Origin of the sequence: Nodosilinea sp. FACHB-141 (genome assembly GCF_014696135.1) — a bacterium.
GTDB lineage: Bacteria > Cyanobacteriota > Cyanobacteriia > Phormidesmidales > Phormidesmidaceae > Nodosilinea.
The window spans coordinates 230022-287301 of the sequence record NZ_JACJPP010000004.1; the positions used below are offsets into that span (position 1 = coordinate 230022).

Annotated in this window: 55 protein-coding genes and 1 tRNA gene (2 of these 56 only partly in view); 34 read left to right on the top strand and 22 right to left on the bottom strand. The window is 56.4% G+C overall.

Annotated elements, in window-relative coordinates; genetic code table 11:
- The 3 genes from gatB to H6F59_RS02355 form a co-directional block, all read right to left on the bottom strand.
- Nucleotides 1–692, bottom strand: the beginning of a protein-coding gene (gene gatB, locus H6F59_RS02345; protein ID WP_190515500.1) for an Asp-tRNA(Asn)/Glu-tRNA(Gln) amidotransferase subunit GatB. Its footprint begins 811 nt before the window's first position; only the first 692 of its 1503 coding nucleotides appear in the window; its start codon is at nt 690–692; its stop codon lies off the left edge, out of view.
- 100 nt (nt 693–792) lie between these two features.
- Nucleotides 793–1698 (bottom strand): 4-hydroxybenzoate solanesyltransferase, encoded by a 906-nt coding sequence (locus tag H6F59_RS02350; protein ID WP_313887087.1) that lies wholly within the window; start codon nt 1696–1698, stop codon nt 793–795.
- 66 nt (nt 1699–1764) lie between these two features.
- Nucleotides 1765–2730: an RsmB/NOP family class I SAM-dependent RNA methyltransferase gene (locus H6F59_RS02355; RefSeq protein ID WP_190694809.1), complete on the bottom strand. Its 966-nt coding sequence runs from the start codon at nt 2728–2730 to the stop codon at nt 1765–1767.
- A 618-nt stretch (nt 2731–3348) separates the two neighbouring features.
- On the opposite strand from H6F59_RS02355, the gene H6F59_RS02360 reads away from it, so the two are divergent.
- From H6F59_RS02360 to H6F59_RS02370, 3 genes are all read left to right on the top strand, one after another.
- Nucleotides 3349–3528: a hypothetical protein gene (locus tag H6F59_RS02360; protein ID WP_190694811.1), complete on the top strand. Its 180-nt coding sequence runs from the start codon at nt 3349–3351 to the stop codon at nt 3526–3528.
- A gap of 213 nt (nt 3529–3741) precedes the next feature.
- A complete protein-coding gene (locus H6F59_RS02365; protein WP_199325520.1) occupies nt 3742–4629 on the top strand; it encodes a methylated-DNA--[protein]-cysteine S-methyltransferase in 888 nt (295 codons plus the stop codon).
- Entirely contained in the window at nt 4629–5528 is a 900-nt protein-coding gene (locus H6F59_RS02370; RefSeq protein WP_190694813.1) for a DMT family transporter, read from the top strand. The genes H6F59_RS02365 and H6F59_RS02370 overlap by 1 nt, the downstream gene beginning before the upstream one ends.
- Nucleotides 5529–5565: 37 nt before the next feature.
- On the opposite strand, the gene psb29 is transcribed toward H6F59_RS02370, so the two are convergent.
- Both psb29 and H6F59_RS02380 read right to left on the bottom strand, forming a co-directional pair.
- Nucleotides 5566–6315: a photosystem II biogenesis protein Psp29 gene (gene psb29, locus H6F59_RS02375; RefSeq protein WP_190694815.1), complete on the bottom strand. Its 750-nt coding sequence runs from the start codon at nt 6313–6315 to the stop codon at nt 5566–5568.
- Nucleotides 6316–6402: 87 nt separating this feature from the next.
- A complete protein-coding gene (locus H6F59_RS02380; protein ID WP_190694817.1) occupies nt 6403–7401 on the bottom strand; it encodes a glycosyltransferase in 999 nt (332 codons plus the stop codon).
- A 266-nt stretch (nt 7402–7667) separates the two neighbouring features.
- Between H6F59_RS02380 and H6F59_RS02385 the strand changes: the two genes are divergently transcribed.
- On the top strand, nt 7668–8747 hold the full coding sequence (locus tag H6F59_RS02385) for an SDR family oxidoreductase (RefSeq protein WP_190694819.1): 1080 nt from the start codon (nt 7668–7670) through the stop codon (nt 8745–8747).
- Between the two features lie 21 nt (nt 8748–8768).
- Here the strand turns inward: H6F59_RS02385 and H6F59_RS02390 are convergent, their stop codons facing one another.
- Nucleotides 8769–9674 (bottom strand): LysR family transcriptional regulator, encoded by a 906-nt coding sequence (locus H6F59_RS02390; RefSeq protein ID WP_190694820.1) that lies wholly within the window; start codon nt 9672–9674, stop codon nt 8769–8771.
- A 308-nt stretch (nt 9675–9982) separates the two neighbouring features.
- Between H6F59_RS02390 and H6F59_RS02395 the strand changes: the two genes are divergently transcribed.
- Nucleotides 9983–10270 carry a hypothetical protein gene (locus H6F59_RS02395; protein ID WP_190694822.1) on the top strand — a complete coding sequence of 96 codons (288 nt, stop codon included), beginning with the start codon at nt 9983–9985 and terminating at the stop codon, nt 10268–10270.
- Nucleotides 10271–10399: 129 nt separating this feature from the next.
- On the opposite strand, the gene H6F59_RS02400 is transcribed toward H6F59_RS02395, so the two are convergent.
- The 4 genes from H6F59_RS02400 to H6F59_RS02415 form a co-directional block, all read right to left on the bottom strand.
- A complete protein-coding gene (locus tag H6F59_RS02400; RefSeq protein WP_190694824.1) occupies nt 10400–13420 on the bottom strand; it encodes an EAL domain-containing protein in 3021 nt (1006 codons plus the stop codon).
- Complete coding sequence (locus tag H6F59_RS02405; protein WP_199325522.1) at nt 13401–14135, bottom strand: FecR domain-containing protein; 735 nt, start codon at nt 14133–14135, stop codon at nt 13401–13403. The genes H6F59_RS02400 and H6F59_RS02405 overlap by 20 nt, the downstream gene beginning before the upstream one ends.
- A gap of 379 nt (nt 14136–14514) precedes the next feature.
- Complete coding sequence (locus H6F59_RS02410) at nt 14515–15252, bottom strand: type 1 glutamine amidotransferase (RefSeq protein WP_190694827.1); 738 nt, start codon at nt 15250–15252, stop codon at nt 14515–14517.
- 282 nt (nt 15253–15534) lie between these two features.
- Nucleotides 15535–16104, bottom strand: a complete 570-nt coding sequence (locus H6F59_RS02415; protein ID WP_199308666.1) for a hypothetical protein — start codon at nt 16102–16104, stop codon at nt 15535–15537.
- A gap of 300 nt (nt 16105–16404) precedes the next feature.
- On the opposite strand from H6F59_RS02415, the gene glnT reads away from it, so the two are divergent.
- From glnT to H6F59_RS02435, 4 genes are all read left to right on the top strand, one after another.
- On the top strand, nt 16405–17730 hold the full coding sequence (gene glnT, locus H6F59_RS02420) for a type III glutamate--ammonia ligase (protein WP_190694829.1): 1326 nt from the start codon (nt 16405–16407) through the stop codon (nt 17728–17730).
- Between the two features lie 555 nt (nt 17731–18285).
- Nucleotides 18286–18573, top strand: a complete 288-nt coding sequence (locus tag H6F59_RS02425) for a YkvA family protein (protein ID WP_190694831.1) — start codon at nt 18286–18288, stop codon at nt 18571–18573.
- A 200-nt stretch (nt 18574–18773) separates the two neighbouring features.
- Nucleotides 18774–20642, top strand: a complete 1869-nt coding sequence (ftsH, locus tag H6F59_RS02430) for an ATP-dependent zinc metalloprotease FtsH (protein WP_190694833.1) — start codon at nt 18774–18776, stop codon at nt 20640–20642.
- Nucleotides 20643–20813: 171 nt separating this feature from the next.
- Nucleotides 20814–21866, top strand: a complete 1053-nt coding sequence (locus H6F59_RS02435; RefSeq protein WP_313887088.1) for an aromatic ring-hydroxylating dioxygenase subunit alpha — start codon at nt 20814–20816, stop codon at nt 21864–21866.
- 53 nt (nt 21867–21919) lie between these two features.
- Here the strand turns inward: H6F59_RS02435 and H6F59_RS26660 are convergent, their stop codons facing one another.
- Nucleotides 21920–22831, bottom strand: a complete 912-nt coding sequence (locus H6F59_RS26660; RefSeq protein ID WP_277882368.1) for a septal ring lytic transglycosylase RlpA family protein — start codon at nt 22829–22831, stop codon at nt 21920–21922.
- A gap of 1034 nt (nt 22832–23865) precedes the next feature.
- Between H6F59_RS26660 and H6F59_RS02445 the strand changes: the two genes are divergently transcribed.
- The 8 genes from H6F59_RS02445 (at nt 23866) to H6F59_RS02480 (ending at nt 33695) form a co-directional block, all read left to right on the top strand.
- Entirely contained in the window at nt 23866–24072 is a 207-nt protein-coding gene (locus H6F59_RS02445; protein ID WP_190694836.1) for a hypothetical protein, read from the top strand.
- A 249-nt stretch (nt 24073–24321) separates the two neighbouring features.
- On the top strand, nt 24322–26790 hold the full coding sequence (locus tag H6F59_RS02450) for an EAL domain-containing protein (RefSeq protein ID WP_190694838.1): 2469 nt from the start codon (nt 24322–24324) through the stop codon (nt 26788–26790).
- A gap of 329 nt (nt 26791–27119) precedes the next feature.
- Entirely contained in the window at nt 27120–28511 is a 1392-nt protein-coding gene (locus H6F59_RS02455; protein WP_190694840.1) for an NAD-dependent succinate-semialdehyde dehydrogenase, read from the top strand.
- Between the two features lie 69 nt (nt 28512–28580).
- Complete coding sequence (locus H6F59_RS02460; protein ID WP_190694842.1) at nt 28581–30218, top strand: acetolactate synthase large subunit; 1638 nt, start codon at nt 28581–28583, stop codon at nt 30216–30218.
- 110 nt (nt 30219–30328) lie between these two features.
- A complete protein-coding gene (locus H6F59_RS02465; RefSeq protein ID WP_190694845.1) occupies nt 30329–31078 on the top strand; it encodes a hypothetical protein in 750 nt (249 codons plus the stop codon).
- A 117-nt stretch (nt 31079–31195) separates the two neighbouring features.
- A complete protein-coding gene (locus H6F59_RS02470) occupies nt 31196–32008 on the top strand; it encodes a carbon-nitrogen hydrolase family protein (protein ID WP_190515543.1) in 813 nt (270 codons plus the stop codon).
- Nucleotides 32009–32122: 114 nt separating this feature from the next.
- Nucleotides 32123–33550, top strand: a complete 1428-nt coding sequence (locus H6F59_RS02475) for a cation:proton antiporter (protein WP_190694847.1) — start codon at nt 32123–32125, stop codon at nt 33548–33550.
- A 72-nt stretch (nt 33551–33622) separates the two neighbouring features.
- Nucleotides 33623–33695: transfer RNA gene (locus H6F59_RS02480), tRNA-Thr, on the top strand.
- 330 nt (nt 33696–34025) lie between these two features.
- Here the strand turns inward: H6F59_RS02480 and H6F59_RS02485 are convergent.
- Complete coding sequence (locus tag H6F59_RS02485; protein WP_190694849.1) at nt 34026–34352, bottom strand: hypothetical protein; 327 nt, start codon at nt 34350–34352, stop codon at nt 34026–34028.
- 132 nt (nt 34353–34484) lie between these two features.
- Between H6F59_RS02485 and H6F59_RS02490 the strand changes: the two genes are divergently transcribed.
- The 3 genes from H6F59_RS02490 (at nt 34485) to H6F59_RS02500 (ending at nt 36994) form a co-directional block, all read left to right on the top strand.
- Entirely contained in the window at nt 34485–35336 is an 852-nt protein-coding gene (locus H6F59_RS02490; protein WP_190694851.1) for an ABC transporter ATP-binding protein, read from the top strand.
- A 459-nt stretch (nt 35337–35795) separates the two neighbouring features.
- Complete coding sequence (gene scpB, locus H6F59_RS02495; RefSeq protein ID WP_190694853.1) at nt 35796–36356, top strand: SMC-Scp complex subunit ScpB; 561 nt, start codon at nt 35796–35798, stop codon at nt 36354–36356.
- A gap of 269 nt (nt 36357–36625) precedes the next feature.
- A complete protein-coding gene (locus tag H6F59_RS02500) occupies nt 36626–36994 on the top strand; it encodes a DUF760 domain-containing protein (RefSeq protein ID WP_190515551.1) in 369 nt (122 codons plus the stop codon).
- Nucleotides 36995–37045: 51 nt separating this feature from the next.
- On the opposite strand, the gene H6F59_RS02505 is transcribed toward H6F59_RS02500, so the two are convergent.
- On the bottom strand, nt 37046–37870 hold the full coding sequence (locus tag H6F59_RS02505; protein ID WP_190694855.1) for a sugar phosphate nucleotidyltransferase: 825 nt from the start codon (nt 37868–37870) through the stop codon (nt 37046–37048).
- Between the two features lie 70 nt (nt 37871–37940).
- Here H6F59_RS02505 and H6F59_RS02510 point away from each other — a divergent pair, with 70 nt between their 5' ends.
- From H6F59_RS02510 to H6F59_RS02540, 7 genes are all read left to right on the top strand, one after another.
- Nucleotides 37941–38543: an alpha/beta hydrolase gene (locus tag H6F59_RS02510; RefSeq protein ID WP_190694857.1), complete on the top strand. Its 603-nt coding sequence runs from the start codon at nt 37941–37943 to the stop codon at nt 38541–38543.
- Nucleotides 38544–38602: 59 nt separating this feature from the next.
- The gene (locus H6F59_RS02515) at nt 38603–39112 is read left to right on the top strand and encodes a DUF29 domain-containing protein (RefSeq protein WP_190694859.1); all 510 of its coding nucleotides are present in this window, start codon (nt 38603–38605) and stop codon (nt 39110–39112) included.
- Nucleotides 39113–39778: 666 nt separating this feature from the next.
- Entirely contained in the window at nt 39779–40660 is an 882-nt protein-coding gene (bchL, locus tag H6F59_RS02520) for a ferredoxin:protochlorophyllide reductase (ATP-dependent) iron-sulfur ATP-binding protein (RefSeq protein ID WP_190515558.1), read from the top strand.
- Between the two features lie 214 nt (nt 40661–40874).
- The gene (locus H6F59_RS02525) at nt 40875–41222 is read left to right on the top strand and encodes a DUF5331 domain-containing protein (protein ID WP_190515561.1); all 348 of its coding nucleotides are present in this window, start codon (nt 40875–40877) and stop codon (nt 41220–41222) included.
- Nucleotides 41223–41307: 85 nt separating this feature from the next.
- Entirely contained in the window at nt 41308–41739 is a 432-nt protein-coding gene (locus tag H6F59_RS02530) for a DUF5331 domain-containing protein (RefSeq protein ID WP_190694860.1), read from the top strand.
- 27 nt (nt 41740–41766) lie between these two features.
- Nucleotides 41767–43203: a ferredoxin:protochlorophyllide reductase (ATP-dependent) subunit N gene (locus tag H6F59_RS02535; protein WP_190694862.1), complete on the top strand. Its 1437-nt coding sequence runs from the start codon at nt 41767–41769 to the stop codon at nt 43201–43203.
- Between the two features lie 318 nt (nt 43204–43521).
- Nucleotides 43522–43965 (top strand): hypothetical protein, encoded by a 444-nt coding sequence (locus tag H6F59_RS02540; protein ID WP_190694864.1) that lies wholly within the window; start codon nt 43522–43524, stop codon nt 43963–43965.
- A 197-nt stretch (nt 43966–44162) separates the two neighbouring features.
- Here the strand turns inward: H6F59_RS02540 and H6F59_RS27490 are convergent, their stop codons facing one another.
- Together H6F59_RS27490 and H6F59_RS02545 are read right to left on the bottom strand one after the other, a co-directional pair.
- Entirely contained in the window at nt 44163–44249 is an 87-nt protein-coding gene (locus tag H6F59_RS27490) for a hypothetical protein (protein WP_348251341.1), read from the bottom strand.
- Between the two features lie 219 nt (nt 44250–44468).
- The gene (locus H6F59_RS02545) at nt 44469–44720 is read right to left on the bottom strand and encodes a helix-turn-helix transcriptional regulator (protein ID WP_190694867.1); all 252 of its coding nucleotides are present in this window, start codon (nt 44718–44720) and stop codon (nt 44469–44471) included.
- Between the two features lie 44 nt (nt 44721–44764).
- Here H6F59_RS02545 and H6F59_RS02550 point away from each other — a divergent pair, with 44 nt between their 5' ends.
- Nucleotides 44765–45070: a hypothetical protein gene (locus tag H6F59_RS02550; protein WP_242021221.1), complete on the top strand. Its 306-nt coding sequence runs from the start codon at nt 44765–44767 to the stop codon at nt 45068–45070.
- Between the two features lie 133 nt (nt 45071–45203).
- Here the strand turns inward: H6F59_RS02550 and H6F59_RS02555 are convergent, their stop codons facing one another.
- Complete coding sequence (locus H6F59_RS02555; RefSeq protein ID WP_190694869.1) at nt 45204–45689, bottom strand: DUF4079 domain-containing protein; 486 nt, start codon at nt 45687–45689, stop codon at nt 45204–45206.
- A gap of 173 nt (nt 45690–45862) precedes the next feature.
- Here H6F59_RS02555 and H6F59_RS02560 point away from each other — a divergent pair, with 173 nt between their 5' ends.
- The 3 genes from H6F59_RS02560 to H6F59_RS02570 are packed head-to-tail and all read left to right on the top strand — an operon-like array spanning nt 45863 to nt 48210.
- On the top strand, nt 45863–46333 hold the full coding sequence (locus tag H6F59_RS02560) for an Lrp/AsnC family transcriptional regulator (RefSeq protein ID WP_190694871.1): 471 nt from the start codon (nt 45863–45865) through the stop codon (nt 46331–46333).
- 9 nt (nt 46334–46342) lie between these two features.
- Complete coding sequence (locus H6F59_RS02565) at nt 46343–46963, top strand: LysE/ArgO family amino acid transporter (protein WP_190694873.1); 621 nt, start codon at nt 46343–46345, stop codon at nt 46961–46963.
- Nucleotides 46964–46998: 35 nt separating this feature from the next.
- Nucleotides 46999–48210 carry a murein hydrolase activator EnvC gene (locus H6F59_RS02570; RefSeq protein WP_190694875.1) on the top strand — a complete coding sequence of 404 codons (1212 nt, stop codon included), beginning with the start codon at nt 46999–47001 and terminating at the stop codon, nt 48208–48210.
- 86 nt (nt 48211–48296) lie between these two features.
- On the opposite strand, the gene H6F59_RS26665 is transcribed toward H6F59_RS02570, so the two are convergent.
- Nucleotides 48297–48431: a hypothetical protein gene (locus H6F59_RS26665; protein WP_255524785.1), complete on the bottom strand. Its 135-nt coding sequence runs from the start codon at nt 48429–48431 to the stop codon at nt 48297–48299.
- 720 nt (nt 48432–49151) lie between these two features.
- On the opposite strand from H6F59_RS26665, the gene H6F59_RS02575 reads away from it, so the two are divergent.
- On the top strand, nt 49152–49433 hold the full coding sequence (locus H6F59_RS02575; RefSeq protein WP_073610147.1) for a hypothetical protein: 282 nt from the start codon (nt 49152–49154) through the stop codon (nt 49431–49433).
- Between the two features lie 118 nt (nt 49434–49551).
- On the opposite strand, the gene H6F59_RS02580 is transcribed toward H6F59_RS02575, so the two are convergent.
- The 3 genes from H6F59_RS02580 to murJ all read right to left on the bottom strand — a co-directional run bounded on the left by H6F59_RS02580 (nt 49552) and on the right by murJ (nt 54344).
- Nucleotides 49552–51861, bottom strand: coding sequence for an ATP-dependent helicase (locus tag H6F59_RS02580; protein WP_190694877.1), 2310 nt, complete (start codon nt 51859–51861; stop codon nt 49552–49554).
- Between the two features lie 140 nt (nt 51862–52001).
- Nucleotides 52002–52592, bottom strand: coding sequence for a hypothetical protein (locus tag H6F59_RS02585; protein ID WP_190694879.1), 591 nt, complete (start codon nt 52590–52592; stop codon nt 52002–52004).
- Between the two features lie 90 nt (nt 52593–52682).
- On the bottom strand, nt 52683–54344 hold the full coding sequence (gene murJ, locus H6F59_RS02590; RefSeq protein ID WP_190694881.1) for a murein biosynthesis integral membrane protein MurJ: 1662 nt from the start codon (nt 54342–54344) through the stop codon (nt 52683–52685).
- A gap of 189 nt (nt 54345–54533) precedes the next feature.
- Between murJ and H6F59_RS02595 the strand changes: the two genes are divergently transcribed.
- Together H6F59_RS02595 and H6F59_RS02600 are read left to right on the top strand one after the other, a co-directional pair.
- Nucleotides 54534–54719 carry a hypothetical protein gene (locus H6F59_RS02595; protein ID WP_190694884.1) on the top strand — a complete coding sequence of 62 codons (186 nt, stop codon included), beginning with the start codon at nt 54534–54536 and terminating at the stop codon, nt 54717–54719.
- 145 nt (nt 54720–54864) lie between these two features.
- Nucleotides 54865–55305, top strand: coding sequence for a hypothetical protein (locus tag H6F59_RS02600; protein ID WP_190694886.1), 441 nt, complete (start codon nt 54865–54867; stop codon nt 55303–55305).
- Nucleotides 55306–55392: 87 nt separating this feature from the next.
- Here the strand turns inward: H6F59_RS02600 and kefC are convergent, their stop codons facing one another.
- Complete coding sequence (gene kefC / locus H6F59_RS02605; protein WP_190694888.1) at nt 55393–57276, bottom strand: glutathione-regulated potassium-efflux system protein KefC; 1884 nt, start codon at nt 57274–57276, stop codon at nt 55393–55395.
- On the bottom strand, nt 57269–57280 hold the final stretch of the coding sequence (locus H6F59_RS02610) for an NAD(P)H-dependent oxidoreductase (protein ID WP_190694890.1). The gene runs 624 nt beyond the window's last position; the window shows 12 of its 636 coding nt (coding positions 625–636); its start codon lies beyond the right edge, outside the window; its stop codon occupies nt 57269–57271. The genes kefC and H6F59_RS02610 overlap by 8 nt, the downstream gene beginning before the upstream one ends.

Sequence of the window (57280 nt, forward strand, 5' to 3'; positions counted from 1 at the left end):
AACTCCTCTTGGCCTACTGGGCGCACGGAGATGTTGACATCACAACGCAGAGAACCCTCCTGCATGTTGCCGTCGCTAATGCCCAGGTAGCGCACAATGCGGCGTAGCTCTTGGGCATATTCGGCAGCCTCTTGGCCGGTGCGAATATCGGGCTCGGAAACAATTTCGATCAGGGGAACGCCGGCTCGGTTGTAATCAACCAGGGAGTAGGTAGAGCCAGCCAGGCGATCGCTGCCCGCGTGCACCAGCTTGCCCGCATCTTCTTCCATGTGCAGACGGGTGATGCCAATGCGCTTGCGAGTGGCTTCCTTAGTCTTTTTGTCGATCAGCTCGATCTCAAGCCAGCCGTGCTCGGCAATGGGCAGGTCGTACTGAGAAATTTGGTAGTTCTTAGGTAGGTCGGGATAGAAATACTGCTTGCGATCGAACTTCGAGTAGGGCGCGATCTGGCAATTTAGGGCTAACCCAGCCTTGACGGCATACTCCAGCACACGCTGATTGAGCACCGGCAGCACTCCCGGCATGCCCACCACGATAGGATCGATGTAGGTGTTAGGGTCGGCCCCAAAGGCTGTAGAGGCTGGGGAGAAGATTTTGGTTTCGGTGCACAACTGACAGTGGGTTTCGAGGCCAATGATGGCTTCGTACTGAGTTTTAGCGGGCTGAGTTTTGGCGGGGGCCGCAGTGGTCATAAACCGCTCCAACGGGGAATTGCATTCTTAGAGTAACTATTGTAGCCCTGACGGGGGAGTGGGAGAGTAAGGGAGTGGGAGGGTGAGGGGTGGGGAATGGTTACAGCAGAGAGCCTAGGATCATACCGATGAGAAGAACAAAGCCGAGTTGGACATTCTGCCTAAAAATCTGCCCGTAGAGGTTGAGCGGTGGCTTGTAGCGGCTGAGCAGGTAAGACTGGCGCGACCACATGATTAGCGCAGCGGCCAGCCCCAGCCAGTAGGGAAACGCTAGAAACAGCAGCAGGCCTAGCCAAATCAAGAGCAGCCATGCGCCGAAGAAGCAGAAGCCGATGAACTGGGGGGTGTAGTCGCCAAAGAATAGGGCAGCGGAGTTAACGCCCAAGCGGCGATCGTCGTCGCGATCGGGGATGGCGTAAACGGTATCGAAGCTTAGAGTCCACAGCACCACGGCCAGCCAGAGAATCCAGACTGGTAAGTCTAGATTGTTGGTGACTGCCGCCCAGGGAATCAGCACCGCAAACCCCCAAGCGAGAGACAGCACCAGCTGCGGCACCGGAAACACGCGCTTTGCCAGGGGATAGAGCAAGATGAACGGCACAGCTAGCACGCATAGCCAGAAGCTGAGGGCGTTGAGATATAGCGACAGGCCGTAGGCGCAGAGGAGGGACACCAACAGCACCCCGATGCCCACTTGCACGGACAAGTCGCGGGCGGCAAGAGGGCGGGTGCGGGTGCGCGCGACATGGGGATCAATGTTGCGATCCCACAGGTCGTTGACGACACAGCCAGCGGCACTAGTAGCCAAGGTGCCCAGAATAATGACGCCAACCAAAGGCAGGGGAGGGTTACCCTCGGCGGCCAGCACCACCGACCACAGGGCCGGAATCATCAAAATTAGTCGCCCGGTAGGCTTATCCCAGCGCAGCAGGCGAATAATGGCATCTAGGGTAGAGGGTTCGGGACGGGTGGAAGGACTCGCCATAGTCGCCAACGATGAGTGCATAGGTACACCTTCAGCATAGCGGCCCTTGAGCTTGGCCCAAAGCGTTGGCAGCAGGGCACAGCAGGGTTAAGGCGATCGCTCTACGCTGTAGATTTGCATGCCCTTGGCGGTTAGAAAGTCCAGATTGATAGCCTCTGTTGAGGTTGCTTTGTTGCGCAGCAAAGCTGTGAAGCCACCTGCCCCTAACCCCGACTGGGGCCAAAGGCGATAGCAGGGAAAGGCGGCCAGGGGTGAGGCATGGTCAGCCAAAACGGGGACGTCTACTGCCTCAAACTGAGGAAACTTTTTGATCAGCCAGTCCACGACCTGCTCGTTCTCTTCAGGGGAGAAGGTGCAGGTCATGTAGGCTAGGTAGCCGCCACCTGCCACGGTTTGGGCAGCACTGGCCAAAATTCGCTTTTGGCGACTGGCGTTTTTCTTGATGTTGACGGGGTGAAAACAGCCTAGGGCCTGATCGCCTTTGGCTAGGAGTGACTGGCCGCTGCACGGAGCATCGGCCACCACTACTGAGGCGGTGCGAGAGAGTTGTTCGGCAAAGGTTTGAGGGTCGAGGTTAAACACCAGCGCGTCTGTCAACCCGCAGCGTTTGAGATTAGAAATCAAGATTCTGACCCGCTTGCGAATGACTTCGTTGCACCAGAGATGATCGGGCATTAAGGCTTTCCAAGCCAGCATGCTCTTCCCCCCTGGGGCGGCGCAGAGATCGAGCACTGACTCTGTTGGGGTGGCGATTGCGCTAAACACCCCTGCCGAGAATACCGAAGCCATATCTAAGCAATAGTAGGCTCCATCTTGGTGAAGAGCGTGCTGACCAGGGCGCTGATCCCCGCTGAGGCGATCGCACCAGGCGGGCTGCCAGGGTAGGGGTGGTGCGATCGCAAAGGGCACCACCTCTGGCCGGGGTTGCATCCACACAACGGCGGTGGGAAACGGCTGAGGGTTGACTAGGGCCTCTACAAAGGCAGCGCGATCGCGCTCCTCAGCAAATAGCCGACGGCTCAGTTTTAGCAGCAGGTTAGTCGGTTCGCCCATAGGGCAGGATTATGCCACAGCCTGTGGGTCAACTCTAGAGATATAGCAATGAGCCAGGAGTATTGCTCCTCAAGTTTTGACCTTAAGTTAATTAATCGTTAACTCAATTTATATCTAAAGAACGACGGGGTTTTAAGAGGGTAATATTCAACCCAACTAAATAGTATTTATGGTCACATTAGCAACTGAGTTTTCAAACATAGATCTAGTGAACTCACTATCTTCTCCGTTGGTCAACAGGGATATTACCCCTGTTTGAACTGATCCCTAGCAAGTTTACGTTCGTTAAAGTTTTAAGAAACGTTCATTCACATAATTGTGACTGTGCTCAACACAAACATGAAGACAATATAAAGGACGTTTAGCAATTGCAGGAGCTATATCCTTGTAAGCGTCAGAGGTTTGGGCCTTACGGTAGATGATCCCCATTTTTTCAAGAGTAAAAATGTAGAGGTTAGATACAGCTTTTAGGAAGCCACTATGAAATCAGCGCAGTGCCAGGTGTCATCTTGTAGCCGCTGCCGTTTTTATTCTCCGGAAGGTCGACGGGGAGGACAGTGCAGTCAACTCGGCGTACCTGTAGAAAGCCGGTGGTCACCGTGTTCCTTAGCTGTACCCGTGTTTACATCGCCGCTGGTGACGATGAAACCCCTGGACTTTTTGCCTCAGCCCTTAGATTTAGGCTTTGCCGAAGTTTCCCGCGAGGCGGCGCGATTAGAGGCATCCTTGGAGGCTCCTACTGTGGAGAGGTATTCAGAAGACGCTCTTCGACCTGCCCCTGCCCGAGTTCGGCGCTAGATAAACTGCGGTTAGCTCCCAAAATTTCTGAGAAATTATCCCACCTTTTTGCACGGACAACTAAAGTACCTAGGCAGCTATGTCTCATGGGCGCTAAAGCTCTCACTTTGCGGTGGGTAGGTGAGGGGCAAAGGCTGGGGTAGCGTTTGAGGCCGCAAGAAACGGGTGGTTTGGACTAGGGGCGATCGGTAGATTGGGAATTGTAGTTGACCTATGGCTGCGAAACCCATGAATCCTGTGGTGGAACCTGCAACCTACGACAATGAAACCTACAGGCAGATAGCTGAGGCGATCGCATTTCTGCGCCAGCACCATCTCGACCAGCCCGATCTGGCCGCCGTAGCCCGCCATGTGCACCTCAGCGAATACCACTTTCAGCGCCTGTTTACTCGATGGGCGGGCATTAGCCCAAAGCGGTTTTTGCAGAACCTGACGGTGGACTATGCCAAGGCCAAGATTGCTGAAACCAAAAGCCTGATGGATCTGACTGGGGATGTGGGTCTGTCAAGTCCAAGCCGTTTGCACGATCTGTTTGTCAGCCTAGAGGCCGTGTCGCCGGGTGAGTTTAAGTCCGGAGGGGCGGGCCTGAAAATTTGCTACGGCATCCACGCTACTCCGTTTGGGCTGTGTTTGCTAGCCAAGACCGCACGGGGCATCTGCAATCTGCACTTTTTAGAGACACCAGATCAGGCGATGGCGGAGCATCTATTGCAGGCGGAGTGGCCCAGAGCAACCCTGGTGGACGACCAGCCTGGAACGGCGGAAGAGTGCCATCGCATCTTCACCCCAGACCCCGATCGCCCTTTAGCGCTCGCAGTCAAAGGCACCAACTTTCAGATTCAGGTGTGGCGGGCGCTTTTGCAGATTCCTCCAGGTGGGCTAACGACATACCAGGGCTTGGCAGAGGCGATCGGTCGGCCTACAGCGGCGCGAGCGGTGGGCAATGCCATTGGACAGAACCCGGTAGGGTATCTCATTCCCTGTCACCGGGTGATTCGAGCCTCGGGTGAGTGGGGTGGCTACCGCTGGGGGCCAGCGCGCAAGACGTTGCTGTTGGGCTGGGAAGCGGGACAGACCCAGGCCTTCCCCCAGGAGGCGTAATGCGAAAAATCAATCTTGCCGAGCTTTTGCTGCTGGCGGCACTGTGGGGTGGCTCGTTTCTGTTTATGCGAGTGGCGGTGCCGGTGTTGGGTCCGCTATGGCTGATCGAGATTCGCGTAGTGCTGGCCGGTTGTGCCTTGCTGCCGGTGGTCGTACACCTCAATCTGTGGCCAGAACTGCGCCAACGCTGGCGAGCCCTTCTGGTGATAGGCAGCATTAATTCTGCGATCCCCTTTGTGCTGCTGGCCTTTGCTTCCCTGTCGCTACCAGCTGGGTTAACCTCCACTTTAAATAGCACAGCGCCGTTGTTTGGCACGGTTGTGGCCGCGGTTTGGCTCCAGGAAGCCCTTACCCTCACCCGGTGGATTGGCTTCGGGCTGGGCTTTGTTGGGGTCGTGATTTTGGTAGGTTGGCAACCGATTATGGCGACGCCAGGGTTTGGATGGGCGGTGGCGGCAGGGTTAGTTGCGGCTTTTATGTATGCGATCGCAGCTCCCTACATCCGGCAAAATTTGGCTGGAGTCTCGCCCTGGACCATCACCGCCGGTAGTTTATGGGGAGCCGCCCTGGCTTTGCTACCGGCCCTACCCTTTACCGTGCCGCACCAACTGCCTACGCCAACCGTTGTCGCTGCGGTGGTGGCTCTGGCGCTGCTTTCTACAGCCTGCGCCTATCTACTCTACTTTCGGCTGATTCAAAACGTTGGCTCTACCAAGGCATTAACTGTGGGGTATCTAATTCCCATGTTTGCCGTGCTTTGGGGTGCTGTGCTGCTAGCAGAGCCCGTTACCGAATCGATGGCGGTGGGGGGCAGCTTGATTTTGCCGGGCACCGCGATCGCCAACGACCTGTTCAACCCCGGACAAAAAAGAGCCCAGACTCCACAGAGAGAAGTCTAGGCCTGGGGTTCTAGGCTAAGTTTTCCAACACGGTGGCCTACTCCGCCGATCCAGATTCGCCTGCGTCGGGGACAGTGGCTACGGGCTCGACAATGCCTGCGGCTTCGGCTTCGGCAGCTTTTTTGCGGTCTTCACGCTTTTTGCGATCGGCGGCCAGCATGTCTTTCATCACTTCCTGGGCCTGGGCAAATTTCTCCATGTTGCTGCGGTAGAGTTCGACGTCTTTTAGCAGCTTATCGTTAGAGATATTGAGCTTGCCCGCCAGGTCTTTAAACAGGGTCTCGACGACTGCTTTATCTTTGAGGTCTTCGGCGGGGGTTACGGCTTCTACCAGGGTGTAGAGCCCGATGCCAAAGGGGCGGCTGTACTTGAATTTTTCTCGGTTGGCGACCGAAGCCAAGGTGCCGCGCAGGCCATCGCCGCCATCGCCGAGGTGCTCAAACTGCCCCTTCAGATCGTCTAAGGACATGCCGTTGACGGAGGACCTTACGGCCTCAGCATCGCCGCGATAGTGCTCGGGGGTGCTGTTGATGGAGCGGCACAGGGCGTTGAAGATGGTAGCTTTGTCGCTCTCGGGCTCGTAACCGACCATAAAGCGATCGAAGGTAGTGACGATGCCCAGTGCATAGATGGGGTCGTAGGCAAAGTCAACGTTGACGGAGAGCAGGTGCATCTCTACCATCAGCTCGTCTACCACGCGCCGGTAGATAGAGTTAATAGGGCGAGTGTGGTGGGTATAAAAGTCGCGCTTGGCGTCAGATACCGTGCGTACGGGTGCGTTGTTCACAGCCTAGGGTTCAAAATATTACAGTTCTTATATTCTATTGTCTCGCGGGACTGTGCCTTTGCCAACCTACCCAGCCAAAGCTGGGGATCAACGGCCTTGGAGCTTTTTGCGAACTTTGGCGGTGGTGCGTTGTAGCCAGAGGCGGGCTAGACGAGGTTTGGTGAGGTCAGAAATATCCCCAGAATGCTTGGCTCGATAGTCGAAGAAGTGGTTGATTTCGGCCAGAATCACCTCTAGCCGAGGCAGCAGAGCCGGGGCGCGGTAGGGTTCTAGGTCTGTGGGGGTCATGGCTAGGGGAGTGGGCGTTTGCAGGGCCGCGAGGATGCGATCGCAGTCGTACCCCGTCGAATGCACCCCAATTTTGTAGCAGTTAAACCCCGGATCTAAGTAATCGGCCAGCGCTCCGTTGACGCTAGTGAACACCTGACAACCACAGGCCATCGCCTCCATGGGGGGCAGGCCAAACCCCTCGCTCACCCGGCTCAGCGCCCAGTATTCTGCCGAGTCGTAGAGAAAGATTTTGCTGCGGTTAAACAGAATCGAGAGATCGTCGACAAACCCAGTCAGTGTCACCAGATTGCAGCGAGACTCCAAGGCTGGAACCAGCTGGTTGAGCAGATAATCTGACGACTTGCGCACCTGCACCAACACGTCAATATCCCTAGACTGCTGTTGATTGGTGAACTCAGGTGAAATGTGGTTGGGTAGATAAAAAACTAGCCCGTTGGGCCGCTTTTGCCCCCAGTAGCCCATAGAGTTGCGGCTGACGGTGATGATTGGAATATCCCCTGGGAGGGTGAACCCGTAGCCGCTGCTGTGGGCGTGATAGACCACCGAGTAGCCTCGTAGCCGCTTGACTAGCCGAGGAATGTGGAACCCCCAGCTAACTACAAAAATGCTGTTGTCGAGGTTGGGCTGCTGGAGCAGGTCATCCAAAAACAGCGTGTCATCCTCGCGCTGGTCGTAGGTGACCACCTCGGCGGAGCAGACCTGCTGGGCTAGCTTGAGGGTCTTGAGCTCAGCAAACAGCCCTCCGCAGTGGAAGCGCTTGCCGGTGCCAGGAACCAGAAAGTAGAGGTGACGCATGGATGTTTTACAAGTTGACTAGTAATTTTACAAGTGGATTAGTCACTTTAATCGGGTTTCAGCTAACTCAACCACGTTTAAGATGGAGACATTTTTTAGCTGTTGCCTCAGCTCCGATCGCCCTAAAAATCGAACGTGCCAAAAGAATTCAGGGACAGGTGGGTGATGAAAAAACTGGCCCATTGGTTGAGGCAGTTTTGCCCTAGGAAAGAGTTTGGCATTGGCTTGCACCGCCTACAGTGAAAGCCACACTGGAGGGTGGAAACATGTCGATTAACCATTTGGGATTGCTGGGCTTGGTCGCGATCGCCCTGCTAACGATCGTTCTCTGGCTAGGTCGCCGGTGGCGCGAACAGCAGTATGACCTGCGCGGCAAGACCATTTTGATCACCGGGGGCTCCCGGGGGCTGGGTCTGGTCATGGCCCGCCAGCTGGTAGCGGCCGGGGCTCGACTGGCCATTTGTGCGCGGGATGAAGCTGAACTAGAGCGGGCAAAAACCGAACTGGTGCAGCAGGGCGGGGAGATTTTGACTCTGATCTGTGATGTCACTCACCAGACCCAGGTCGAGCAGATGGTGCAGCAGGTCAACGAGCACTTTGGGGCGATCGACATTCTGATCAACAACGCGGGCACTGACATCGTGGGGCCGTTAGAAAATCTGACCATGCAGGACTACGACGATCTGATGCAACTCCATTTCTGGGCACCGCTCTACACCACCCAAGCGGTGCTGCCGGGGATGCGCGATCGCAGAGCTGGTCGCATCGTCAATATTTCGTCTGTCGGAGGCAAAGTGGCGTCGCCGCACATGGTGGCCTACTGCGCCAGCAAGTTTGCCTTAACGGGGTTGTCGGCTGGCCTGCACATCGAACTGGCCCAAGCCGGCATTGTCGTCACTACGGTCTGTCCCGGTTTGATCTATACGGGCGTTAACGATCACGCCCTGTTTAAAGGACAGCGCAGCAAAGAGTACACCTGGTTCAGCATTAGCGAGTCGCTACCGATCATCTCTGCCAGCCCAGAAAAGGTAGCTCGAACTGCCATTGCCGGAATGCGTCGGGGGGCAGCCGAAGTGGTGGTGCCGCTGCCAATTCTGCTCATGGCCCGGTTCTACGGCCTGTTTCCAGGGTTCATGACTAGTTTGCTGAGCTGGGGAAGTAGGCTGCTGCCGGGACCCATTGCAGGCGGTGAAAAGCGGGCCTTTGGCCGAGACAGCCACTCGCTTTGGGCACCATCCTGGCTGACCTATCTAAGCGATCGCGCCGCGCGGCGCAACAATGAACTGCCCGTCCAGGAGCCGAAGTCGGCCCCCGAGGCCGAACCAGTGGGTAGCAGGGAGCAATAGCCCAATGGCCAAGCCGTGGCGCTAAACAGCTTTGATGCGGCTAAATTCGCCCACTTCCCGCAGGGCGTCTAAAAAGGCATAGAGCGCAGGGGTGTGCAGGGCGTCTTTCAAGATGGTGGCTCCTATCGGCCGAGAAATTGGGAAGGGCATAGAGACAATCTGCACATCAGGGGGCACCGGCTCGGCGGCAAGGCGGGGCAAAATGGCAATGCCCAAGCCCTGCTGCACCATGGCCACCATCGACGAGTCGTGGCGAATGCAGTAGGCAATTTCTAAAGGATGCTCTTGGGCACCCAGCACGGTGCGAATGCGCAGGCCACAGCTGCTGTGGCTAGAGCCAATGATCGGCATTTGGCGCATGTCATCGACGGTAAGCTTTCCGGTTTTGGGGCAATAGCCGGGGGGCAGCAGGGCCACGTAGTCGTCGTCAAAGATGTGCAGGGTTTCAACATCGTCGTCAACGATGGTTTCAGCAACGCAGATGTCAACTTCGCCCTTAAACAGCGCCTGCTTCAGCTGGTGCACTTCATCCATTTCGTGGACGCTGATGGCGATGGTGGGGTAGCGGCGGTGCAATCGGGCGATCGCCCCGGGCAGCACATGAGTCGCAACGCTGCGAAAAGAGGCAATGCGCAAATTGCCCCCCTGTACGCCCCGGGCCTGGTTGGCCTCGCTGCCAATGGTGTCGAGCAGGCTCAGCACATCGCGGGCGTGGGCGGTAACGCGATCGCCCACGCTCGTCAGTCGTGCCCCATGGCGGCCCCGCTTCAGAAGAGTGACGCCCAGCTCGTCTTCTAGGGTGGCAATGGCGTGGCTAATAGTGGACTGGGTGACATCGAGCTTGAGGGCCGCTTCGCTGAAGTTGCCGCACTCGGCGATCGTCACCAGTGCCCGCAGTTGTGACAGCTTGATTTTGTTGAGGTTCATGGCGGCTCCAAGCACCTAAACGCCTATTCCAAGGCTAAGGGCAGAGGCTTGAGCTGGCCTATCGATTTTTTGCATAGCACCCATTCACGTCATGCTTTGTTACAAGCTGACGCCCCGAATACATTAGATACATCAGCAGCGGTAGCGCTTGGGGTGAGATGCCTCCACTCCCAGGAATGGAACCCTGACCGTTAACTCAGCCTTTGCATTCTGATCCTTTGCATTTGCGCTCAGCCCCTCTAGGGCTGACAGAGGCTTTTGGTCAGCCGTGCAACTGCCCGCTGTAATTCCCTTAGCCAAGAAATGCCATGAACACCACTACTCGTAACTCTAATTCTGAGCTCAACCGGCAGCGGCAGCGCCTTGAAACCCTGGTGCAGCCGGCCCAACGGCCCCTAGGTGTAGGCCAAGCTCTCAGTACTCTAGGCGATCGCCTGCTCAACTTCTTCACCGGCACCCAAGAGCTGCGCATTTGGCAGAGTACCCGCAATGGTCATCAAGTCTGGTTTGCCCACGACCCAGTCACTAATCGCACTCGCTCGTTTTACTCTGAGCAGGATGTGCGGTACTGGCTCGACAATCGCTACTACGAATAGTCGGCACTATCGCCATCGATAACCATGATGGAATACCCCGACGCAGAAGGTGAGGCGCACTGTAGCCCCCAACCTCCAGGGCAGCAAATCCGAGCTTAGGCCGGCTTTGCTACCCTGTTTGGTATAGGTTCACCAACCGCCCTCCCCGTTGTCGCGGTTGCGTAAATATTGACTGAATTGGCTGACACTCAGCGGGCGGGCAAAGAAGAACCCCTGACCAAATTTGCAGCCTAACTTAGTGAGCGACTCCAGCTGGGGGAACTGCTCAATCCCTTCGGCAATCACTTGAATATTGAGGTGGGCCGCGAGGTGAATGATGGTTTCGACGATGCCGTACTGCTGTGAGCTGTGGTGAATGTTGGCGATGAAGCTGCGATCGATTTTGAGAATATCCACCGGCAGCTGTTGCAGATAGCCAAGGGAGGAGTAACCGGTGCCGAAGTCATCAATGCTGAGGCGAATGCCGCGATCGCGCAGCGTTTGAATGATCGGCACCACTTGCTCAGGATTTTGAATCACGACAGTTTCGGTGATTTCGAGCTTAAGGTTGGCCGCAGGCAGGCCGCTGTCGGCGAGGACGCTGTCAACCTGGGCCAGAAAATCAGGCTGCGCAAACTGAAGCGCCGACAGATTGACGCTGACCACAGCATCGGCGTTGATTAGGCTACGCCGTCGCCAGCGCTGCATTTGGGTGCAGGCTTCTTTGAGCACCCAGGCCCCGATCGCCGCCATCATGCCCGTGTTTTCGGCAATGGCAATAAATTCGTCGGGGAACAGCAGCCCCCGGTCGGGGTGCAGCCAGCGCAGCAGAGCTTCGCACCCCATTAGCTGCTGAGTGTCGAGGTTCATAATCGGCTGGTAATGGAGCTGAAATTCTTGCCGCTCTAGGGCCAGCCTGAGGGCGGTCTCGATCTGGAGCGAGCGACGCACGTCGAGGTGCATGCCCGGCTCGAACAGCGCATAGCCCTGGTTGTTAATTTTGGCCTGGTACATAGCGGTGTCGGCATCGCGCAGCAGCTCGTCAGGGTGCTGGTAGTCGGGGCCGCCCATGACAATGCCAATGCTGGTGTTGGTAAATAGCTGGTGTTCTTGAATGTGCAGCGCTTCGGTAAACCGCTGGCGAATGCGCTCGGCCACGGCGATCGCATCCCCCGCTTGGTCAAGGGTAGTCAGCAGAATGGTGAACTCGTCGCCGCCAAACCGGGCTACTACGTCGGTGGGGCGCACGCACTCTTGCACAATGGTGGCCACCCGCTTCAGCAGCTCATCCCCCACCCAGTGGCCAAAGGAGTCGTTGATCAGCTTGAAGCGATCGCAGTCTAGAAACAGCACTGCGTACAGCCCCGGCTCGGGTAAGCCAAATTGCTCACCCAGGTGGCTCAAAAACTGGCGCCGGTTAGGTAGTCCAGTGAGCGGGTCGTGCAGCGCCTCGTAGGCCAGCTGATGCTGGGCCAGCTGGCGCTCGGCAATCTGCTCATGGAGCGATCGATTGAGCTGCTCTAGCTGCCGCGTACGCACTTCCACCTGAGTTTCTAGGCTGTCGTTGAGCCGCCGCAGTTCGGTCTCCATCTGCTGACGGTAGGTGATGTCCTCGAACAGCACAATGGCTCCCTGCGGCCAATCGGCGGGGGAATTGGCATTGTCAACCAGCGATTCTAGCCGCAGCTCGTACCAGCGATCGCCCCGCTGGCGCAGCTGGTACGGTACGGCTTGACCTCGACAGACCCGCTCCCACAGCTGCTCCCAAGCGTCGCCCTCAAACCAGTCGAGCGGCAGGGCCGAGGCCAAGCGCTCACCCGCCGCTAAATCCAACCATTCGGTGGCCAAGGGGTTGGCAAACCACACGGTGCCATCCGCCGCCGCCGCCACTAACCCTAGGGGCAGGCTGCGGGCAATGGCCGCCTGAATCGCCTGAGATCGCCCCAGTTGTTGAGTCAGCTCGACTAGCTGGGACAGATCCGAGGCACGATCGCCCTGGGGCACCAAGCCAGTCTGATCGAGAGCAGCGGCGGAAGGTGGGGGCTTGGGCAGCAGCACCTCGGGCGAGTGACGACGCTGTAATGCCACCGTCATCTGCCGCAGCCAGCGGGTCTGTCGCAGCCAGTGCTGACCCAGGGTCAGACCGCCCACAGTACTTAGCAGCAGCCCCGGACCCACCACCGGCAACCACAGGTTAGCGCCCATTAGCACTAGGGCAGTTCCCCACCAGCCTGCGACCAAGCCGCCGACCAGCGCCCCCTGCTGCCAAAACGTCCCCTGTCGCCGCTGTAGCTTTAGGCTCAGGGCGAGGGCGAGGGCGATCGCTCCGGACCAGCTTCCGACCAACGGTCTTAACCAGCGCTGGAGCAGCAGGTTATCGATCAAGGCTCCGTGCAGATAGACACCACTAGCAGGTGGCTCAACATTAAAGGGGGTCGCCCAATCGTCGAGGCCTATGGCCGTGGCCCCAATCAGCACAACCTTGCCCTCAAACTTTTGAGGGGACACCCGACCCTCCAGCACATCCACAAAAGAGTAGGTGGGCAGCGCCTTGGTCGGACCGGGCCAGTCAACCCAGAGCGGGCGATCCAGAGGGGGTAGGGAGACGGCCTGCTGGGTCAGGCTGAGGGCTTCTGCGGTGGCAATAGCTAGGGCGGGCCGGTGGCCCACCATCGGCTCAACGCTGTGGATGTAACCGCCCTGGTAGCGCTGCAAAATATGGCCAGTGGCCAAAGCTGCCTCAGTTAGCGTCGGGTTTAGCCCTAGGGGCCGCCCGTCGCGATCCCAGGCAGAGGCTAGGATGACAGCAGAATGAGCGGCGATCGCCTCGGCAAACACCGCATCATCGGGGCTGGGGTCGCTAAACAGCAGGTCGAACACCACCACCTGGGGGCGGCCTTTTTGCAAACCTTGCATCAGCTCAGCGTAGCGGCGACGCGGCCAGGGGAACGCTCCCAACGCATCTAAACTGGGTTCGTCAATGGCAATCAGTACCACCTGGTCAGCCCAGGGCCGCTCCCCCCGCAGCCGGAAGCGCAGCCCATACTCGGCCTGCACCAGGGGCATGAGCAGGCCCAGCTCGCTCAAACTCAGAACCAACAGGCTGGCAGCAGTCAACGTCAGCAGCGATTCTAACCCTCGCCGAAACCGGCTAGAGAAGATAGATCTCATGGACTTCCTGGCGGCCAAGGGGAGTGATCACTACAACCTCAACTCGCAGTCGGGCCGTTGCCACCCGGGTTAGGCGAAATTCACCCTGACGATCGACAAGTTGGGGGGCACCATCGACAAATACAGTATTGACCGGGTCAACCCGACCCGTGAGCGTGACAACGCGAGTGTTTCCCTCAAACGATACGGTGCGCTCGTACTCTAGACCAGGATCATCCCGCAGGGGCACTGGCTGGGTGGGGGGTTCGCCGGGCAAGATTAGGTTTTGGTAGCCCCCATGCACCGGCACCGACGCCCCAACGGCACTGGTTTCTACCGCTCCAGAGAGGGTGGCAATGCCGGTCTTGCCGTCGTCTTGCACACTGACGCCAAACTCCGTCCCCCGTACGCCGCTAATGCCGGCGGGGGTTTCGATCTCAAACTCAGAGCTTTGGTTGGTAAAGCGACGCAATTGAGTACGCACCTGCCCTCGCGACACGCTGAGGTGGGTAATGCGCCCACCATCGGCGGCCGTCTCAAGAGTGCGAATGCGCAGCTCGGTACGCTCTGAAACCTGCAAAGAGCCGAGGTCAGTATCTACGTCTAAAACCGCGGTCGATCGCGACCCTGTCCGCAACCCGTCACCGATCTGACCGAGGCGATCGCCCGCCCGAGCAGGGCTAGCACTACTGGAACGCAGCAGCGTCACCTCTCCCTGTAGCTGTCTCAGCGACATCCCTCTCTCCACTCGAACGGAGATAGCTTGAGTAGCGAATGATACAGATACAACCGCAATAATACTGATTCCAACTAGGGCCAGCTTTCGCCACCACGAGGAACGCGTCTTTGAAGCGGAGGCAATTGGCCGTAGTAGATGATTGATCATGTGTACTTTTTACCATGATCTCTCTTTACATACATTAGCCGACGTAGTAATTCTTGAGGCTTCTTACCCGCTTACGCCGGCATCAGCTCTGGTTTTAGGCTGCTAAAAGACTCAACCTTCACAGTTTCGCTACCGCTTACCGGCCTATCAACTAGCTATACAGGTCGCCGGAAAGCTGTGTAGCAATTGTTGCACCTCTTCCTTCTTCGCAAGGCTCAACCGACGCAAGTTAAATTGGGCTGCTTTGCTGAAGTAATGACCTTGTTTGGGCCGAAGTCACTACCTGGTCATACCAGGCGTTGGCTAGCTTTTCGGTGAACTGGGCCGACTGCACCCAGTGCAACACTAGCTGCTCCCGCAATTGCTCAAACAGGTTGGGATAGTTAGCCTCAATCCATTCGGTGTTAAAGGCAATCCAGTCCATCACTATTTGCGGGGTGACTTCGGGGTGAAACTGTAGGCCATAGATATTGCTGCCGATGCGAAAGGCCTGATTTTTGCAGGCACTGTTAGTGAGGAGCAATTTCGCCCCGACGGGCAGATCAAAGGTGTCGAAGTGCCACTGCATCATCGGCATTCCCGGTGGGTAGTCTTGCAGCCAAGGTTCCTCAGGAGAAGCGGTTGGGAATAGGGGCGTAAAGCCCAGTTCTGGAACCTCGTTTTGATAAACTCGGCTACCAAAAGCACGGGCAATGAGCTGGGCCCCTAGGCAAATGCCCAACACCGGCTTGCCCTGACTATGAAATTCGCGAATCAGCTCTGCAACTCGCGCTAGGTGAGGAAAGTTGTCGTCTTCGCAGGCGTTCATCGGGCCGCCGAGCACAATTAGACCGTCGTAATGGCCATAGGGCGGAGTCGGTCTCTGGGGTACTAACCAGGTGTGCAGCCAGGCTCCTTTGACCTCTAGATATCGGCCTAAAATGCCAACGGGGTCGGCTTCGACATGTTGAACGACCAAAATATCCATAGATGAACCCGGCCTTTGATAGACGCTTGGGGTGAGATCTTGTGCAGCAAGAGTAGCTAAGCTTAACTCAAATGCCCTCTGGGGGCATTTGAGTTAAGCTTGTCATATCAAGTTATCCCAGAATTCTTCGAGGTTGGCAAACAACTCGCTAGCGTTTATGACTTCGTTCTAGGTAGTAGTTTTTGTGGGAAGCAAAGGTGCCCTACGATCGCCAACCGCCGAGTCAGAGTTACTGCTCAGCGGTTGGCGAGAAACTATTTCAGGTAGCCTGCCCCTAGGGGGTTACAGCATGCCGGTGGTGCCATCGGTCCGGTGGGTGTCGTTAACACTGCGGCGATCGTCAACCTGCTGATCTGAGTCACGGCTAACGGTAGACTCTAGCCGGTGCCAGGCATCTTGGCTAGCGTGCTTGGCCTTCTCCCAGCCAAGGCGGCCGTTGTGGCTTTCATAGTCTTTCCGCAGATGGGGTTCAGCCTGGGTAAAGGTCATACCTTGACCAGAGTAGGTGTTGTAGCCCTCATAGCCAGTGCGATAGGCAGGGCTATAGTCGTCGTAGCTGTGGTCAGCCTCCACATATGGCCGATTTTTGTAATTGGTGCGCCAGTAGTCGTCCTCCACGGTGGGATCAACTTTTTCTGCAACGCCTTTACCCGCTAACCCACCAGCTACAGCGCCAACGGCTGCACCAACTACGGCTCCCACAGGGCCACCCACCGCACCACCGACCGCAGTGGCGATCGCGCCTACTCCGGCCGCGCCTACTCCAGTGCCAACGGGGTGTGCTCCAGGCTGCCCAGTGATGGGATCGGGGTTAGTGTCAGGATTGCGATCTAGGTTCTTATCGCTTGCCATGGTGTTAACTTCCGTACTAACAACAATGCTTTGCATGGGCCATCGTTAAATAGCCTCACGCTCTGCATTTAGAACTGTTCACAGATTAGAAATTTCTCAGCTGAAATGCGCCGGCAGGATGGCAGAGATTTATCTATGCAACTGGGGGGAGTTAGCGCCGTTCTGCCAGCCCACACCGGTGCTGTTCTCGGCTGAAGCTGCCCGCGTGAAAAGAACACCACCGACCTCAACCCGTATCTACAATGACAAAAGCGACTTCGTCAGCCTGTTTTACTAAGCTGAAACGTCTGGAGTCGTTCTATGGTCGGCATGCTAACCCAAGCACAGAGCCTAGTAGAAAGGGCCAAGGCCCTCGGCATCAAGTTTTTTCTAGTTTCCTACACCGATTTGTTAGGGGGCACTCGAGCCAAGCTGGTGCCCGCCACTCAAATGGCTGCAGTAGAAAAAGACGGTGCGTTTTTCTGCTCTTTTGCCTCCAACCTGGGCCTGGGGCCGGAGGCCGCAGAAATCGCCGCGGTGCCCGACCCCGACTCGCTAATTCAGCTGCCCTGGGAGCCTACGGTGGGCTGGGTAGCCAGCGATGTGTACTTTGAGGGCGAACCCTTTCCGGCTGCCCCGCGAATGATGCTCAATCGAGTGATCGATCAGGCAGCAGCCCTGGGCTATACCCACAGAACGGGGGTCGAGGCAGAATTCTTTTTGCTGCGCCAGACAGAAAAAGGCTATGAAATTGCTGACCCCAAGGACACTGCCGATCGCCCCTGCTATGACCAGCTCAACCTGATGCGGCAGTTTGACCTGATCTCAACTTTGGTCACCTACATGGAGGACCTGGGCTGGCAGCCCTACCAGTGTGACCACGAAGATGCCAACGGTCAGTTTGAGCTGAACTGGACCTACAGCGATGCGCGGACCACCTGCGATCGCCACGTGTTCTTCAAATACATGGTCAAAACCCTGGCCGAGCAACGCGGGTTCATCGCCACCTTTATGCCCAAGCCCTTTAGTCACATCACCGGCAACGGCGGCCATGTCCACAACAGCCTGTGGCAGGGCGACACCAATGTCTTTGCCAAAGGGGCTGACGAGGGCGGGCTTTCCCCCCTGGGCTACAACTTTTTGGGCGGTGTCTTGGCCCACGGCAAGGGGCTGGCTGCTCTCTGTGCCCCCACAGTCAACTCCTACCGTCGACTGGGGGCCAGCACTACAGCCTCTGGCAGCACCTGGAGCCCCCGCTACATTTCCTACGGCGGCAATAACCGATCGCACCTGATCCGCATTCCCGACAAAGGTCGGTTCGAGTGCCGCATGATCGACGGTGCCGTTAACCTCTACCTCGCCACAGCCGGCCTTCTAGCCGCCGGGCTAGAGGGCATCAAACAGCAGATTGACCCTGGCCAGCGCATCGACGAAAACCTGTTCGCCCGAGGCGACGAGTTCACCAACCTGCAAACCCTGCCTCACAATCTCTACGAAGCGATGGCCGCCCTCAAGCAAGACGCTCTGCTGATGGACATGATGGGAGAACTCGGCGCTAAGACCTTTCTGGAAATGAAAGCGAAGGAATGGAACGCCTTCAATACTCAAATCACCACCTGGGAAATGGATCAGTACGTGAATATTTAGAAGTCCGGTACAACTGAATGGTCGTTCGCTCGGAAAAGGGATCGGCTGAGTAGCCAAGGTCAATGGTGGGCAATGCCCACCCTACGGTTGCTTAGGCTAATCGCAAAGAAAAACAGGCCAATTGGCAGAACAGAGGTTTAAACCGATGAGCGATCGCTCCTTTCCGTGAGGTGAAGGACGACGGAACGTCCTTCTCGTAGGGGTCTGGGGGGACCGAAATCCCCCCAGCGGCAAGCTTGGCTTTTCTCCCCGAAACCCTCTCAATGAGCAGTTAATTAAGTCGTTAATTATTCTTACTGCATTGCTACACAACGCACCCTACGGCTCCTATTTTATAAGAAGAAACCTTATAGCTTGGCGCACGGCTAGCATTCGCAAGGCAGTCAACAGCAGGGGTATAGGGTGCAAGGTATAAGGGCCATTGCTGCACCCTATACCTTAGGTATTAATTCCCTCATCAGTTCGGTCGTCGCCTAGCTGACGGGCGGCTATCCGCCACAGAGATAACCAAGGGTTCCATGGCACCATAAAGCCATCGCACTCAACCTTGGACCCATGAACCCCTCTCCCCAAGCTTTCTACGACTGGTATAAGCGCACCCTCGACAATCCTAAGTATCGCTGGCTTCTGGCCGGTGCCACGCTGTTGTACCTGCTTAGCCCCATTGACATTTCCCCCGACTTCATCCCCATCATCGGCTGGATTGACGATGCCGCGGTGGCCTCTTTGTTCATTGCTGCCATGTCGCAGATTGCACTCTCAGGGTTGAACAACAAACGCTCTGGGCTCCAGGCCGACGCCCCTGATACCGCTCACACCACCGTAGATGTCAACTATGACTAACGAGCGACTGGGCAAAGCTCAATCCGCTGACGAACATCCCTATTAGGGGCATTGCAGTGCAATGCCCCTGCGCCAACTATAGAAATAGCCTTTAACGACGTCTTCAAACCGTTAAAAGCCTAAGGGATGAGACAGTCGTCCATCCCAACAGTCAAAACCGCCAACCATTCGATTGGCTCACTACAAAATTTAAAGTTGCTATGCCTGTAAACAAAAATCCTCAGCCGTCGCGATCGCGCCAAATTGCCAACATCGTCCTGTGGGCCGCTACTGGCCTCCTGCTGCTCAACATTGTGTTCTCGGGGTTCTTCGGCAGCCAAACGGCCCGTGAACCCTACAGCATGTTCATCCATCGGGTGCAAGAGCAAGAGGTATTACGAGCCTCCGTGGGGCAAAACGAAATTCGCTACCAAGTCAAAGATGCCACCACTGGTGAAGCGGGCGATGTCTACAGCACGACGCCCATTTTTGACCTCCAGCTGCCCCAGCTACTCGAAGACAACGGCGTTGAGTTTGCTGCCGTGCCGCCGCCCAAGGGCCAGTGGTTTGGCAGCTTGCTGAGCTGGGTGATTCCACCACTGATCTTTATTGGGGTGTGGCGATTCTTCTTGGCCCGTGGTGGCGGTGGCCCCCAGGGAGCCCTCTCCATTGGCAAAAGCAAAGCCAAGGTTTACGTAGAAGGCGACGCTGGCAAGATTACCTTCGACGACGTGGCCGGGGTCGAAGAAGCCAAGGCTGAACTGGTAGAAGTTGTTGATTTCCTCAAAACCCCCCAGCGCTTTACGGATTTAGGGGCCAAAATTCCCAAGGGCGTCCTGCTGGTTGGCCCGCCAGGAACCGGTAAGACGTTGATGGCTAAAGCCGTCGCGGGTGAAGCAGGCGTACCCTTCTTTAGCATTTCGGGTTCTGAGTTTGTGGAACTATTTGTGGGCGTAGGTTCCTCCCGCGTGCGCGACCTGTTTGAGCAAGCCAAGAAACAGTCTCCCTGCATCATTTTTATTGATGAGCTAGATGCGATCGGTAAATCCCGCTCCAGCAGCAGCTTCTACGGCGGCAACGACGAGCGCGAGCAGACCCTCAACCAGCTGCTCACCGAGATGGATGGCTTTGAGGCCGGCGGCACTACCGTGATTGTGTTAGCCGCCACCAACCGTCCCGAAACCCTTGACCCCGCCCTGCTGCGCCCCGGTCGCTTCGATCGCCAGGTACTAGTCGATCGCCCCGATCTCAAAGGCCGCGAAGCCATCCTTAAAATCCACGCTAAGGATGTGAAGCTGGCTGACACCGTCGATCTCAAAACGACCGCCACCCGCACCCCAGGCTTCGCCGGAGCTGACTTGGCTAACCTGGTCAATGAAGCTGCCCTGCTGGCCGCCCGCCGCGGCAGCACCGTAGTCGAGCAAGAAGACTTTGGCGAGGCGATCGAGCGCGTCGTCGCCGGTCTAGAGAAAAAGAGCCGTGTGCTCAACGAGAAAGAGAAGAAGATCGTCGCCTACCACGAAGTCGGCCACGCCCTGGTCGGCGCTATGATGCCCGGCACCGACGAGGTCGAAAAAATCTCCATCGTGCCGCGCGGTATGGCCGCCCTCGGCTATACCCTGCAACTGCCCACCGAAGACCGCTTTTTGCGCGATGAGGCCGAGCTGAAGGGGCAGATTGCTACTCTGCTGGGCGGGCGATCGGCCGAAGAAATCATCTTCGGCAGCATCACCACCGGAGCATCCAATGATCTTCAACGGGCTACCGACTTGGCTGAGCAGATGGTCACTACCTACGGCATGAGCCAGGTGCTCGGCCCTCTTGCCTACGATCGCGCCCAGCGCAACGCCTTCCTCGATGGCGGCACGCCCAATGCTCGCCGCCCCATCAGCGAAGAAACGGCCAAGGCGATCGACGAAGAGGTGAAAGCCATCGTTGAAGAAGGCCACCAGCGTGCCCTCGACATTCTCAAGCAGAACCGCGAGTTGCTAGAGACCCTAGCTCAGCAGCTGCTAGAGGACGAGGTGATCGAAGGCCCACCCCTGCGCGAACAGCTCAAGCAGGTGCAGGAACCCCAACTGGTTGGTTAAGGGCTATTGAATAGTTGACAATTGCCCCAACCTGGCTTGCACAGGCTGGGGCAATTGCTGTAAAAGCGCAGCTGCGAGACGTGCTCCGAACTGGCCCAAGCTAGACCTTCGCCACTACCAAGCCTCTGCTACAGTATTAATCGCCTCAGTCCCTAACTCTTCAGAAAACCTGTGGTTGCCGTTAACGACATCTACCTGCTGCGCAACATCTGGTACCACGCCATGCCCAGCCACGAGCTGAAGGCGGGTAAGATGGTGGCCAAAACCCTGCTCAACGAGCCAATTCTGTTTGGCCGCACCAACCAGGGCAAAGCCTTTGCCATCCGGGATATTTGCCCTCACCGGGCCGTACCCCTTAGCTGTGGCCGCTTCGACGGCACCGAGGTTGAGTGCTGTTACCACGGCTGGCGCTTTAACGAAAACGGCCAGTGCACCGAGATTCCGTCGTTGATGCCGGACCAGCAGATGGATCTGAGCCGCTTTGACGTGAATTCCTACGAGGTTAAAGAGGTGCAGGGCAACCTGTGGGTTTATGTGAGCGATCGCGATAACCCCCAGCCTCCCCGCTTCGATGTGCCCCGTGTGCCGGGCTTTAGCGATGACGTTCGCCCCAGCGTCACCTACACCATGCGGTTTCCCTGCTACATCGACCATGCTGTGGTGGGACTAATGGATCCGGCTCACTCCCCCTTTGTGCATCGCTCCTGGTGGTGGCGCGGGGCTACCCTCAACGACGAAATCAAGTGGTTTGACCCTTCGCCCTACGGGTTCACCATGCGCAAGCACCGCATGGGCGAGAATATGGGCTACGGCTACTGGTTAATTGGCGGCGTGCCCGACAACGAAATCATCTTTTACCTGCCCGGCGTCCGCACCGAGGAAACCACCACTTCAAAACACCGAGTGGTGAACTTGACCACCGTTACCCCCCTCACCAACGACCAAACCGACGTCACCTTTGAGCTGTACTGGGACCTCCCCTGGGGCAACCTGCTCAAGCCGATTCTGCCCCTGATGATTCGCTCCTTTTTAGGCCAAGACCGCGACGTAGTGATCAAGCAGCAGGAGGGGCTCAAGCATGAGACCGTATTGCGGCTGATTAAAGACTCTGACACCCTCGCCCGGTGGTATTACCAACTCAAAAAAGAGTACCAGCGCTCCCAGACGGAAGACCGCGAGTTTGCCACCCCCGTCAAAACGCAGCTGCTCAAATGGCGAGCCTAAAGTACGTTTGGCTCCACGTCGGGACCCACCTCTCGGTCCAATCTGCCCACACTTTAAGGTAGGGTAGCTACCACATCAGAGCGCCAAGCTTGGGGAACTCCCGGCGCTAGAATTGTTGCCTGATAGGGAATTAACCCGACGTGATCGCTCCCTAGACACCGGGCAGCAGCGTAGGACAGATCGAGGGAGCGATCGCCAATATATGGACCGCGATCGTTGATGCGTACGACCACGCTCTTACCGTTGAGTTGGTTGCGCACCTTGAGAAAGGTGCCAAAGGGCAAGGTCTTGTGGGCCGCTGTCAGGTCGTTCTGATTAAAGGTTTCACCGGTAGCCGTCTGCCGCCCGTGGAAGTAAGGCCCATACCAAGACGCTGTGCCGTTAAACGTCTTGCGGGTTTCACCCAAGCCGTGGGCCACCATTTGCACCTGGCTGGGCTCTAGAGGAGACCCCCCAAAGGCCAGACGCAGGTTGTTGACCCAGGCGGTCGCTTGCAAGGCAGTCTGGCTATGGTTGGATGCACTGACTGAACTAGCCTGAGCTGAGTCTGTCCCAGGCAACACAAACACGGTTTTGCCATCGACCTGCGCGGCGGCTAAAGCCTCGCTTAGTTTAGGGGTTAGCCCGTTGGGGTTGGCCTCTAGTTGAGGCACCGCTTGGCGAATCTGACGGGCAACCTGATCCGCCGCCGGACGAGACGGCACCTGCCCAATCGCTACATTCTTGACCCGAATAGTAAATCCTTTAGCTGGAGCGCTAGCGTTTGCCGCAGCTAGTTTGCCACAGGCAACCGGGGTCGGGGCAATCTGAGTTACCCCGCTGCTAACGTGGGCGTTTGTTCCCTGGCCGACTACGGCCACAGCGGCGGTAGCCCTCCAGAGGCGCCAATCCACAGCCGCCGTCTGCGGCCAACCCAACTGGGGAAACAACTGAAGGGGCTTGTGGATAGCAGATTGTAGATGCAAGGGAGAGTAGGGAGAAGCTCTTAAATCTACCGCAGGCTGACGCTGCCCATGAGCCACTGCATTGGCGTTAGCCGTTTGCAGTACTAAAGGGGCAGGTGGGTTGAACGGATTGAGATAATGCGGTAGAAACGCAGCCCAGAAAAGTCCAAATAACGTCATTTATGCGTGTGCAGAAAGCGACGCCCCGGCTCCGCCAATTTCATCCAGGGATGAAGTCAGCCACAAGCTTGAGCCATGGGCAAAACAAAAAGCCACCTTAGGTGTTGCGCTTGCTCAGCAACTAAGGCAAAAACTGGGTTTTTAAGGCATAAAAGGCCTATTCGCAAGGTTGCGACTAGTTTTTTTAGCCTATCACTTAAAATTTGTATCTGCAATCACACACAAGTAACGTTCTTTAGAGTAAAGAAAAATCTCGCTAACGACAGAGAAGCATTTCTTCCTATAGATGGAGGAGAGCGATCGCGCTCAATCATAAGCACAATGAACAACCCTGCGATCGCAGCAGAGCGTAGATAAATTCACTTAATGCAGTTGAAAAATGCGTTCAAGGTGCGATTCCGGAACAGATTGCTTAGCAACTCGCACCTCAGTCCTCACCTGACAGGGTTTCTGCCATCAGCCCAGTAGCTTTCCGAAGTGGCTTCCCAAAGTAGCAGCCCCATCAAAATGACGCCAACAAAGGGAGTCAGACGGGGCTGGAGACGCAGTTAGGAGGTATCTTGCGTTCAGCATATCCGTGGAATGGTTGAGTAGGGCCTTCCCTTAACAAGTTTTTAAGGCTCATCGGTGGAGCGATCGCCAAGCACAACGAGCAACCGGACCCTCATCTCGGCTTGAGAACTGGGTTAGCTCCAGGCTGACGCAGCTTTACTCCTCCATAAAGCTTCAGTGAAAGCCCGTCCGACCAGGTATCGAATGTAACCTAACGAGTGAAGAATCACACTATGCCCCTCGCAGCGTAGAACGTTCGTTAAAACGAGCTTTCGCCAGCGGGAGAGCAGGGGTTCCATCACTATTCAGGTTCAATTCCAGCTATGAAGGCAACACTGATTCGAGTCTTTATTTGGCCCAGTGGTACCGCGTTATTGGTGGGGTTGAGCGTGTTAAGTTTGCTACTTCTTCACTGGCCCGGCCTGGAGGCTGAGCAGCAGGCTAGCGGCAACCGAGATGAGTTTCCGGGCCAGCGGCGGGGGGGCGGCACCCACTGGGTTAACAACCAACACAATGACACTATGGCTTAAAGGCTGTGGCTTAGCAGGCTGACGCTGCCACGGGGACACAGGGGCCGATCCGGTTGGAGCGATTTCCGGATAGCGCCCTTATTCCCTGTATATCTCTGTATTCAGGGAATTACGAGTCAATGCCTGCCATTGCCACTCCTACCGTTGTCGGTTTAATCCATGGTGCATTTCCGGGTCTGGCCGTTTAGGCAGCAGCTCCAACAGTGGGCCTCCCGTTTTTCTAAACCTATTAATTTTGGCAGTCGAGCTGTGCTGGTTTCTAGCCTGCTCGCCCTCACACTGGTGTCTGCGGGCAAGCGGCTACAGCTGTTTGAAACCTTGGAGACCTCTAGTTTTGACTTGCTGACCCGGCTGTTGATTCAGCAGACCTCAGACCCGCGGCTGCTAATTGTAGAGGTGACCGAGGCTGATCTAGAGGCTTACGGTTGGCCCCTGACTGACCAGGTGGTGGCCGATATTATTGCCGAGGTGCAGCGCCATGAGCCAGCGGTGGTGGGGCTCGATCTGTACCGCAACACCCCTCAGGACATGCCAGGTCAGGCGGCCCTTGCTCAAGCCTTTGCCAATTCCTCAAAGGTGATTGGCATCTTCAACGTGGGCAAGCAGGGCACTAGCATTGAGGTGCCCGCTCCCGCTACCTGGCCCGCCGACCAGGTGGGATTTAACGACTTAGCCATTGACCCGGATGGGGTGCTGCGCCGCAACCTGCTGTACGTATCCACCCCCAACAATCCTGCCTACTCGTTTCCGCTGCGGGTGGTGCTGGCTTACCATTCTGACTTGGAGTTTCAAGTCGATCGAGACAACGATCTGCTGCGCATTGGGGAGGCTGAATTTCCGGCCCTGCTGGCTAGGGATGGCGGCTATGCCAATATTGATGACCGGGGCTATCAGGTGATGATGAAGTACCGCACTCCCTACGAGCCAGCCCCAACTTTAACCATTACCCAGGTGCTGGCCGGAGCGGTGCCCCCCGACTGGGTGCGGGGCAAGATTGTGCTGATCGGGTCCACTGCATCCAGCCTCAAGGATGAATTTTATACGCCCTTTAGCCATGAGCATTCGGCCCGGTTTGTGATGGCCGGGGTGGAGGTGCACGCTCAGAGCATTAGCCAGCTACTTGATGCGATCGCAGGCGAGCCCGCCCTCTACCGTTTTTTGCCCCAGTGGGGCGAATTTTTCTGGCTGCTGGGCTGGACCCTAGCAACTGGGGTAATGGGCTGGCAGGTGCGCCGACCGTCCCTGCTGCTGTTGCTCAGCGGCAGTATGGTTTTGGGCATTTGGAGCCTGAGCGGCCTAGCCCTGGCTAACATGCTATGGGTACCTACGGTAGAACCCGTAGCGGCCTTTTTGCTGGCCCTAGGGCTGGTGCTCACCCAAAAGGTGTTGTACCGCAGCAGCTACGACCAGCTCACCCTGCTACCGGGGCGAGATATGTTTGTGCTGCAAGTGCAGCGGGCTCTCTGCCAAAAACCCGCCAGTGCGGTGACGGTGGTGTTTTTAGACATCGATCGCTTTAAGCTGATCAACCAGTCCTTTGGGCACGTTGTGGGCGATCGCGTGCTGCAAACCCTGGGTCAGCGGCTGCGACAGTTTTTGCCCTCCTCGGCCCAGCTGTCGCGGGTGGGTGGTGATGAATTTGCCTTTTTGCTGCCGGTGCATGAGCAGCCCACCGTAGACCAGTGGCTCAATCGTTTGCAAACCGAGCTGTCAGAGCCCTTTTCGATCGCGCGGCGGCGGCTCTCGGTAACCAGCTCTATGGGGGTTGCCATGGCCCATGGCGAACATTCCCCCAGCCCCCAAGACCTGCTGCGTGACGCCCATACCGCCATGTACCGGGCCAAGGCCCTGAATGAATACCGCTACGAAGTGTTTGCCAGCACTATGCACGAAGAGGCGGTGCGTCGTTTAGAACTCGAAAGCCACCTGCTCAGCGCCTTTGAGAACAACGAGTTTTTGCTCCACTACCAACCGATTGTGTGTCTGCAGAGCGGTTGCATTACGGGCTTTGAGGCCCTGGTGCGGTGGTACCGCCCCGAGGAGGGCTTTGTGTCGCCGGGGCAGTTTATTCAAGTGACCGAGGAAACCGGGCTGATTGTGCACCTGGGCCAGTGGATCTTTCGGGCCGCCTGCGCCCAGCTCAAGGCTTGGCAGCAGCAGTTTCCCGACCATCCCTTGACCATGAGCATTAACCTATCGCGGCGGCAACTGCACCAGGTTGACCTGGTGGATCAGTTTGGAGCCTGTCTGCATGAGCTCAATCTGGCGGGCAAGCAGGTGCAGCTCGAAATTACCGAAAGCATGATCATGCGGGACGTAGATGGGGCGACGGAGCTCATGCATCGGCTAAAGCAGCTGGGGCTGAAGCTGGCGATCGACGACTTTGGCACCGGCTATTCGTCGCTTAGCTACCTGCATCGTTTCCCCACCGATACGCTCAAAATCGACCAGTCTTTTGTTGGCCGCATGGATCAAAGCGGCGACGATCGCGAAATCGTGCACACCATTATCGCCCTGGGCCAAAAGCTGAGTATGGATCTGGTAGCCGAAGGCATTGAAACCGAAACCCAGCTCAACCGACTGCGGGCCATGGGCTGCCGGCGTGGGCAGGGCTACCTGTTTTCTCAGCCCCTGGGTCGTGAGGCGGCTACGGCCCTGTTGACTAACCCCTGGCCCTGGATCACCGTTGGCACCTCTGACGAAGCCCAAAAGGCTTGAAAACAGGCGGTGTTTGGTCATCGTTACATAACACTATGTTTTGTGCAGAAGTAATAGGATGGTGGAGTAGGCTTTTGTGCTTCAGGGCACAGTTATAGAGAGCCTTAGTTTTAGAGGTTGGCGGTCAAGCTACGCTCGTTTTGAGAGCTAACACAGTCCACATGCCAACTAGTCTGGGTTGTCGAGATTTAGACCCAGCTGGGCTACCCGCGATTCTGACGAATTGCTGCGCTGATCGCGGTGGTAACGCCACGATCAGCGGTAGCCGTGGTGATAGAAACGACCGAGAGCCCTACCGCCGACCTCAGTGACCAACAGGAGGTCAAACCATGCCCATTGCCAGTATTAACCCCGCCACCGGAGCGGTGCTCAAGCGTTTTGAACCGTTGAGCGAGACCGACATTGAGCACAAGCTCGCCCTGGCCGCCCAGACCTTTGCTACCTACCGTCAAACATCCTTTGAGCAGCGCGCTGGGTGGCTGCGCCAGGCCGCCCAGGTGCTCGACGGCAACAAAGCCGCCTATGCCAAAATCATGGCCCTGGAGATGGGCAAGCCCCTAGCGGGGGCGATCGCCGAAGTCGAAAAAAGCGCCCTGGTCTGCCGCTACTACGCCGACCACGGAGCCGAGTTTTTAGCCGACGAGCCCGCCGCTACCGACGCCAGCCGCAGCTTTGTGCGCTACCAGCCCATTGGCCCGGTGCTAGCGGTGATGCCCTGGAACTTCCCGTTTTGGCAGGTGTTTCGCTTTGCTGCCCCAGCGCTGATGGCGGGCAACGTGGGGCTGCTCAAGCACGCCTCAAATGTGCCCCAGTGTGCCCTAGCGATCGAGGAAGTTTTTCAGAAGGCGGGGCTGCCCGAGGGGGCGTTTCAGACGCTGCTGATTGGGGGCGATCGCATTGCCAAACTCGTCACCGACGATCGCATTAAAGCCGCCACCCTCACGGGCAGCGAACCCGCCGGGGCCAGTCTGGCCGCCGCCTGCGGCCAGCAGATCAAAAAGACGGTGCTGGAGTTGGGTGGCAGCGACCCGTTTATTGTCACGCCCAGTGCGGATTTGGAGGCGGCGATCGCCACCGCCGCCACCGCCCGCATGCTCAACACCGGCCAGTCCTGCATTGCCGCTAAGCGGTTTATCGTCCATGAGGCGATCGCCGAGCGCTTTGAGCAGGGCATGACCGAAAAATTCGCGGCGCTTAAAGTGGGCAACCCCCTCGACGAAGGAGTGACCGTTGGCCCCCTGGCCACCCCCGACATAGCCGCCGAGCTAGAGCAGCAGGTCAACACCTGCCTGGCCCAGGGCGGCACCGCGCTGATCGGCGGCGATGTCGCGGCGCTGAAAGCCGAGCTGTCCGCCGATTTGCAGAACGGCAACTGGTTTCCACCCACCATTCTCGCTGCCCTGCCGCCTGGCACCCCCGCCGACCAGGAGGAGTTCTTTGGCCCGGTAGCCCTGGTGTTTCGCGTGGGTAGTTTGGATGAGGCGATCGCGCGGGCCAACGACATTCCCTTTGGCTTAGGGGCCAGCGCCTGGAGCCAGGACCCCGCTGAGCAAGAGCGACTGATGGCCGAGCTAGAGGCTGGGGCAGTCTTTATTAATGGACTGGTTAAATCTGATCCGCGTCTACCCTTTGGCGGCATTAAGCGATCGGGCTACGGGCGCGAGCTGGGCCGCCATGGCATTCACGAGTTCGTCAACATCAAAACCGTTTGGGTTAAGTAGCCACCCCACCACCCCATCACTCCCCCACCTTCCCCACCGTCACATTCCCTCTAACCCCCGACACGATCTATGAATACCGCCGAATTGCTTGTCCAGTGCCTTGAGAACGAAGGCGTCGAATACATTTTTGGCCTGCCAGGGGAGGAAAACCTCCAGCTGCTCCAGGCCCTAAAGCGATCCTCGATTCAGTTCATCACCACTCGTCACGAGCAGGGGGCGGCCTTTATGGCCGATGTCTACGGGCGGCTAACGGGCAAGGCGGGGGTGTGCCTTTCGACCCTGGGGCCGGGGGCGACCAACTTAATGACTGGGGTAGCCGACGCAACGTTGGACCGCGCCCCGCTGGTGGCGATTACGGGGCAGGTGGGCACCGATCGCATGCACATTGAGTCGCACCAGTACCTCGACCTGGTCGCCATGTTTGCCCCGGTCACCAAGTGGAATGCCCAGATCGTGCGGCCCAGCATTACCCCCGAAATTGTGCGCAAGGCCTTTAAGCTGGCCCAGGCCGAAAAGCCTGGCGCGGTGCATATCGATCTGCCCGAAAACATTGCCGAAATGGAGGTGGTTGGAGCCGCTCTGCGCAAAGACAGCCAGGAGAAAACCTACGCCTCATTGCAGAGCATTCAGCAGGCGGCGGTGGCGATTTCCCAAGCCACTAACCCCATGATTTTGGTAGGCAACGGTGCCATTCGCGCCAGCGCCAGCGAGGCTCTGACCGAGTTTGCCACTCTGCTCAATATTCCGGTGGCCAACACCTTTATGGGCAAGGGCGTAATTCCCTACACCCACCCGCTAGCGCTGTGGGCGATTGGGTTGCAGCAGCGCGACTACATCACCTGCGCCATGGAGCAGACCGATCTGATCATTGCCGTGGGCTATGACCTGATCGAGTATTCGCCCAAAAAGTGGAACCCCGACGGCAAGCTGCCCATTCTGCACATCAATCTCACCCACGCTGAGGTGGACAGTAGCTACATTCCTAAGGTTGAGGTAATTGGCGACATCTCAGACTCGCTAGAAGAAATTCTCAAGCGGGTGAAGCGCCAGGGTCGCCCTGAACCCCACAGTCTCAAAATTCGCGACGAAATTCGCGCTGACTACGAGCAGTATGCCGACGACTACGGCTTCCCAATCAAACCCCAAAAGCTAATCTACGACCTGCGCCAGGTGCTCGACGCCGAAGACATCGTGATTTCTGACGTGGGGGCCCACAAAATGTGGATGGCTCGCAACTACCACTGCCTGCGCCCCAACACCTGTCTGATTTCCAACGGCTTTGCGGCCATGGGCATTGCTTTGCCGGGAGCGCTGGCGGCCAAGCTGGTGCACCCCAACCGCAAAGTGGTGGCGGTAACCGGCGATGGCGGCTTCATGATGAACTGCCAGGAGCTAGAAACAGCCCTGCGGGTGGGCACCCCCTTTGTCACCATCATCTTTAACGACGGTGGCTACGGGCTAATTGAGTGGAAGCAGATGAACTATTACGGTGAGTCAACCTACATTCACTTCACCAACCCCGACTTTGTGAAACTGGCGGAGGCTATGGGCCTCAAGGGCTACCGAATTGAGTCGGCAGAGGACTTTATTCCGACGTTGAAGCAGGCATTGGAAGATGATGTGCCAGCGGTGATTGACTGCCCAGTGGACTACCGCGAAAACCTGCTATTTAGCCAAAAGGCGGGCGACCTGAACTGCTTGATCTAAAAGGGTTTTGGGGTTGAATGGCGGCCTTAAACCCAAAACCTCGCTAAAACCTCCCGGTTGGCGGCCCAGTAGCGCTGAAACACTAAGGGTCTACACAGGGCAAGGTTTCTATGCGGCTCAATCTGGCTAAGTCGCCTTTGGTTTGCAGTATTGGCGGGGTGGGCGCGATCGCCGCCGTCCTCATCGGCATGTCGTACCTGCCGGTGGCTAGCGGCCCTGCCCCCGAACCCGAGCTGACCCTCAATAGTCCCTCTGTTTCGCCCTGGCAGCTGGGCACTGACCTGGGTTGGCAGGCCGCGGTCGCGGCTCAGACGGCCCAAACCCAGGCCGACTGGCAGCGGGTAAGCGATTTGTGGAATCAGGCGATCGCTGCCCTGGAAACCGTGCCAGCCACCGACGCCAACTATGCCCAGGCCCAAGCAAAGGCAGAAGAGTATCGAGGAAATCGGGCGATCGCGGGCGATCGCCTTGCCAAAGCCAGCCCTGACGGTGGTACCGTTGCCAGTGATCTACAAAAGGCTCTGACTGCCGCCGAACCATCTTTTAGCTTTTCCTCCGGTCCGGCCAACCGCACGGTCGGCCAGTCTGCCGATGGCCTGGCCACGGTAGAACTTACCAGCGATCGCGCCACTCTGGTCTTAGCCCGCAGCGAGCAGGGCAGCGCCCTGACCATGGCTCAAGTGGTCTACGCCAACCAGTTTTTAAGCCTTGCCGCCCCCGAAACCGCTGCGCAGCCCTGGCTATTAGAGGGGCTGCGCGATGTGCAGCGCAATCAGCCTCCAACCTTACCCGCCGATACTCCAGTCACCCTCAGTGCCGCACCAGATGCTCTCACCATCACGGTTGTAGCCGAACCCTAACCCTCAGTAATTCTGCGGCTGTTTTGGGGCAACAGGATAAACGTTCCCCCAAGCGAATAAAATTGAAGTCTATGGAACTCAGCGGTTCCAGTTTCTTCAACTCCAGCCAGGTAATTTATGAGAGCGTATCGGGCCGCCGCCGTACAGATGACCAGTGTGCCAGACTTGGCCAAAAATTTGGCCCAGGCCGAAGAGCTAATTGACCTGGCAGTGCGTCAGGGGGCAGAACTGGTCAGCCTTCCCGAAAATTTTTCGTTTTTGGGCGACGAAGACGCAAAAATCGCCCAGGCCGACACCATCAGTCAGGCCAGCGAAGCGTTTCTCAAAACCATGGCCCAGCGCTACCAGGTGACGCTGATTGGCGGCGGATACCCCGTGCCCGCCAAAGAGGGCAAAGTCTTTAACACTGCCCTGCTAGTTTCCCCCGAGGGGCAAGAGCTGATGCGCTACGAAAAGGTGCACCTGTTCGACGTCAACCTGCCCGACGGCAACACCTACCGCGAGTCCAACACCGTTATTTCTGGGCACCTGCTGCCCGACGTCTTTCCATCCAAGCCCTTTGGTATTTTGGGCCTGTCGGTGTGCTACGACGTGCGCTTTCCAGAGCTGTATCGCCACCTATCGCAGCAAGGGGCCGAGGTGCTAGTAGTGCCTGCCGCCTTCACCGAGTTTACCGGCAAAGACCATTGGCAAATTTTGCTGCAAGCCCGCGCGATCGAGAACACCTGCTATGTGATCGCCCCAGCCCAAACCGGCTTCCATAACGCTCGCCGCCAGTCTCACGGGCACGCCATGATTATTGACCCCTGGGGCATGGTGCTGGCCGATGCTGGCGTTGATAAGGGGATTGCGATCGCCGAAATCAACCCCGATCGCATTTCCCAGGTGCGTCGCCAAATGCCTGCGTTGGCCCACCGGGTCTTTCCCTAAGACCTGTTTTCCCCAGCAAAACAGCCATTGGAACGATCCCGGTTAACTCTTCAGCAGAAGTAATTTCATGTACATTGGACGGGACGAGTTGTAGCGGTCTGCATGGCAAATTGGATGAGTGGCCTCATCGGCAGCGGCCTGATTAGCAATATTCCCACCGATTTTTTCCAGATAAAACCTGCGTTCAACCCCTGGCTGGCAGAGCTGTCAGAGGCGGAGGTAGAGCCCCTAGTGCTCGCCAGTGTATTGCTAAGTCTAGTTGTGGTCTACCTCGCGGCCAAGATTGGCGGTGAGCTGTGTGCCCGAGTTAACCTACCCGCAGTTCTAGGAGAGCTCATCGGGGGCGTTATCGTCGGCGTCTCGGCTCTGCACCTGATTGTGTTTCCCGCAAGCGGCGGTGAAGTGCAGTCGCTGCTCATGAACCTAGTCGGCATGACCACAGGCCAAGCCCCAGGCGAGCTGCTGCGGGTCTTTCAAGGCGAGAGTGAGGTGATCTCTGTTCTAGCTGAGCTAGGGGTGATCATTCTACTGTTTGAAATTGGTTTGGAGTCAGACCTCAAAGAACTCATTCGCGTTGGCCCTCAGGCGGCGGTAGTAGCCGTTGTTGGGGTAGTAGTCCCCTTTGCCGCTGGTACCGCTGGGCTAATTTTGATCTTTGGGATCGACACCATTCCAGCCGTGTTTGCCGGAGCGGCGCTCACCGCTACCAGCATTGGAATTACCGCTAAGGTATTGGCCGAAATGCAGCAACTCAGCTCCAGGGAAGGCCAAATCATCATTGGGGCGGCCGTACTCGACGACGTGCTGGGCATCATTGTGCTAGCCGTAGTGGCTAGCCTCGCCAAAACCGGCGAAATTGAAATTCTCAACGTGGCTTATCTAATTGCTGGAGCCGCCACGTTTTTGGTAGGGTCTATCTTCATTGGCCGCCTGCTCAGCCCCTACTTTGTCATGGTGGTGAATCAGATGCGCACCCGAGGGCAGGTCATCATCAGTGCCCTGATCTTTGCCTTTGTGCTGTCCTACATTGCTGCGGCCATTCAGCTGGAGGCAATTTTGGGTGCCTTTGCCGCTGGCCTGATCTTGGCTGAAACCTCTAAGCACAAAGAGATTGAGGAGCAAATCAGCCCCATTGCCGACATGCTGGTGCCGATTTTCTTTATTGTTGTCGGGGCCCGCACCGATATCAGTGTGCTCAATCCTCTCAACCCCGAAAACCGGGCTGGGTTAGTGATTGCCTCTTTTCTAGTGGTGGTCGCCATTCTTGGCAAGGTCATTACTGGGGTTGCCGTCTTCGGGCAGCCTGGCATTAACCGCTTAGCCATTGGGGTCGGCATGATTCCTCGGGGTGAGGTGGGGCTTGTGTTTGCTGGCGTAGGGGCTGCCAGCGGCGTGCTTACCGAGTCGCTGGATGCTGCCATTATTGTCATGGTCATTTTCACCACGTTCTTGGCCCCGCCCCTGCTGCGCGTTGTTTTCAAAGATGACGAAGGCCCAGTTTCCCCCGCTACCCCTGCCCCCGAATTGGAAACCGCTGATTAGGTAAGGGCTTAGCGAGAGGAATTTTTCGGTTATAAAGCTACCCGATAACGTTGCTATACTGAGTATGCTTTTGCTGGTGTAGCTCAGTTGGTAGAGCAGCTGATTTGTAATCAGCCGGTCGCAAGTTCGAATCTTGTCACCAGCTTATTCTTAAAAATCTCTGGGGGCTTTTTCTCTCAAGAAGATGTTGTAGTAGTAACTCTAATGGCCGGTTCCAGCGCTGGTTTTAGCAGACCGGCGCGTGGTGCTAGATCTTAAGCAGCGCGCCACACAGCTCAGCAGGGTTAAAAACTACCTAAAGCGAGGGCTAGAAATATAGAGTTATACCGAATCCTATTTGGTTCCACCCGGTTCGTAGGGGCATTGCAGTGCAATGCCCCTACGAGATACCTCTTGTGAACCGGGGTTGTTCAAGGCGGATTTCGTATTAGAGGCTCTCTTTGAGAGATTTCACTGGCTTCCAGCAGGCGACATCCTATGGATGCTCTTCTTCGTCGTACTCATCATCCGCTATCCAAGTGCCGACGGGGCGTAGGACGTCAGGAATTGTCGCATTATCCGTAAATTCCAGCACCGTCTCCCGATAGCCCAAATACCCTGACTCCGTGAAGGTCAACAGCATGCGCCCCAGGGCTGGCCACACGACATCGGCAAATTCCCAATCGTGGTTGAACCCTGCGCGGTCTGCGATCGATCGCAGCGCCCAAAAATAGCTGTTGCGCACCACCGAGCCTGACTTCTTATAGGCCGGCACGTCCTTCTGATGGAGGTAGAGAATGTCTTGATCAATTCGAGCGCGCACAGCTAACCAACGGTAGATGGGTGATACGGTAAGTCTATTAACAATAAGTTACAGACGGGCCTGGGTTAAAGACTCGTTGGTCAGATTCAGTCCCGATTCCAATGACTTAACTTCTGGAGCTTGCGCCTTGCTATGTCCGCTGCGGTTTGTCTGCAAAACGTCCACAAAGTCTACAACGGCGTATCTGTCGTTAACGACCTCTCCTTAAATATCGAAGCTGGAGAAGTCTTTGGTCTACTCGGCCCCAACGGCGCGGGCAAGTCAACTACCATTCGCATGGCCACCACCCTGACCCGTCCCAGCGACGGCCATGTCGTCGTTGCGGGTTATGATGTCAACCGCCAGCAGCTCGACGTGCGGCGCCAGATTGGCGTAGTGCTGCAACAAACCAGCGTCGATGGCGACCTCACCGTGTGGGAAAACATGGAGCTGCACGGACGCATGCACCACATTCCTGCTGCGCAGCGCCGTGCCGCCATCGACACCTGGCTGGAGTATGTAGAACTGGGCGATCGCCGCAACGACAAAGTTAAAACCCTCAGCGGCGGCATGAAGCGACGGCTGCAAATTGCCCGCGCCCTGCTCCACAACCCCAAAATTCTCTTCCTCGACGAACCTACCGTGGGCCTCGACCCCCAAACCCGCCGCCGCCTTTGGGAAATTATTCGCGGCCTCAACCAGCAGGGCATGACCATGCTGCTCACCACCCACTATATGGAAGAAGTTGAGTACCTGTGCGATCGCATCGGCATTCTCGACCAAGGCAAACTGATCGAGCTGGGCACCTTAGATGAGTTTCGCCACCGCCACGGCGAAGGCATCGTCATGACCCAGCGAGGCGATCGCTGGGACTACCAGTTCTTCCCCACCCTAGACGCCGCCAACACCCACCTCGACCAGCAGCCCGACAAAACCGGCATGATGACCCGCCCCTCCAACCTTGAAGACATTTTCGTAGAGCTAACGGGACGCAATTTGGATTAAGTTCAGAACGGTGCATTGCTGGCGCGAATGCACCCTACGAATTTCTAACTACTGACCGGTAGCAATCTCGATTGAAGCTTTTTGATGGTGCATTGCTAACTTACAAAGACCAGATCGACCAACCAGCCATTTTGCAAAACATAGGTTTAAACCGATGAGCAGCTAGTCCTTTCCGTGAGGTGAAGGACGACGGAACGTCCTTCTCGACGGGGGTCTGGGGCCAGCGAATTGGCCCCAGCGGCAGACCTGGCTTTGCCCCAAATTGTGCGCCGCACTAAATCTGGCGCTGTCAGCCCCGTTTTGCAGGGCAAACAGCGTTTGCCTCTACAGAATCATCTGCTCTTCAATAGTTCTTTGAAACCTAACTTCAGTATCAATCTCCTTCCCCAAATTCCTAAAATCAACCGTTTCCCAAAATCGGCGCTAGGCTTGAGGATGGTTTCAGGGTACTGACAATCTATGCCTGATCTAGCCACCACCATTGAAGCGATTTTGTACCTCAAAGGACAACCCCTCGACATTGCCAAGCTAGCCGAGCTAGCCCGCTGCGATCGCGAAGACGTCGAAGAAGGGCTGATCGAGCTGATGAACGACTACGCCCATCGCGACGGGGCCTTAGAAATCATTGAAACCGTCGATGGCTACTGCCTTCAGCTCAAAGAGCGCTATCGGTTTTTAGTGGATTTGCTAATTCCCATCGATTTGGGCGTGGGGGCGCTGCGAACACTGGCGGCGATCGCCCTCAAAGGCCCCATCAGCCAAACCGATCTTGTCGATCTTCGCGGTTCTGGCGTCTACCAGCACGTGCCAGAGCTCGTCGCGCAAGGCTTCGTGCGCAAGCGTCGTCAGGCCGAAGGGCGATCGTCCCTAGTGCAGGTCACCGACAAGTTTTACCAACATTTTGAAATTGACGCCCTGCCCCAGCTACGGCCTAAAGGCTCAACCGCCGCCGTGCCAGATGCAGACTCTGATGATGGCGATGAACTCGAGTTTGAGCCCGAGATCGAGGAAGCCTCGTAGCTCTACTGTCCTGCCTATGCCATCAAACTATTGTAAAGATAAAAATTCGCGGCATCTGCGCGCCAAAGCACCCTACAGCCTGGGTTTGAGTCAAACAGCTTAAGCCCACGCTACTAGAGCGACGCAATATTACACGATTCGTTACGCTATCATCGGGAATATTAGTAGGTATAGGCAGGCCAGGGGTTGCCTTTGTTGCATTGGATCCGATCGCCCCGATTTTGGTACTCGCCGTCGCCTACGTTGTGACCAAAGGTCTTTGAGATTCTATGGTATTTAACCCTGAAGACGCTGAATTCATTAGCATGTCGGCCAATAGCGACCACCCCAATGAGTTGCTTAAATATCTTCAGCACCAGTCCCCAGAGGTGCTGACCCGGGTGGCCCAGGCAGTCAGCGGTGAAATCAAGCAGATTATTGCCCACAACGTGCAGGGGTTGGTCGGTGTGCTGCCAGGAGACGGGTTTAACGTCCAAGTCACCACCGATCGCGAAAATCTAGCCGGCCTGCTCGCCTCCGCCATGATGACGGGCTACTTTCTCCGCCAGATGGAGCAGCGCATGGAGCTAGAGCACACCGTGTCGGGTTCCCTGTTTGGAGCTGACTTCGGCTCTGACGATCTCGACTTCGACGATTAGGCCGGCGATTCCTTCGGATAGCTTCGCTAACGTCTCTTCTTTTTGCCCTGGCTAACCCACCGGAAACGGATACTGCTGAATTGCTTTAGCCAGGTTTTCTGGGGTGCCAATATCTAGATAGCTGCCCTGGGCAAAGGGCTGGGCCTCTATCCGCAACCCTGATGCCAATGCCATCTGCATAACATCCCCAATGGGAACTTCAGTGTAGGGCGGCAGAATTGTGAGGTGTTGAGGGATTTGGCTGCCGATCAGAGCCTGCTGGCGATCGCGCACGAACCCGTGCAAAAAGTCTGAGAAGCTGGGCCGCCAGGCGGCGATCGCCCACATATAGGGCAAATGAGTCAAGCTAGACTTCTCGTAAATGCCCCGCACTACTCCGCTCTCGTCAAAATCGACCACCCCCACCTTCCCCGGCTGATCGGTGGGAAATAGGCCTAGCACCACATCCGCTGTGCCGCTGTGCAGCCGCTCCAGCAGCACCTGGTAGGCATTCTTCGGCTCAAATAAAATATCTGGAAAGCCGAGCACCACCGTCGCCCCGCGCAGAAAGGGGTAGGCCTGGTTGAGGCTAAAGGGCACCCCAAAAGGCACATGCACGGTCAGATAGCTCAGGTGCATCCCCAAATCTGCCCCGTCGCCCAAAAAGTTAGGGATATCCCACTTACCGGGTCGCAGAATGAAAAACGCCTGCTCTACCCCCGCCCGCCGCATTTTTTCCAGCAAATAGTGGCACACCACCTTGGGGCGAGGCCCTGCCTGATTCGTTAGCATGCGAAAACCGATCGGAAATAATTCTTTGCTCATCGGCAGGGGTGAGATGCGCGTGCCCTGCCCTGCGGCGGGGATTAGACCAATGGTTGGTAGCGACGTAGACATCGGCAGAGGGAACCTTGAAGGCGAGTCAATCGTCCTTAATTATCCTGGTAGTAGGCGTGGGCTAAGCACTATGCAACAATTCTGGCAGGCCGTTAATCAACTGTCTTCACTATCCCTAGCGCTAGGGCAGCGCTTTGGGCAAAGTGCCACTGCGCTGACTCTAGTGGCGACCTCTATGACCGGGCTGGCTATAACCGCACCTCAGGCCAGCGCGGCAGAAGATATTCAAATTACCTACGGGTCACTAGACGCGCCGCCCATTTCGGTCAGCGATTTAGAATCCTTCGCCACTACAGGGATTCCTAGCCGCGACCTACAGCTGCTGCTCAATGTGCTCCGCATTGAGGAAGACCAAGCTCGCCAAGCGCTGACCCAGAACGTGCTGGTAGAGGTAGATACCCTGCGAGAAATGTCGGATACCTTTGCCGGGCAGCTTTTCTGGCGGCTACTGGCCACGACCGTTACCTTTTCTGACAACGACACCCCTGGGTGGGAGCTGCTGCGCAACGCCGTTTTAGACACGGCTGACACTGGCCAGCTCACCCTGATCGACGTACTTCGCACCATTGAGGCGACGACATTACAGGTTGATGGTCGGCGAGTGATGGCGATCGCATCTCAAATCGATCTCGAAAGGGCAGGTAGCTTAGCCTCCATCCTCCTAGGCAAGTAGCGCCTTCTTCCGATTCAAAGAGCAGCCTAGAATGGTGGCAACGCTGCCCCCCTAGGTCTATGTCTACATTCAAAATCAACTCAACTCCTACAGGTCAGGCTGAGGCTGTCGACAATCTCTACGCCGCAGACTTCTACGCCTGGACTCAAGTCCAAGCAGAGCTGCTTCGCCATCAGGCTTGGAGCCAGCTCGACCTACCCAATTTAATTGAGGAAATCGAATCCTTGGGCAAGCAGCAGCGCCAGGAACTTCGCAACCGCCTCAGCATCCTGATTGGGCACCTATTGAAATGGCACTACCAGCCCCAGGGACGCAGTCGCAGTTGGCTGGCCACCTTACGCATTCAACGGCTCGATATTGCTGACTTGCTCGACGATAACCCCAGCCTCAAACCTTATCTAACTGAAGCTCTTGGCAAAGCCTATCTTAAGGGGATTGAACTTGCCTCGGGTGAAACCAACCTGCCAATCCGCACCTTTCCGTCTCAGTGCTCCTACAGCCTGACCGAAATACTGGACGCTAAGTTCTTCCCCGGTGAACCCAGCGAACTGATCGCTGAGGACAACTAGACCCAGCGCTACACAAATACAGCTTTACTATCACCGCTATCAAGTAGGCGATGCCCCAATCTGCGCAGCAACCGTTACATTCCGTTGCATGGATTAGAAAGTTTACGAATGTATAGAAAGATCGCTTTGGGTTTGGTGTCAGCGGCGGTTTGGGAAGCGCGGGGTTCAAAGACGGGCCTCTATTTAGAGGGCGATCGCATTCTTCGCCTCTCAAAGCCCGCTTTCAAAGGCGCAAGCCTCCAAATTTAGCCGTCTCTTACCGATCAGAGTTGCTTACAGACAGGCGTTGCAGAGTGCCCACTGCCCTAGAAGATTTAAGATTCGCTTATTTGCTATTGTTCTGAATTAAGTAAAGTTAGAACCTAAAACTTAGGCTAACGCTTTGGAAGCCTTCAACAACCCTTTTGAGCGGTGAGGCATTCTTCCATTAACCTCAGCAGGTTCCGTCTCAACTTTGCGGGGTCATCTATTCTCAGTCCCCCTTCCCAAGGCCTGGGCGGTATCGTCATAATCCAAACAGCCGAAACACCTTGGGCCGCGTAGGCAACTGCGTAGACCCTATTTGTTGAACAGCCGATCTAAGTCCAGTGGGTAGAACGTCTATCCAAAAAGATGGCCCCTGGACTTGGGTTTGGCCCTATCCGCCCTAGACGAGTATTTTCCCCTATGGATCACCAGACATTAAAGCTTTCTGTGTACGGGAAAGGGGGCATTGGTAAGTCCACCACCAGCTGCAACATCTCGGTGGCCCTGGCCAAGCGGGGCCGCAAAGTCTTGCAGATTGGCTGTGACCCCAAGCACGACAGCACCTTTACCCTGACCGGGTTTCTGATTCCCACCATCATCGACACCCTGCAAGAAAAGGACTTCCACTACGAAAACGTGTGGGCCGACGATGTGATCTATAAGGGCTACGGCGGCGTGCACTGCGTTGAGGCAGGCGGTCCTCCCGCTGGTGCAGGCTGTGGCGGCTACGTGGTAGGCGAAACCGTGAAGCTGTTGAAGGAACTCAACGCCTTCGACGAGTACGACGTGATTCTCTTCGATGTGCTGGGTGACGTGGTCTGCGGCGGCTTTGCGGCCCCGCTCAACTATTCTGACTACTGCCTGATCGTGACTGACAACGGTTTTGACGCGCTGTTTGCCGCCAACCGCATCGCCGCCTCGGTGCGTGAAAAAGCCCGCACTCACCCCCTGCGCCTGGCAGGGCTGATCGGCAACCGCACCTCAAAGCGCGACCTGATCGATAAGTACATCGAGCACGTGCCCATGCCGGTGCTGGAGATTTTGCCCCTGATCGAAGACATTCGCATCTCGCGGGTGAAGGGCAAGACGGTGTTTGAAATGGCCGAAACCGACCCTGCTCTAGATCCGGTCTGTCAGTACTACCTGAACATTGCCGACCAGATCTTGGCCCGTCCCGAAGGCGTAGTGCCCAAGGACGCCGCCGATCGCGAGCTGTTTAGCCTGCTGTCTGACTTCTATTTGAATCCACCTGAGGGCGCACCTCAGCAAGAGAAGGAGGAGATGGATCTGATGATGGTTTAGATGCTCTGCCCTCACCCCCCAACCCCTCTTCTAGAGAGCGAGGGGAGCCAAGCTAGTTATGTTCTCTCTCCTTAAGAGAGAGGGCTAGGGTGAGGGCCACACCTATGCTGCAAAAATCCCCCTCGATCAAGTTCTAATCCTGAGTCGCTGCATTATCATCGGTACGCAGCCGTCTGGCAGCTACCTATAAGCGATTTAGCAAAGAGTCAGGATTATGGCCTTCTTCGAGAACTTTACCCAAGTCATTCGCCAAAAGTGGTTAGATTACGTGCAATCTAACCGGGCCTGGTTGACGCTGCAAATGCAGCAGACCTCAGTGCGGACTCCAGATGGCGGTCGCCGGCCATCCTCCTTTTTGGTGCTGGGGGTGGTGAATGCTCTAGAACCCAAGCTGTCGAACTTGATGGTGCCCTTCTACAAGCTCAACTCTGACGAGGACGCGCTGGTAGAAGTGCTGGGGCTCAACTTTGACCCCGAGATGGTGTTAGATAACCCCGATCACACCCAAACCATCGAGGCCAACGACGAGCAACCGCTGTTGCCCGATAGCCCAGATATGTAAGCCCATTCATAGACTCGTACGGTAGCGGTTTTCTGGTTTAATCAATCTCTGGACACGAGGTTGGCGAACCCCGCCCGAGGCATCTGTGAACAGCAAACAACTGCGGCGATCGCTCAAAATCAAGTGGTTAACCTACTACCGCGACAACCGCGAGTGGATCGACAAATTGGGCATTTGGGTAACGAGTAACGGGCAGCGGCGGCCTTCGTCGGGCTTTATTTTGGGAGCATTGGCCACCCTGGAACCTGACTTGACCAACCTGCTACCCCTGGTGGTGGATTTAAGCAGCAACCCCGATCGCATTATTTCTGCCCTGGGTTTAGATATCAGCCCGGTGAAGGAGCTAGCAGCGCTAGAAAAGGCACACAAGATGTTGCCCGGTAGCGCTCAGGCCAAGGTTTCTCTGGCTTCAGCCGAGCTATTGACCATCGACGCTCCGCCACCGCTCTCCCCCGCCTACGATGACGAAGCCTGCTCAGGTGCAGGCGGCAGGGAGGATGATCGACCCAGGCCATAAGTCCTTCACTAGGGAGATACCCCGACGATGACCCTGGCCCAAGCTCAACCCCAACCCTCCGCTTTAGAATTTGATTGCGACACCGGCAACTACCACACCTTTTGCCCGATCAGCTGTGTGGCGTGGCTGTACCAAAAGATTGAAGACAGCTTTTTCTTAGTTATTGGCACCAAGACCTGCGGCTACTTTTTGCAGAATGCCATGGGGGTGATGATTTTCGCCGAACCCCGCTACGCTATGGCTGAGCTAGAGGAGGCTGATATCTCGGCCCAGCTCAACGACTACGAAGAGCTGAAGCGGCTGTGTGAGAGCATTAAGCGCGATCGCAACCCCTCAGTGATCGTCTGGATTGGCACCTGCACCACCGAGATCATCAAAATGGATCTCGAAGGGCTCGCCCCCCGCCTCGAAGCCGAGATCGGCATTCCCATCGTTGTCGCTCGCGCCAACGGCCTCGACTACGCCTTTACCCAGGGCGAAGACACCGTGCTAGCCGCCATGGCTCAGCGCTGCCCCACCGTCGAAGAAGCTGCCGCCAAGCAGCCTGCGGTAGCTAAGGAAGAAGCCAAGAGCGGCGGCATTCAAAAGCTGCTGGGCCTAGGCCGCAAGAAAGAAGACGAGGTCGTGGTAGCTGAAGAAAGCGAATACCACGACCACCCCCCTCTGGTACTGTTTGGCTCCGTGCCCGACCCCATCGTTACCCAGATGACGTTGGAACTCAAAAAGCAGGGCATTAAAGTTGATGGCTGGCTGCCCGCCAAGCTCTATACCGACCTGCCCGTAGTCGATGAAGGCTACTACGTCGCCGGCATCAACCCCTTCCTCTCGCGCACCGCTACTACGCTGATGCGCCGCCGCAAGTGCAAACTGATCGGCGCACCATTCCCCATCGGCCCCGACGGCACCCGCGCCTGGCTCGAGAAAATCTGCTCGGTCTTCAACATTGAGCCCCAGGGCACGGAAGAGCGCGAAGCCAAAATTTGGGAATCGGTAGAAGACTACCTGGAAATCATTCGCGGCAAGTCGGTCTACTTCATGGGCGACAACCTGCTGGAAATCTCCCTGGCCCGCTTTCTCACCCGCTGCGGCATGACGGTGCAGGAAATCGGCATCCCCTATATGGACAAGCGCTACCAGGCAGCGGAGCTAGCCCTGCTAGAGAAAACCTGTAACGAAATGGGCACACCGTTGCCCAAAATCACCGAAAAGCCCGACAACTACAACCAGATTCAGCGCATTCAAGAGCTGCATCCTGACCTAGTGATCACCGGCATGGCCCACGCCAACCCGCTGGAAGCGCGCGGCATTAACACCAAGTGGTCGGTGGAGTTTACCTTCGCCCAAATCCACGGCTTTGGCAACACCCGCGACATTCTAGAGCTAGTGACGCGGCCCCTCCGCCGCAACAACAACCTCAAAGACCTCGGCTGGGAGAAGCTGGTTAAGGAAGAAGCGAACGTGTAGCCATATTTGCACGCCAGGGTTCTTCGAGAACCCTGGCGTCTAGAGCAAAGTCTGTAGAGACTATCTAGGGTAGTGATTGCCTAACCTCAGCCACCGTATCTTGCAATGAATGCTAGTGTGATAGTTGATACTAGCTTCTGCGAATTGCGGAAATTCTCTATGGGCTACGTCTCTTGTATGGAAGATAAGAATGAGCGCAAAGATGATTTTTGGGAACTCTACTGGAAATGAACACAAGAGTCGAAAGTTACCCAAAGGTTCGGCAAAGCAGCAATGGCTAGAAGAAAAGTTAAAGAGTGCTGAAACAGCTTGGCTAAAATGAGTAACCAACGGCATGAGGAACATGAGAAACAGCTGAAGGCAGAAGAAAAGGCTGCACAGCTTTCTCAACAAAGAAAGAATATACAAAAAAATTTCAATCAATCCGAACAAAGGATTCTAGATCTAGAGCAAGAGATAGAGTCTCTAAGGAAAGAAAATAAGGCACTTAGCACACAGATCAAAAGATTCCAGGAACGCCTGGCATCATATAAAAGAGACGACAATCTAGCGAAAGAGACTTCCAAGAGCTTTGCTGATCAACTAGCAGATGTTAAGCCTACGCTTTTAGGCGAAGTTAACGAGCATAAAGGCCCTAAAGCCAACATCACGGCTGATGTGCCAAAACTAGATTCTGATACAGCCAGCACCGAAGCCATGGAGAGAACGATGACGGCTCACTTTGGCCGTAGACAGCTATCTAAAAAGAAACATCGAGCCTAAATATTCTTTTTTGTCTAAACCTGTTACAGAAAATTACTTGTAACAATAGACCAAAACTTTTCACCGAGGGAAGGCTGCAAGCCGCGCCTGCTCTGGAGACAAAGACGAGTTAAGTATAGAAATTTGGCAAGCTCAAAATAGCGTTAAGATTCCGGTGCTTTCGCTGGTAGAAAGCTGCGCGATCGCGTCATATTTTTCTAGCAGAATTTTCTCAACGTCTTGGTTGAACAATTACCTCGACGAATCCAAATTACCTTGGGCGGAAATTTTAGGTAAACAACCAATTCGCTGTGATGCGAGTCTTGCCCTCTCTATAGGTTACGACCGCCGCCTACAGCTTGAACCCAATTTTCCTTAAGATAACTAACCGAGGCTCGTCTGAGGTAAGAGCTAGTATTTCGATGCAATTATTATCCTGCAAAAAGTTTGGACTTCAACAAAATCCACACCTTATTTGAGCTTTTTGAGTAACTTTTATTCTCACCAACCTCAAATTCCATAACCTATGACTTATTGGGCTGGTCATCATCGACAAGATTGCCCAAGTAGAGCTGCACAAATGCCTTGGCCGCCGAAGGATTCAGCGCTTTGAGCACGTGGGTAATCTGAACAATCGTCTCCGAAGACGGTTCTCGCTGGTCGTGAACCCACTTAAACACCGCAGACCGATCAATTCCCAAGGCAACCGCCAGCTTGTTTTGGCTAATGCCATACGTTTCCAAAACCTGCTTCAACGCCTGATTTGCCCTTCCCATGCCCTTGATCGTCCCAAAGGATGGCAAGGGGGTAAATGTTGTCTATGTCGACAACATCCGCTATAGTTCTTCTTGTGGTCGCTAAAGACAACATTGAGGATATCCCCATGTCAGAAGAATTTCTCCCCAACAGCGAAATCTACAGCGCCCCTCCTGGCAGCTCTGCCCCCACCCCGCCCAGCCGCGAACCTGTTCATATCACCGTCATTGGCTCTGCTACCGGCATCGATACGGTGGTCAAAATTCTCCATAGCCTTGGCTTTGCCGAAACTCGCGCTTGGAGCAAGCCCCAAATTGACCCCAACACTGGCAGACCCATGCGTGTGCTCACCAAATGGCTGCGGTATTAATCAAACCTTATGTGCAACGCAGACTGGCAACTCTATTCACGCATTGCCATGGCTCAGTGGTAAAAGAGCAAAAGCCCCCAAGGAAGCTTTCCTTGAGGGCTTTTTAGTGAATTTAATTAGCTACGAATTCTGGCTAGATCGACAGGCCCAGGCGTAAACCCAAAAAGGCGTGGACAAACATTACCGCCAGAGCAAAACTGCCCAGGTAGGCGTGGGCGGTGCGCAGAGAATCTTTGCCGCCGCCAAACTTGGTGATCGAGATGGCTCCGTTGAGGGCTAGTAGTGCGATCACCAGACTGCCCGTCCAAAAGTGGGGGCTTTGGAAGATGTCTTTTTCTTGCATCACCAGCGACAGCACCCCACCGGTATAACCCAAGCTAATAAAGGTAAACATCCACAGAGCCAGGCGCTTGTGGGTGTGGCGGTTTTCGGCTTTTTTCTCTGCGTCATCGTCGCCGATGCGGCCCTTCCAGCCCATATAGGCGGTAAAGCTACCCATCACAAAAATCACAATGCCCATCATCGCTGGGTGGCCCCAGTGCACAATCGGCTCGGGGGTGCCAAACCCAGCAAAAAAGTCGGCAATGGGCTGTAAGAACCCACGAATGCTAGAAACCATCACTATCTCCCAACAAAGTAAGCGCCATTCCTAAGGTGCCATATTTTCTCTATCGAAAGGCATAGGGCATGGGCATCCCGAAACCAAAAGTTATGTCATGGAATCATGGCAAGCATAGTTCTTGGAAATCTATTCAAGCCTAAAATTCAATTCCTGTCTATTAAAATAAGGTCATGGAACTAGATGGCCTTGACATCAAAACTCTATTCCTTCTCTGCCAGCGAGGGCGCATGACCTGGGCTGAGCTAGCGAGTCAGCTGGGGCTGTCGGCTCCAGCGGCGGCCGATCGCGTCAAACGCCTCGAAGAGCGCGGCATAATCACGGGCTACAGTGCCCAGCTCGACGCCGAAGCCCTGGGACTAAATTTGACTGCATTCATTGCCGTGACGCTCGACCAACCTCACCACCGCGAGGGCTTCTTAACCGCAGTGCAGGCTACAGCCGAAATTTTGGAATGCCACCACGTCACCGGTGACGACGACTACCTATTGAAGGTTCGCTGCTGTCACACTCGCGCCCTAGAGGCCTTGATTACTCAAGGACTGAAGGCGATCGCAGGCGTAGTCAAAACTCGCACCCTGATTGTGCTCTCCACAGTGAAAGAGACTCAGGTGCCATCACTGGATCATTTGCGAGATTCCTAAGGAGGGGTCATGGAAGGCTGGACATTGCTGAAGGGCATGGGGCTGGGGCTGGCGATCGCAGTTCCCGTCGGCCCCATTGGGTTGCTCTGCATTCGGCGATCGCTCACCCAGGGCCAGCTCATGGGTCTAGTCACGGGGCTGGGGGCCGCCACTGCCGATGGCATCTATGGCAGCATTGCCGGGTTTGGCCTCACTGCCGTAGCCGATCTGCTGGTTCGTCACACCCAGGCCATGCAGCTCATCGGGGGCGTGTTTCTCTGTTATTTAGGCTTCACCACGCTGCGAGCCGACCCCGCTACCGAGGCGGCAAAGGTCTCTAGTCGAGGGCTGTGGGGGGCCTACGCTTCTACCTTGGTGTTGACGTTGACGAACCCGGCCACTATTCTTTCTTTCATTGCGATTTTTGCTGGGCTGGGTCTAGTGGGCACTAGTCAATCGTGGGGAGCCTCACTAACCTTGATTTTTGGGGTGTTTTTGGGGTCTGCTCTGTGGTGGCTGTGCCTGAGCTGGGGTGTAACGCTTTTTAGCCAAAAGCTGACACCCTCCCGACTTAAGTGGTTAAATCGGCTGGCCGGTGCCGCTATTTTTGGCTTTGGGGTAGTCGCTATTGCGCTCACCTTTAAAGGCTAAACTCCAGATTCCCACTCCAGGTACTGCCTGTGACCATGCTGCGAACTCATCCGTTTTCTTCTGCACCGACCCGGCGGCCTGTTGCCGTAGCCTGGGGACGATGGCTGAGCCTAGGGTTAGCCCTGGTATTGATCAGTTGGCTGGCGCTAACAGCGTTTCCCAACGCCCAGGCAGCACCGCCTGAGCTGATGGCTCAGTCAATTCAAGATCTGCAAAATAAGCAAAAAACCCTTGAGCAGCAGCGCGACGAACTTCAGCAACAGCAAACCGAGCTGCAAAATCGCCAGGCCACTTCAGAATCTACCCTCAAGGGCCTAGAGAATAGCATTGTCTACACCGCCAACCAAATTAACGAAACCGAGTTTCGCCTCAACCAGGCCGCGAAAGAGCTGAAAGATTTTGAGGCCAAGCTCGCTAAGGCCGAAGCCGACTACGAAAACGTACGCACTGGCACCGTGGCCCGGCTTCAGTATCTCCAGCGGCAGCAGGGCAGCGAGGGCTGGGCTGTGCTACTGCAAAGCCAGAACTTTAATGAGTTTCTAGACCGCCAGTACCAGCTCAAGCGGGTTTACGCCTCCGATCGCCAGGTGCTGGCCGACCTCAAGGCCCAGGCCGAAGCCATTCAAAAACAAAAGGCCGCCGTCGAAGAAAAGCGCAACCAGGTTGCTCTCCTACGCCAGCAGCTGCTCTCCCAAAAGCAACAGTACGAAGCCGAGGCCAGCGAAGAAAAGCAGCTAATCTCTCGTTTGAGGGATCGTCGCGGGGCCCTAGAAGCCGCTGAGGCCCAGCTTGCCCGCGACTCAGAGCAGATTGCTGGCCTGATTCGCCAAAAAATTGCCGCCAGCACGGGGGTAATTCGCGGCACCGGGCGATTTGTCTTTCCCGCCAATGCCAATATTTCCAGCGGGTTTGGCAACCGGGTACACCCCATTTTGGGCTACAGCCGCTTCCACGGTGGGATAGATTTTTCGGCCAGCTATGGCAGCACCATTCACGCCGCCGACTCGGGCCGGGTAATTTTCTCAGGCTGGTATGGGGGCTACGGCCAAGCGGTGATCATCGACCACGGTGGCGGGCTCAGCACCCTCTATGCCCACTCCAGCCGTCTGTTTGTTAGCGAAGGGCAGTCGGTGCAGCAAGGTCAGGCGATCGCCGCTGTCGGCTCAACCGGCCTCTCCACCGGGCCACACCTGCACTTTGAAGTGCGGCAGAACGGCAATCCGGTGAATCCGGCGGGGTATTTGTAGAAAGTGAGAGAGTAGGGGGTAGGGAGTTTGTTGTAGGTTCAATCACCCGAACTCATCCACCCCTTACCTCCTACTCCCTACAGTTTTTAGCCTAGGCTCTTTTTCAAATGAGCCATAATGCGAGCCTTGCGGGGATCTTCGCTCTTGGCGGGAGTGACGCCGGCGAAGTTGATCTTGCTGGTTAGGGCAAGGTGCTGCTTAATTTGATCTTTACTAGCCACGAAGATACCTCAGAGAAACGAACAGGGAAAGCCTAAACGACCAAGGCACAGACCCTGGCAGTTCAGCCTGGGAATGGCATCCCAAAATATTCTCCCTATAGACAATTTAATGCATGTGTCCAGGGTTACTGCAAACTCCTGCAATCAATGGCTAGATAGCAGTGGTCGGCACAGGCGTTGCGCCCAACCTCTAGCGCGGTGTCTGAAACCCTAAGGCTGCGGTAAGAGCGATCGCGCTCGACTAGCTCATTCTCAAAACAGTGAATGAGGTTGAGACCGTAACCTGGGGCGGCGAGGGCGGCTTTGCCATATTTGAGTTTGTGCCACTGTGTTTCTCCGGTTCTCGTCTGATTAGGAGAGCTGCTGTTTGAGCGACAGACCCTAATTTGATTTCTTTTTAGGATTAACCCTGCCCTCCTCAAATTTCTCTGATTTAGGTTGAAAACACTTTAAAGCTAAGCTTATACCCCGCTTAATCTATTACTAAAATTACGAATCAGACCGTTCATGGCCCCAATGGCAGCGTTGAATAATTGGGTCTTAGCTGGTAAATTTTAGAGCAGACAGCTGCAAATCTCGCTTGAACCACGAGTGTTCAAGCACAAGCCATAAGTTTTCCTAATACAAATCATAGATGATTTATGGACCGAGTTACTCTTAACCCTAGAGTCAGAGGGTAGAATTTAGCTTGATTTTCAGCTTTGGACGGCATCATGCATTATGGCAGACTCTGGAACTTCTCCGATTAGTGAAAACTTTGATTCTTTACCCCGTGAGGTTAGGGTTGATAACCTCCGCAACGTTCTAGAAACCCTGCAAATTGCCGACGAAATCGCCAAACAGGGCTATCTAATCACCAGCTCAGAACTGGCCGATTTGATGGATGTGAACGCCAGCGCCGTGACGAGCCGAGGCGAGTTTTGGGCCTGGCGCAACTGGTCAGTGTCGCGAGTGCGGCGCGAAGGTAACCAAATTCTTTGGCAGATTGAGCGTATCGACTAGAAACTTTAGACTGAGGAATTTAAACTTTGGCGGTGGACTGTGACTCGCTGCTGGTGATGCTTGGCGACTCTCGTGCCACTTTTCAACCTTCAGAAAAAGTCCCGCTCACCGCCGCCCCTCATCTCCCCATCCACTCTCGCAGCACCGGCAACACTGGGCAGGGGTTCGCCGCCTGCACATTCTCTGGCTTGCTCCAGGTAAACGGGGCCTGCTGGGCCGCAGACATCCACAACAGGCGCTTGGCGCGGGTCATGGCGACGTAGAGCAGCCGGTATTCTTCAGCCGCTTTGAGGTGCTTGGCCTGCTCCCAGGCCGAAATAATGTCAGGAATTTCGCCTTGCCCTGGGGCGAAACCGGCGTGGGCGTGGGCGCGAATCTGCGCCCGGGCCACCTCCGCCAGGGTAAAGTCGCCCAAAAATTCGCCCTGGGGTGGCACCCACAGGGTACCGGGGATGGTTTTGTCGTGGAGAAAGGGCAGAAACACGACGTCCCAGTCGAGCCCCTTGGCCTTGTGCATGGTAATCAGGGTGAGCTGGCCGGGGCGAGTGTAGAGCGAGTCAGTATCTTCGGTGTCGACAGCAGTGAAGCGCTCGGAGCCAACAATGTCTTGCAGCACGGCGATCGCCGCCGCCAGCGTATCGTCATTGCGAATTTGCTGGCTGACGCGGGCGGCGAGTTTGTCGGCGGTGGCCAGCTCGCTCTGGTTGTAGCCCAGGGTGAGCCCAATGAAGGAGAACAGGCTGTAGGGAGGCAGTTCGAGGCGCGATCGCAGCAGTCCGGCGCAGTACCGCCGCGCGATTCGCGCCGCTTCCGTGTCGGGCGGCGCATCCAGCGGGCCAGGGTAGAGAAACTGCTCAGGAGCCTGGGCCAAGGCGTTGAGGTCTTGGGTGGGCACTCGCTGGCGATCGACCAGCACCCGCAGCGCCCCCTTGAGCCGGTCGGCGGAGTGGGGCCGCTCGATAAATTGCAGCAGAGTGAGCATTTCTTCGGGTACCTGAGTTTGGCGGTCTTGCTCCCCCACGTCGTAGAACTTCAGCCCCATGGCCGGCAGGTCGACACCACCGACCAGATCAGGATCGCGCAGCAGGTTGCCAACAAATTGTCCCTGTCGACCCTCCCGCATGAGAATGGCAAAGCTAGTTTCAGGGTTCGCAGCGTAGAGCTCGCTGACCCGCTGGGTAATCAGCTTGACGGAGTCTAGCGTGGTTGGCGGCGAGAGAATTTCTACCCCAGCCCCCAGCGGCTCTGGGTTGGCCCCAAGTTGAGGGTCATCGGGGTCTACAGGGGCGATCGCCTGGTTGCGAAAAGGAGTCTCCGGCCCAGCCACCTGCGCTTGGTTAACCCAGGCCAGCATGCGGTTGGCAGCGGCCATAATAATCCCGCTGCTGCGTCCGGCCTGATCCATTGTCACCAGGCGGCCCTGGCGGCGGCAATCGTCGCAGAACTGGTTGAAGAAAACCGGGTCTGCCGGAGTAAACGTAGAATTGATCGCCTGATTCGGGTCGCCCACCCGCACTAGATTGGGCTCCCCATGCGGATCGTCAGGATCGGCCGCCAGCAGGGTCAATAACCGAGTCTGCAACGGCGAAGAATCCTGCGCTTCGTCTTCAAACACGGCGAAGGTGCGTCCCTGCCAAAAGCGGCGGCTGTCAGGGTCATCTAGGGTACGCAGGGCACCCAAAATCATGTCGTCGTAGTCAATCCAGCCCCGCTGGGAGAGCAGGGTTTGGTAGCGATCGTACAGACCGGCCGCAATGGTGAGCACGTCGTAGTCTTCAACATCTCCCGGCAGAAAGTGGTTGACGTTTTGGGCCAGATCCAGAAGGGCAGCGGGCATCAGCCCCGAGCTTTTAGCTTCGCGAATTACCGTGTGGGCTAGGCTGGGCAGCACCTCGGTGCGCAATACCGACTGCCGCCTGAGCTGCTCGGTTTCTTCGCCGTCAAACTGTCGCCCTTCGATCAGGCGGTAGTAGGAGTTGGGGTTGGCCACAATCCACTGCTCCACGCAGGCCCGCAGAATACGGTTATTTTGGGAGGGCGAAACCAGCGTCAGCGTGTCTAGGTTCAGGTTGGAGAGTTCAGGGTTGCGGGTGGCGATGCTAAGGGCTAGCCCGTGCAACGTCGAGACCGTAAAGCTGGTCTGGGGCAGCCCGAGAGCCTTCAAGTGGCCGCGCACCTTGGCCTTGAGGTTGGCCGCCGCCGATCGCGTAAAGGTAACCAGCACCAGCTGACGGTTGAGATGAAGCTGGTGGCGGGCGATCGCGATCGCCGCCGCCGCCGCCATGCCCGTAGACTTGCCCGAGCCCGGCACCGCCGACACCGCCAACCGGCCATTTTCCCAGTCGGCCAAAGCCTGCTGCCCCCGCCGCAGCCCGGCGCGAATCTCCTGTAGCGCGGCCTCGCGATCGACGGGTGCTGCCGTTGTCATAGGGCTTCTCTGGGGATTGTCCTTTTAGGATAACGAGTGGGGGGATGGGAAGGTGAGGGAGATAAGGGGGATGAGGAGAATGGAGATGAAGTGCTCACAATTTCCCCTGCTTTCCCAACTTCCCTGTCTTTCCTAATTACTCACCAGGCCACGGGCTGAAAGGCAGAGTTATTGGCAATCATGACCGTATCGCCTGTTTGCTTGATCACAAACAGCCCCCGCTGATAAGCAAAGCGGTCTACGCCTTCGTCGATCTCAATACCCGCCACAGCACCGTAGATTTGGTAGTCGGCATAGTGAGGAAATGACTGCTTAAACCGACTTAGAGAGCCTAAAAAGTACTCTACGTCTTGGTGAGATAGCCGCGACTTGACCTCCACAGCCACAGCCACATCACCATCCACAGCAAAGATGTCAATCTCCATTTCAGCGCCGCGCCGTTGAGACCGCATGCGGCGAGTGACTTCTTGCACATCAATGCCCCGCTCCTGAAAGAGACGCAGCACGGCAGGTTCCACTAAATTTTCGACGAACTGACCCCAGCGGGTGGTGAGCCCGTCCACGGCGCGAGTTGTGTTGTCAACGAGGCGTTTTAGCTCTGCTAACGAGCGATCGGCTTCTGCTTTAGACTCCGCAGCGCGGCGATCGGCTTCCGCAAAGCGGCGATCAGCCTCGGCCTGAGAGGTTTGAAACAGAGCGTAAATATCGTCAAGGGTGACTGGATCTGCCATCGTCTGCATCCTACCGCTGACTGCTAACTCCTATTATGCGCCAGCCCCATCTTCTCCACCCTCCTCATCTTCCTCACCCTCTCCACGTCCCTACCGCCTCACCCGCTCCCGAATCCGCGCGGCGAGCTGCTTCGTCTCAGGTATCGGCAACAGGAATGCGCCAACTATGAAGAGCAGCAGCCCTACCCCGCCGGGAATCAGCAGTTGCAGCAGCAGCACGCCAAGGCCTTGGGTGCCAAGCCAAGTTTCCAGCCACTGGAGGGTGCCCCAGGCGGCGGTGCCAGCCACAAAGCTGAGCAAGGTGAGGAGGGCGATCGCGCCACTCCACTCTCCCAGCGGCAGCCCCCGCAGTCGCCGATGCAAAATCACTGTCAGCGCCAGGGTCGAAAACACATTCACCCCCACGGTGGCCAGCACTAGCCCCGGTGCCCCCAGCCAGCGAATAAACCAAAAGGCCATCACCACATTCAGGCCAATGTTGATCAGGCTAATGCGAAAGGGTGTCTGCCCATCGCCCAGGGCATAAAACACCCGCACCAGCACGTCGCGAGCCAGGTACACAAACATGCCAACGCCGTAGACCATCAGGAGCGAAGTCACCAGGTTCGAGGCCTCTTGGTCAAAGGCACCCCGTTCGTAGATCACCCGCACCATGGGCAGGGCCAGCACCACAAACATCGCCCCCAAAGGCAACATGGTCAATGCCGTAAACAGCAGGCTTTGGCGAATGCGGAGCTTGAGTTCGGGCCAGTCTGCTGGGTCGGCCAGGCGGGCAAACATGGGCAAAAACGGCACCAAAATCATGTTGGAGATAATGCCCAGCGGCGTTTGTACCAGCAAGTTTGCATAACTCAGCGCCGCCGCCGTACCGGGAATAAACGAGGCAAAAAAGAGGTTGGTAAACAGGTTGATTTGCAGCATCCCCGACGATAGGGTAGCGGGCAGCAGCACCTGCATCACCTCTTGCACCTCGGGCATCGACCAGTCAAAGCGCAGCCGTGGCCGCCCCAAGCCGGACTTCCACAGGGCAGGGAGCTGCACGAGCCATTGCAACACGGCTCCGCCCAACGTGCTGCCCGCCAGCACCGCGCTACCCACCATAAAAAACTCTGGGCTGGTCATGTCGCTACCGATCGCCCCATAGAGCAGCCCCAGCCCCACCAGCACCGCCCCGCTGGAGAAAATTGGGCTAATCGACGGCAACCAAAACTGGTTATCGGCATTCAGCGCCCCAAAGCCAGTGCCGATCAACCCCGCTAGCAGAGCCATCGGTGCCATAATGCGGAGCTGCAACACCGCCATATCTCTCGCGACTAAGTCGTTTTGGGCGAGGCCAGGGGCCATGGTGTTAATAATTGGCCCCGCCAGCAGAATCAGCAGCAGCGATAGGCCAATCAAAATCAGCCCGACCAGCGTATTGACGGCCTCGATCAGAGCGGCGGTGTCTTTGCGGTCTTGCTGCCGCGCCACCACGCTGACGATCGCACTGTGAAACGGCCCATTGATGCCCCCCAGCAAAATCAGCAAAAAGCCGGGGATGATGTAGGCAAAGCTGTAGGCATCGGCCACCGGCCCCACTGCAAAAGCCGCCCCGATCGCCTGCTGACGAAATAGCCCCACAAACTTGCTGAGGATGGTGGCCACGGCCACAATGCCAGCAATATTGGCCAGCGATCGAGAGGGTTTGGCGTCTGACACAGGGCCTCGCAGGGGGTGAACAGCAGCGGAGCCACCGTTGGCATCCAGAACCATCCCCCATTTAACTGCATTATTGAACTTGCATCGGGTCAATACACAGGAGCTATTGCACTTGATTACGGTTTCCAGGTCTGGCTTAGAAGTGAGCCAAAATAAAGATGTAGCGCAACCCGCTGTAGGTAGACTATCTCTGCAATTTGCTGCCTCAGCCCCAGGGTATGCAGCTAGGGAAATTCTCTGGCTGTGGGCTATTCTCTATCACCCGATCGCACCATGTACGCTTCATCTTCAAAACTACCCCTAGATCACCAGGCCCTTTTGCGAGAAAACCAACGTCTCCTGGCCGAAAACAACGCCCTGCGCCAAGAAAATCAGCAGCTTCAGCAGCTAATTCATCAGCTAGAGCGGAAAGTGCGTCGCTATTCATAGACTGCGATCGCCCTTGGGGTGCTCCTTGACCATCGCCCTTGGGGCCGGTCTTTGACCATAGCTCCCACCGCTGCAAACCGGCCTGTGATTTTTAGCTGACCGTGGGTAGCATGTCTTCATAGACCTGCTACCGGCTCGCTTCACAATGCCCCTGGGCCACCGTTCAAAACCAAAGCGCCGTCTGCTGATCGCCGCAATTGTGGGAGGTGTGTTGGTCACTAGCTTCCCGTTTGTGGTGGTGGGTGGGCTGCTGGCCAAAACAAACTGGGATGAGTGGCAACACTGCCGGGGCTACACCCAGTTCAACGCTGCGCAGTGGAACGACCCAGCTCTCAGCGCCGAGCCCACCTACGTTCGCCTCTGCATGGTGGATGACCTGTTGGCAAAATACCTGCTGCTGGGAAGACCTCAGAAGGGCGTGATCGAGTTGCTCGGCCAGCCAGAACCCCAAAACGGCTTTGCCGGCTACGATATGGTCTACATGCTGGGGCCAGAGCGCAAGTTTATTAGCATCGACTACGAATGGCTGGTGATTAAACTCGATGCGGCGGGTCACGTTAGCGATGCTGCGATCGAAACTGATTAAGGGTTTAGCAGTCTAGCCAGGGATTTGTCCTGGTGCATGGCGGGCTATGCACCCAAGTTGCGCTTACGATGCTTTCGCTGGCCTGTATTAAGCCCCATACTTCTTCAGCGCCGTCGTATCCCAAGCCTGATCGACTTCGCGAGGCAAATCAAAACTATCCGACTGAAGAACTTCCTTCAAATCGGCAGCGAGCTGCTGCGACTTAGCCACTAACTTCGGCATATCCATTTCGGTTTCGGCCACCTCGTGCATAGCCTTAATGTCGTGATGGCGAAAGATGCGGGCGGCTCGGTGGGCGTGGTAAGCCCGAAACCCTAACAGCTTCAAGACCTCAGCACCCAAGCTCAAGGCTGATTCAAAGGTTTCCCGCTCGACGACATCAACATCTCGGCGCAGCAGTTCATAGGCATGGCGACGATCAATAGCCCGCGCCAAAATCTTCAGGTGGGGAAAGTGCTGCTTCACTAGGTCAATGGTTTGCAGCGACCTTTCCACATCGTCGATCGCCATCACAAACAGCTTGGCCTCGGCGGCCCCCGCCGCATAAAGCAGCTCAATGCGCGACGAGTCGCCATAAAACACCTTGTGGCCAAATTGACGCAGCAAATCAATGGTGGCCGGGTCGTGGTCTAGCACCGTAGTCTGAATGCCGTTGGCAACCAGTAGGCGGTTGACGATCTGGCCAAAGCGCCCAAAGCCCGCAATGATCACTGGAGTTTCGCCATCGTCGATGGTGTCGGGTTCTCGCTGCTCGCCCTGGCTCACAAAGCGGGGCTGCACCAGCCGCTCATTGGCAATCATCACCAGAGGAGTAAGGGCCATCGACAGGGCCACCACCACGACCAGTGGTGCGGTAACAGTCGTCGGTAAAACCCGGCTTTGCTGGGCAAAGGAAAACAGCACAAAGCAAAACTCTCCCCCCTGAGCCAGGGCCATGGCAAACAGCAGGTTTTGGCTCAGCGACTGCCGAAAGAAACGGCCTAGGGCCACCAGCACCAGCCCCTTGAGCAGCATCAGCCCAATGACCAAACCCAAAATCAGCAGGGGCTGGCTCGCCAGCACATTAAAGTCGATGCTAGCCCCCACCGAGATAAAGAACAGGCCCAGCAGCAAGCCTTTAAACGGTTCAATGTCGGTTTCTAGCTCGTGGCGATACTCGTTGTCGGCCAGCACCACCCCGGCGACAAAGGTGCCCAGAGCAGGCGATAGCCCTACCATCTGCATGATCAGGGTGATGCCAATCACCAGCAGCAGGGCTGTCGCCGTAAACATCTCCCGCAGGCGCGTATCGGCAATAAACCGAAACACTGGCCGCATCAAAAACCGACCGACCACAATAATGCCCCCCACCGCTCCCATCACCAGCAGGGTTCGCTGCCAAGCGGGTAAGCCTCCACTGGCCTCGGCAGTAGCCACCAGCACCGCCGCATGGGGGCCGATCGCAGTCTGGCCCATTTCCAGCAGGGGCAGCAGAGCCAGCATGGGAATCACGGCAATATCCTGAAACAGCAGCACCGAGAAGGAGGCCTGCCCCGCCTCGGTCTTCATCAGGCCCTTTTCGTTTAGGGTTTGCAGCACGATCGCCGTCGACGAGAGCGATAAAATCATGCCGATGGCCAGGGCCATAGTCCAGGGTAGGCCCGCCAGCAGGGCAATTAGGGCGATCGCCCCGGTGGTCACCGCCACCTGCAAGCCCCCCAGCCCCAAGATTGGCCCCCGCAGCTGCCACAGCAGCGAAGGCCGCAGCTCTAGGCCAATCAAAAACAGCATCATCACCACGCCGAATTCGGCGAAATGCATGACGTCGTCTTGCTGTTCTCCCACTAGGCCCAGCACAAAGGGGCCGATAATCACTCCCGCAATCAGGTAGCCCAGCACCGACCCCAGCCCCAGCCGTTTGGCCACGGGCACCGACAGCACCGCCGCCGTGAGGTAGATAAACGCCTGAAAAAATAAGTCTTCGCTATGCATGGGG

Coding starts and splice junctions, on each gene's coding strand:
- H6F59_RS02350 (WP_313887087.1), bottom strand. CDS start 1,698: ATGCACTCATCGTTGGCGACTATGGCGAGTCCTTCCACCCGTCCCGAA.
- H6F59_RS02355 (WP_190694809.1), bottom strand. CDS start 2,730: ATGGGCGAACCGACTAACCTGCTGCTAAAACTGAGCCGTCGGCTATTT.
- H6F59_RS02365 (WP_199325520.1), top strand. CDS start 3,742: ATGGCTGCGAAACCCATGAATCCTGTGGTGGAACCTGCAACCTACGAC.
- H6F59_RS02370 (WP_190694813.1), top strand. CDS start 4,629: ATGCGAAAAATCAATCTTGCCGAGCTTTTGCTGCTGGCGGCACTGTGG.
- H6F59_RS02380 (WP_190694817.1), bottom strand. CDS start 7,401: ATGCGTCACCTCTACTTTCTGGTTCCTGGCACCGGCAAGCGCTTCCAC.
- H6F59_RS02385 (WP_190694819.1), top strand. CDS start 7,668: ATGTCGATTAACCATTTGGGATTGCTGGGCTTGGTCGCGATCGCCCTG.
- H6F59_RS02390 (WP_190694820.1), bottom strand. CDS start 9,674: ATGAACCTCAACAAAATCAAGCTGTCACAACTGCGGGCACTGGTGACG.
- H6F59_RS02395 (WP_190694822.1), top strand. CDS start 9,983: ATGAACACCACTACTCGTAACTCTAATTCTGAGCTCAACCGGCAGCGG.
- H6F59_RS02400 (WP_190694824.1), bottom strand. CDS start 13,420: ATGAGATCTATCTTCTCTAGCCGGTTTCGGCGAGGGTTAGAATCGCTG.
- H6F59_RS02405 (WP_199325522.1), bottom strand. CDS start 14,135: ATGTCGCTGAGACAGCTACAGGGAGAGGTGACGCTGCTGCGTTCCAGT.
- H6F59_RS02410 (WP_190694827.1), bottom strand. CDS start 15,252: ATGGATATTTTGGTCGTTCAACATGTCGAAGCCGACCCCGTTGGCATT.
- H6F59_RS02415 (WP_199308666.1), bottom strand. CDS start 16,104: ATGGCAAGCGATAAGAACCTAGATCGCAATCCTGACACTAACCCCGAT.
- glnT (WP_190694829.1), top strand. CDS start 16,405: ATGGTCGGCATGCTAACCCAAGCACAGAGCCTAGTAGAAAGGGCCAAG.
- H6F59_RS02425 (WP_190694831.1), top strand. CDS start 18,286: ATGAACCCCTCTCCCCAAGCTTTCTACGACTGGTATAAGCGCACCCTC.
- ftsH (WP_190694833.1), top strand. CDS start 18,774: ATGCCTGTAAACAAAAATCCTCAGCCGTCGCGATCGCGCCAAATTGCC.
- H6F59_RS02445 (WP_190694836.1), top strand. CDS start 23,866: ATGAAGGCAACACTGATTCGAGTCTTTATTTGGCCCAGTGGTACCGCG.
- H6F59_RS02455 (WP_190694840.1), top strand. CDS start 27,120: ATGCCCATTGCCAGTATTAACCCCGCCACCGGAGCGGTGCTCAAGCGT.
- H6F59_RS02460 (WP_190694842.1), top strand. CDS start 28,581: ATGAATACCGCCGAATTGCTTGTCCAGTGCCTTGAGAACGAAGGCGTC.
- H6F59_RS02465 (WP_190694845.1), top strand. CDS start 30,329: ATGCGGCTCAATCTGGCTAAGTCGCCTTTGGTTTGCAGTATTGGCGGG.
- H6F59_RS02470 (WP_190515543.1), top strand. CDS start 31,196: ATGAGAGCGTATCGGGCCGCCGCCGTACAGATGACCAGTGTGCCAGAC.
- H6F59_RS02475 (WP_190694847.1), top strand. CDS start 32,123: ATGAGTGGCCTCATCGGCAGCGGCCTGATTAGCAATATTCCCACCGAT.
- H6F59_RS02490 (WP_190694851.1), top strand. CDS start 34,485: ATGTCCGCTGCGGTTTGTCTGCAAAACGTCCACAAAGTCTACAACGGC.
- scpB (WP_190694853.1), top strand. CDS start 35,796: ATGCCTGATCTAGCCACCACCATTGAAGCGATTTTGTACCTCAAAGGA.
- H6F59_RS02500 (WP_190515551.1), top strand. CDS start 36,626: ATGGTATTTAACCCTGAAGACGCTGAATTCATTAGCATGTCGGCCAAT.
- H6F59_RS02505 (WP_190694855.1), bottom strand. CDS start 37,870: ATGTCTACGTCGCTACCAACCATTGGTCTAATCCCCGCCGCAGGGCAG.
- H6F59_RS02510 (WP_190694857.1), top strand. CDS start 37,941: ATGCAACAATTCTGGCAGGCCGTTAATCAACTGTCTTCACTATCCCTA.
- H6F59_RS02515 (WP_190694859.1), top strand. CDS start 38,603: ATGTCTACATTCAAAATCAACTCAACTCCTACAGGTCAGGCTGAGGCT.
- bchL (WP_190515558.1), top strand. CDS start 39,779: ATGGATCACCAGACATTAAAGCTTTCTGTGTACGGGAAAGGGGGCATT.
- H6F59_RS02525 (WP_190515561.1), top strand. CDS start 40,875: ATGGCCTTCTTCGAGAACTTTACCCAAGTCATTCGCCAAAAGTGGTTA.
- H6F59_RS02535 (WP_190694862.1), top strand. CDS start 41,767: ATGACCCTGGCCCAAGCTCAACCCCAACCCTCCGCTTTAGAATTTGAT.
- H6F59_RS02540 (WP_190694864.1), top strand. CDS start 43,522: ATGAGTAACCAACGGCATGAGGAACATGAGAAACAGCTGAAGGCAGAA.
- H6F59_RS02545 (WP_190694867.1), bottom strand. CDS start 44,720: ATGGGAAGGGCAAATCAGGCGTTGAAGCAGGTTTTGGAAACGTATGGC.
- H6F59_RS02550 (WP_242021221.1), top strand. CDS start 44,765: ATGTCGACAACATCCGCTATAGTTCTTCTTGTGGTCGCTAAAGACAAC.
- H6F59_RS02555 (WP_190694869.1), bottom strand. CDS start 45,689: ATGGTTTCTAGCATTCGTGGGTTCTTACAGCCCATTGCCGACTTTTTT.
- H6F59_RS02560 (WP_190694871.1), top strand. CDS start 45,863: ATGGAACTAGATGGCCTTGACATCAAAACTCTATTCCTTCTCTGCCAG.
- H6F59_RS02565 (WP_190694873.1), top strand. CDS start 46,343: ATGGAAGGCTGGACATTGCTGAAGGGCATGGGGCTGGGGCTGGCGATC.
- H6F59_RS02570 (WP_190694875.1), top strand. CDS start 46,999: ATGCTGCGAACTCATCCGTTTTCTTCTGCACCGACCCGGCGGCCTGTT.
- H6F59_RS02575 (WP_073610147.1), top strand. CDS start 49,152: ATGGCAGACTCTGGAACTTCTCCGATTAGTGAAAACTTTGATTCTTTA.
- H6F59_RS02580 (WP_190694877.1), bottom strand. CDS start 51,861: ATGACAACGGCAGCACCCGTCGATCGCGAGGCCGCGCTACAGGAGATT.
- H6F59_RS02585 (WP_190694879.1), bottom strand. CDS start 52,592: ATGGCAGATCCAGTCACCCTTGACGATATTTACGCTCTGTTTCAAACC.
- murJ (WP_190694881.1), bottom strand. CDS start 54,344: ATGGTTCTGGATGCCAACGGTGGCTCCGCTGCTGTTCACCCCCTGCGA.
- H6F59_RS02600 (WP_190694886.1), top strand. CDS start 54,865: ATGCCCCTGGGCCACCGTTCAAAACCAAAGCGCCGTCTGCTGATCGCC.
- kefC (WP_190694888.1), bottom strand. CDS start 57,276: ATGCATAGCGAAGACTTATTTTTTCAGGCGTTTATCTACCTCACGGCG.